Origin of the sequence: Halolamina pelagica (assembly GCF_900115675.1) — an archaeon.
Classification (GTDB): Archaea; Halobacteriota; Halobacteria; order Halobacteriales; family Haloferacaceae; genus Halolamina; species Halolamina pelagica.
On the sequence record NZ_FOXI01000002.1, the window covers coordinates 1 to 57014 of the forward strand.

Genomic DNA, 57014 nt, shown 5'->3' on the forward strand with positions numbered 1-57014 from the left:
CCACTCCTACATCGTCTACGGCCCGCTCGCGCTCGGGACGACGACGATGATGTACGAGGGAACCCCGGATTACCCCGAGCGCGACCGCCTCTGGGAGATCGTCGAAGAGTACGAGGCCACGCAACTCTACACGGCACCGACGGCGATCCGGGCGTTCATGAAGTGGGGGACGGAGTACCCCGACGCGCACGATCTGTCGAGTCTGCGCCTCTTGGGTACCGTGGGCGAGCCGATCAACCCCCGCGCCTGGAAGTGGTACTACAAGCACATCGGCGACGAGTCCTGCCCGGTCGTGGACACGTGGTGGCAGACCGAGACGGGCGGGATGATGGTCACCACGCTGCCAGGGGTCAAAGACATGAAGCCCGGCTCCGCAGGGCCGGCGCTCCCGGGCGTCGACGCCGAGATCCTCGACACGAACGGCGAGCAGGTCGACCCCGGACGGGCGGGCTATCTGACGATCCAGAAGCCCTGGCCGGGGATGCTCCGGACCCTCTACCAGAACGACGAGCGCTTTATCGACGAGTACTGGCGCGAGTACTCCGACATCGAGAGCGACGACCCCGAGGACTGGACCTACTTCCCGGAGGACGGGGCGAAGATCGACGAGGACGACTACATCACCGTACTCGGCCGCGTCGACGACGTGCTCAACGTCTCCGGGCACCGACTCGGGACGATGGAGATCGAGTCCGCGATCGTCGGCGTCGAAGGCGTCGCCGAGGCCGCCGTGGTCGGCGGCGACCACGACGTGAAAGGCGAGGCCGTCTACGCCTACGTCATCACCGAGGACGGCTACGACGGCGACGAGACGCTCCGCGACGCCATCGTTCAGGGCGTTGAGGACGCGATCGGCCCGATCGCCCGCCCCGAACAGGTGATCTTCACGCCCGAACTGCCCAAGACGCGCTCGGGGAAGATCATGCGCCGACTGCTCGAGGACATCGCCAACGGCGAGGAACTCGGCGACACGTCGACGCTCCGGAACCCGGACGTGGTGGCCTCGATCCAGGAGCAGGTCGGCGAGTAAACGGCATAGAGCGATACAGAACTCCCCGGGCGGCTATTACGGCGGTGGCGACGAACGATCGTAACGGCTTTACTTGTTTAGGCTGGCCTAATCCGTATGGCGAACCAGTCTGGGGAGGAAGCGTTCGATCACGACGTGGTCGTCGTCGGTGGGGGGCCCGCGGGCTGTGCAGCCGGCGTGTTCACGGCGCGGTACGGGCTGGAGACGGAGATCTTCGACCGCGGACGCTCGTCGATCCAGCAGTGTGCGCACCTGGAGAACTATCTCGGGTTCCCCGGCGGCATCGACGTCGCGACGTTCGGCGACCTGATTCACGACCAGGCCGAATCCGCGGGATGTGCGATCGTTCCGGATCTGGTCGAGTCAGTCGAACGCGCCGACGACGATGGGTTCCTGGTGGAGCCACAGACTGGTGAACCAGTGACGGCCCGGCGGGTGATCGCTGCCACGCGCTACGGCGGCGAATACCTGCGCGGGCTCGACGACGAGGACGCGATGTTCGAGACCCACGAGTACGACGGCGAGACCGAGGAGTACTTCGACAAACAGTACGCCGAGAGCGACGGGACCACGCCCGTCGATGGACTGTTCATCGCTTCGCCGTACGCCGAAACGAGCCCGCAAGCGATCATGGCCGCGGGTCACGGCGCACGGGTCGGCGTCGCCGTCGTCGAGGCGGTCCGGCGGGAGCAGGGCTACCCCGACTCGGTGGCTGACTACTACGACTGGGTGCGTCCGGAGAGCGAGCGCACTGGCGAGTGGAGCGACCGCGACCGGTGGCGGGAGTTCTTCGAGAACCGGTTCCCCGACGACCACGAGCTCTCCCCGAACCGGGTTGCCGAGATCAGGGAGCGGGAAATCGACCGCCGGTTCGACATGTACATCTCCGAGGAGGAGGCCGAGCGGCGCGCGACTGCGGGCCAACGGCGCCTCCTCGACCACATCGACGACGACCTCGTGGTCGAAGCGGCCCGCGAGATCGAGGCCGAACGCGAGGAATCCGCTGCGACTGACGACTGAGACGACGATTCTCTATGACCGACAACGATCACGATCTGACGCGACGGAAGTATCTCACGTACGGAACTGCGATCGGTGCCAGCGGCCTCCTGGCCGGCTGCTCCGGCGGCGGGGGAACTGAAACGGCGCCGGCCGGCGACGGGACGGACAGCCCGACCCCGTCGTCCGACGGGACCGGGACGCCGGACAGGTACACGGCGTCAATGGCGCCCGTGGGCGAGGTCGAGTTCACCGCCGTCCCCGAGAACGTGATGGTGTACAGCCTACTGTACGCCGACATGGCCGTCGCCTACGGCCACGGCGACGCGGTGAACTCCCTCGGCTTCAGCGCCGAGGCCGGCGGGAACACCCTCGACGCCTACTACGAGCGGCAGCCGGGGGTCTCGTTCGACCACGCGGACCTCGAACAGCTGAACTCCGGGGGCGTCACCATCGACAGGGAGCTGTTCTACGAACTCGACTCCGACCTCCACCTCGTCGACCCCTGTCTGGTCCAGTCCTTCGACGGCTGGGAGCGCGAGGACGTCGATGAGGCCCGGGAGACCGTCGGCCCGTGGTTCGGTAACGCCTTCAGCCGGCGGCGGAGCGACCCGCCCGAGGGTGCCAGGACGACTACGAGTACTACACGCTCTGGGAGATCGGCGAGAACGTCGTCGACGTGTTCCGCGCGCAGTCGACGTTCGAGGAACTCGGGGCGGTCAGGGACGACCTGCTGGCGACCATCGAGTCCGGGCTTCCGGCCGAGGGCGAGCGCCCGACGGTCGCCTCGGTCATCTTCATGCAGGGGACGTTCTACCCCGCACGGACCGACACCGCGGGGTTCAGCAACGCCCACATCCGGCCGCTGGGCGCCGACGACGCGTTCGCCGGCGACGACGTGACCTTCGAGACGTCCTACGACTACGAGCAGCTGCTGGAAGTCGATCCGGACGTGATCCTCCACCGCTACGGGATCGACTCCCACTACGACGTCGGCGAGATCCGGGAGACGATCGCGGACGACCCCGCCGGCGCGGAGCTATCGGCGGTGGAGAACGATCGGGTCTACGCCGGCGCCCATCCGGTTCAGGGGCCCCTGATGAACCTGTTCCAACTGGAGATGACGGCGAAGCAGCTCTACCCCGAGCAGTTCGGCGAGTGGCCGGGGTATACCTACGGCGAGCCGTACCCGGAGATCCCGGCCGAGGATCAACTGTTCGATCGCCAGCGCGTCGCCGACGCCGTCGGCGAGTAGAGCGCTACCGGTAGGCCTCGAACTCCTCGCCCATGACGAGGAAGTAACCAGTACCGGCGACGCCGATGACGGCCGCGACGGTGAACGCGAGCTCCGGGCTCACGAACTCCCACAGGTAGCCGCCGATCGCGGCGCTGGGGATCACGATCGTGTTCCTGAGGAGGTAGTACGTCCCCGTGACGCGCCCGCCGGCGCCCCGCTCGGCCGGCCCGACGATGAGCGCCTTGTGGGAGGGTAGCCCCGCGAACCGGAGCCCCGAGAACGCGAACAGCAGTACCATCGCCCACTGGAGTGACACGGCGGGTGCGAGCACGTCGGGCCCGTAGATCAGGACGACGGGGAACGTCCCGTAGACGAGAAACCCCAGGCCGACGATGGGCTTGAGGCCGACGCGCTCGGCCAACTTCGCGGCGGGCATCATCGTCGCCAGCGCGACCAGCATCTCGACGCCCAGCAGGTAGCCGAAGAAGGCCGCGGGGGAGAGGTCGACGCCGTACGTGGTCCCCGCCAGCGCCACGGTGGCGTCGAACCCGATCTCGTAGAACTGCGTGACCACCAGCACGAAGAAGACGTACACCATCCCGTTGGCGAACCGGACGAGCGTGTCGCCGACGAGCAGCGGCCGGAGCTCGCTCGGCATCTCCCGGAGGTCCGCCCGGACCTGTTCGAGGCCGGTAAAGGAGCCGCCGATGCTGTCCTCGGTCGCGTCGTAGAGGACGTGTTGGACGACCGTGCCGACGGCGCCGAAGACTACTGCGACCGCGAGCACGTATCGGAAGCTGACCGTGAACTGGGGATCGAGCCCGATCAGCACCGCCGCGAGCACCGGGCCGGCGAAGAAGGCGGTCCGGCGGAACGTCTCGGTGCTGGCGAACCCCGCCGCCAGTCGGGAGGGGGCCGTCGCCTGCTTCACGACGGCGAACGTCGCGCCGAGGCCGAACGACTTCCAGGCCTGTGCGAGCAGCAGGCCGACGAAGATCCAGAGCCAGGGCTGGATCGTGCGGCCGGCGAGTTCGATCGTGCCGAGGCTGGAGGCGACGAACCAGATCCCGAACCCCAGCGTCGAGAGCAGTCCGAACAGCGTGAGCGCGTACCGCGAACCGAGTCGATCCGAGACGGCGCCGCCGGGGTAGGGGTAGACCGCGGAGATCACGTTCCCGACCGTGCCGTACAGCCCGATGACGAACCCCGAGGCACCGAGGGCGGCCATGTACTCGGGGAGGTACCGGCTGGTCATCTGGAAGCCGAGGCTGAACGCGAACATCGCCAGCGAGAGGGTCAGCACGTCCCGCTCCAGCGCGAAGAACTGTCTGAACTGATCCCTGACTGTCGGGTCGTCCTCACCTGCGGCCATCGACCGGCGGTTGTGTCGACGCCGAGGAATAGCTACTGCTCAGAAGGTGGCTTGCACCACCGCGAGGGTGACCGAGGAGACCGCGAGCAGCGCGGCCAGTACGACCAACACCGGGCGATACCCCGTTTCGCGGAGTTCCGAGAGCCGGATCTCCAGTCCCAGCCCCACGAACGCCAGCAGGAACAGCCAGTCGGCCGCGTTCGCGAGCGAGCCGATCTCCCCCGCGCCGAGCAGGCCGAGGTTGGCGATCGCGACGACCGCGACGAAACCGACGACGAACTTCGGGAACGGTGCCCAGAGCCGCCCCAGGGGGCCGGGTTCGTCCCCGCCGCGCTCCCCGGCCGTACGTTCGCGTGCGTAGATCACCGCGTAGGCGACGGCGACGATCCCGATGGCGGCGTTGCGCGTCAGCTTCACCAGCACCGCCCACTCGCCGGCGGTCTCCGATACCGCGAAGCCGGCGGCGGTCACGGGGCCGGTGCTGAACATCGTGAGCCCGGCCCAGATCCCGAAAACGCGGTCAGGGAGGCCGAGAACGGCACTCACGGCGGGGTAGGCGACGAGCGTCACCGCGTCGAACAGCAGGATCGTGGTCGCGGCGTAGGCGACGGCCGTCTCGTCGGCGTCGATGCTCTCGGCGACGGCGACGACCGCCGAGACCCCACAGATGCCCGAGCCCGCGGCGAGCAGCGACCCCGTCTCCCCGTCGATCCGGAACGCGAGTCGGGCCAGGGCTTCGACGAGCAGGATCGTCGCGGCCACGACCCCGACGACGAGCACCAGCACCCGCGGCCCCGCCGCGACCACGCGGTCGAGCGCGACGCTCGCGCCCGTGAGGACGATGCCGGTTTTGAGCCAGAGCTTGTGGGTGCCGACGCCCGCACGGGTGAGGTCGGGAACCCCGACCGTATTGCCCACCGCGGCGCCGAGCAAGATCGCCACGACGAGGTGGTTCAGCGGGAAGACGGCGCCCAGTACGCGGGCGACGAGGCCGAGTCCCAGAAGGAGCGCGAGACCGGGAAGGAGCGTTCGGGACACGATCACCACGGGATCGTGAGCCCGAGTCGAACCGCAGCGACGAGCAGGAGCCCCAACAGGACCGCCTGCCAGCCTTCGCCCAGGTCCATCCAGTTACGCGCCAGGTCGTCGGCGTCGATCACTACCCCAACCTGCGGGAGAGAGGTAGATACGGTTTGTGCCTGCGGCCGGCGCCGCCGGATCGACACCGGGTGAGGGTTAGCCGCCGTAGACGGCGTCCCAGCGCATCGCTCGCCGACGGTTCCCGCAGTCGTCACAGACGAACTCGTCCATCGTGCCGACGTTCACGTCGAGGCTGCCACAGACGCTGCAGTACCAGCCGTAGTGTTCCTCTCGTTCCTCGTCGAGGTAGGTCGGGTGGAACGGGCCGTCCGAGCCGCGTTCGCTCTCGTCGTAGGCGATCAGGACCGTCTCGCCGTCGTCGGTCTCCACGCGCTCGATGTCGTCGTCGGCCGCTGCCGGCCCGCGTTCGCCGACGAGCGTCACCTCGACCACGCGGTCGTCCGCGAGGCGCACGTATCGCGTGTGTTCGGGGTCGTACCCGTACTGTTCGTAGAACGCCACCCCCGCCTCGTTCGCCTCGATCACGCGGGCCTCGATCCGTTCGGCGCCGGCGTCGTGCAGCGCCGACTCGATCCGGTCGAGTAACCGGTCGGCGGCGCCCTCGCCACGCCGGTCCGGCCGGACGTGGAGCCACTCGATCTGGCCGACGCGGGGCGACTCGCCCGCGACGAACGCCTGCACGAAGCCGACGATCTCGCCGTCGTCCTCGGCGACGATCACGATCGTGTGGTCGTCGGCGAGCTCCTCGGCGATCGTGCCGGGAGAGGACTCCTCGGTCCCGTACCACGATTCGACCGCCATCCGGCGGCTCTCGTCGTCGAGTACGTCGTCGTAGGAGGCAGCGAGTGAGCGGTTCGCCACGTCCCTGATCCCGGGGATATCGGTCTCCCGTGCGACTCGAAGGTGCATACACCACCGTTCGGCGTGCGTCGTGTTCAATCTATGGCCGGATGCTCCGCCCGCGGGAGCCGATCGGCGGTCGCAGGCTCAGGCTCCCGCGTCGGCTTTCACCAGTTCGACGACGAACACGGCGCCTCGCGGCTCGTTGTCCTCGATCCGGACCTCCCCGCCGAACTGCTCGGTCAGGGTGTGGACGAGGTAGAGCCCGATCCCGGAGCCGGGGCTGTCGAGCCCCTTTTCGCCCTTGCCGAAGATTCGCTCTTTCTGGTCGTCGGGGACGCCCGGGCCGTTGTCGGCGACGCGAACCTCGACGGTATCGGCGTGCTCGGTCGCCTCGACGGTGACCTCGGGCGCCGACGAGTCGTTGTGGCGAACGGCGTTCCCGAGGAGGTTCCGGAACACCGAGGAGAGCATCTCGCCGCCCAGCACCGACGCGGTCGGGATGTCGCCGGCGACGCGGAACTCGGCGTCGGGGAACGTCTCCCGGACGGCCTCCAGTTCCGTCTCGAGGTGGCGCCGCAGATCGGTCGGTGCGGGTTCGGGGGCGTGTTCACCCGAGAGCGACTCGACGAACTCGCGGACGGTCTCGGTGAGCTCGATCACGTGGTCGGACTTCCGGAGCACGCGATCGAGCGCGTCCCGTCCCTCCTCGTCGACGTGGGGCGACAGCGTCTCGGCCCACCCGCGGATCACGGCCATGTCGTTGCGGATGTCGTGGCGCACGACGCGGTTCAGCGCCTCGAGCTGTTCGGTCTTCTCCTCGAGGCGGCGGCGGTACGCCTCCTGTTCGGTCACGTCGTTGATCGTCACCAGCTGCCCGGTCGTGACGCTGCCGGAGGTGAACGGGGAGACCGATAGCTGGTAGTAGCGGCGTTCGCCCTCGGGCCCGGTCGCGAACACCCCCGGATCGTCGAGTCGGGCCGCGAACTCGGGATCGACGGCGTCGACCGGCTGGCCGATCGAGTTCCGGAGTGCCGGGAACAGCGTCGCGGCGGCCTGGTTGAAGTCCCGCACGCGCTCGTCGCGGTCGAGGAAGACGGCGGGGGCGTCGCTGCCGCCGGTGAGCTGGACGGCCTCGAACCGCCGGACGTAGACGAACAGCGTCCCGACGGCGAAGACGGCGACGCCCGGCGGCTCGTACATCAGCGGGAGCAGCCAGTCGACCTGCTCGCCGAGGATGGTCGCGACCGCCGGCAGGCCGGTCACGACCGCGAGCGCGATCAGCGGGCGGCTGTCGGTCCCGGTGTGGTAGAACCGGTCGAGCAGCATGAAGAAGCCGACGGCGATGACCGCGTAGGACAGTCCCAGCGTGACCCAGTAGAGAAGCCCGTGCTGGATCGCGAGGTGGGGGAACGGGTCGGTCGTCCACTCGGTCGTGAAGTAGAGGTGGTGCAGCGGGTTGGTGAGTTTGAGGCCGACGAACAGGAGGAACACGCCGACCATGGCCCGTCGGTACGGCGCCTGGCGCGGGCGGCGTCCGGTGTAGGCTGCACAGAAGTAGGTCCAGGCCGCGACGGCGACGAAGGCGAAGATGAACCCGACGGTGTAGGCCGTCAACCGGAGGCTGTCGGTCGGGGCGACCAGGTAGCCGACGTAGCCCAGCGACCACAGGGCGACCGCGAGCAGGAGCCCGATGAGGCCCCGTCGGGTCCCCGGATGCTTGATCCGGAACGCGCGCGGGAGACTCAGGAGACAGGCGACCGCGGAGACGGCGAAGATACCGACGTGGGCCAGAAGCAGCGAATCCATCGCGGTTGTGTGTCAGTCATGCCCACTCGGCATAACTGCTTTGGAACCGCACCCGACGGTGTGACGGGGCGTCGTCGCCGCCGCGGTTGGCTACTTCCGGACGATGATGCGGAGCTCGTCCTCGTCCTCGAGTTCGTGCTGGAGCCCGACCTGCTGGTCGTCGTGTTTGGCTGAATCACCGCGCACGCGGGCGAACCGGAATCGGTTCAGGAACTCGTCGCCGCCGATGTCCAGGCAGGCGTCCTCGACGGTGGAACCCGGCGGCAGCACCAGGGGTTCCTCGTAGTCGACGCCCCGGCCGGGTTTGTCCATGTAGACCCGGATCAGGCCCAACTCCTCCCAGATCTCCTCTTTGAGTCCCTCCAGGCCCCGCTCCTCCTCGGCGGAGATGAAGATGGCCTCCTCGGGGTCGATGTCGTGCTCCCGGAGGTTCTCCTCGACGGTGGGGAGGTAGTCGGCGTCGATCAGGTCGGCCTTGTTGACCGTGACGATCGAGGGGAGGTAGACGCGGTTGTCCATGATCGCGTCGATGAGTTCGTCGATCGAGGGGTCGCCGCGGACGGTCACCTCGGCGTTGACGTAGCCGTGCTCGCGGAGCACGTCCTTGATCGTCTCCTCGTCCATGGAGACCGAGTCGCTGGTGGTGACCTGCAGCCCGCCGGTGTGGGATTTCGTGATCGAGATGCTCGCGGGCTCGGTGTCGAGCCGGATCTTGTTCTGGTAGAGCTCGTGGCGGAGGCGTTCGTACTGGTCGATCTCAAACACCGAGAGCATGAACACCACGAGGTCGGCGGTCCGGACGACCGAGAGCACCTCCTGGCCGCCACCGCGGCCGCTGGCGGCGCCCTCGATCAGCCCCGGGACGTCGAGGATCTGGATGTTCGCGCCGCGGTGTTTGAGCATCCCGGGGTTCACGTCGAGCGTGGTGAACTCGTACTCGCCGGTCTCCGATTCGGCGTTGGTGAGCGCGTTGATCAGCGTCGACTTGCCGACGCTGGGGAAGCCGACGAGGGCGACGGTGGCGTCGCCGGTCTTCTCGACGGCGTAGCCGTGGCCGCCGCCGGAGGAGGACTGGTTCTCCAGCTTCTCCTTTTTCTCCGCGAGCTTCGCCTTCAGACGCCCGATATGTGCCTCCGTGGACTTGTTGTAGGGCGTCTCGGCGATCTCCTCGCGGAGCTCCTCTATCTCCTCCTCGAGTCCCATCGGGCGAAAATCCGCCGTCGGCGTCGTTAAACCTGTTCCTTCCGAGCCAGTCACGGCGAGTGACCTGTGGCGACCGCCGTGTCGCCACCACAGAACTTGAGGCCGTGACTGTGCAGAGCCAACTACGGCGCGTGACCTGTGGCGACCGTCATGACAGGACTCACGCCGGGGGTGTACTGTGCCACCCCGGTACGTCCGTCGGCGTCGACTCGGGGCACGGGATCACCGTCTTCGGTAGCCTTTTCGCTCCGTCGACCCCAGATACTCGCGTATGAGCCACACGCTGGATCACGTGATGATGCGGGTCGAGGACCTGGACGAGTCGCTGGAGTGGTACACGACCCACCTCGACTACGAGGAGAAGGGTCGCTGGGAGGCGGACACCTTCACCAACGTCTTCCTCGGGCCCGAGGACGTTCACGACGACGGCGCGCTGCTGGAGCTCACCTACAACCACGACGGGCGCTCCTACGAGCTGGGCGACGCCTGGGGCCACATCGCCGTCCGCGTCGAGGACGTGAACGAGGCCTACTACGAGCTGATGGACGAGGGCGTCGAGGACTACCGCCGCCCCGAGGACAACCCCGGCTACGCGTTCGTCACGGACCCCGACGGCCACGAGATCGAGATCGTCGAGCGCGACCACGGCGCCCGCTGGAGCATCGACCACACGATGATCCGCGTCGAGGACGCCGACGCCTCGCTCGGCTGGTGGACCCGGAAGATGGGCTACGAGACGACCGGGCGCTGGGAGGCCGACACGTTCGCGAACTACTTCCTCGCCCCCGAGGACGCCGCCGAGGAGGCGATGTCCGTCGAGCTCACGTACAACTACGACGGGCGCACGTACGACCTCGGCGACGCCTGGGGGCACCTGGCAGTCGAGTGCGAGGACCTGGAGGAGTTCTGGGGGACGCTGATGACTCGCGAGGCCGAGGACTACCGCGATCCGGAGTCGTGTGACTACAACTACGCCTTCACGAAGACGTTCGACGGCCACGAAGTCGAAGTCGTGACGGAGTAAGCGAGCCCCAGCGTTCTCTCGCGACTATCGGTCGTAGACGCTATCGCGTTTGCCGATACGGCGAACGCGCAGTACGCCCGCTTCCTTGTCCCAGTCGATGATGACGCGGTAGTCGCCGACCCGGAGTCGATACAGGGTCGACCCGGAGAGGCGCTTCAAGTAGTGGTCCGGAAAATCGGTAATCGAGTGGAGCTTCTCCGTGATGCCTTCGCGTACGTCCGGTTCAGCGTCGGCCAGCCAGTCCGCGGCTTGCTCCGAAATCCGCACCTCCGTCATTCGTGGAGTCGATCATCCAGTTCGTCCATCGAGAGGTACTCGTCCTCGTCGGCAGTCGCGTCCAGTTCGTCAGCGAGCTCCGGGTCGAGTTCCGGGGCGACCTCGGCCCACCAGACCACGCGGTTGCCGAAGTCCTTCTTGCCTAAGTCCCCGTCACGGTGCATCTTCTCGAGTCGATCGTGGAGTGCCCGTCGTCCAATGGGCAGTTCCTCGGCAACCTCCGCGGTGGTAAGTGGCTCCTCGTCGGCGAGGCGGTCGAAGACCAGCAGGATATCCTGCCGGCTGGCGGACTCGCTGAACTCACCGCCGCCTTCACGAGCGAAATCGTCGCTGGACATGCTGCCGACTACGCTTTCGAGATACTTCACGGTTTCCTACGTAGGAGGGCCGTGTCTTCTCGGTAGTTCTCACACTACCTCGGCGACGCCTTGGGCTACCTCACGGTATGGTGTAACAACCTCGAGAAGTTCTGGGGGACGCTGATGACCCGGGAGGCCGAGGACTACCGCGATCCCGAGTCGTGTGACTTCAACTACGCGTTCACGAAGCCCTTCGACGGCCACGAAGTCGAAGTCGTGACGGAGTACCGCCGGCACTCGTTCTTTCTCCTTGGCTCTTCGCACGTGAGCGCGCGGGCGATCGCTCAATCGGCGTCGACGACGGGCTCACCGCACGCCACGGATAAAGGAGGGGTGGACCGGCAGAAAGTACTTAAGCGGGGTGTCCGGGTAGGACCGCTCTCGCGGCCGTTCCCGGGGTTGTGACGGTGTAACACGCCACTCGGGTACCCACAAGACATTTATAACCAGCTGTGCTTGTTTCCGATACCCCTACCCATGGTGGCAACAGCGAGTATCGCCGTTCGGTTCGGCGTGGAAGTTGGCGCCGCCGACTGCAGTGCAGAACCCTAACACACAATGACAGACAACTCAGACAAGATCCGCAGCATCGTTCTGGCTGCGCTGATGGTGTTCAGCGTCTTCGCTGGCACTGTTGCGTTCGCCGGAACTGCTGCTGCGGCTGGTAACGGTTCGTTCGCCACTCCGGATAGTTCGGAGCAAGGCGCTGACACGAACCTTGAGGCATCGTTCACCGTCGATTCTGACGACGTAGATAACAACGACCACCAAGAGTTCCGGATCACATTCTCCGGAGCAAGCAACTTCGACAACGGATTCGCGTCCGACATCGGTTCGGGGGACGTGACTGTGTCTTCCACCGGTGCTTCGCTTGACGGGAAGAACGTCAATTCCGTTGAGGTAAGTAACGAAGGAGCGACGCTCGACGTCACTCTGGATTCCTCGGCCACGCTTGACGAGGGTGACACGATCACCATCACGGTCGAGAACTCGCAGTTCCAGAACCCGAGTGATGACGCCACGTATACGGGTCATATCGTCGTCTCCCCGCAGTCTTCGTACACTGGAGATTCGGCCAGTGCCGATCTTGAGGTGACGGAGGCAACATCCGGTGGTGCCGGTACGCCGTCGGATGTGTCCGCTAACAGCGCAGTTCACTTTGACAACGATACGTCCGATAGTGTAACGCCTGTCATCGAGATCGCGTTCGAGAGCTACGTTGACCTCTCCGGTGGACAGGACTTCGTAGTCAACTTCGCGGATGGTACGACTGAGAACGTCACCGAGACTGATTACGAACAGACAGATGACGGCCGAGTCGTTCTAACGGTCGACGAACTCAACAGCTCCACTGAGAGCGTTACGGTTCCCCACGAGGCGGTTGGGACCGATAGCGATGTCGACGTTGATGTCACCTACGCACCGGTGACTGTCGACGCCTCGAACAAGAATTCGGACGTGAGTAACACGTCGGCCTACATTGGATCGAACGTCGTCGTTCGTTCCGATAAGGTGGACAAGTCCTTCGACTTCAGCGGTAATGTATACTCCCCGACGCGTGGAACTGGGGACCACAGCAAGGTCTTCGTGATTGACACGGACGACTTTAGCGAAGGGCTCATTGAGGTTGACACCCAGGATGACGGCGACGTTAACGCCAAGATCTCCATGGAAACCCTGGGTCTTTCCGTCTCGGCTGACGACGTCAAAAGCGACACGGACGTCACCGGGACCGTTGAGGCTGACGACATCAACCGACCGATCGACGTCGCGCTGGTCGACAGTGACGACGATGTCGTCGACAGCACCCAGGTGAACCTTGGTTCGAGCGGTAACGCCGACTTCACCCTGGCCAACCAGAGTGCCGGCAACTACACGGTTGTCGCAACGGACGTGAACACCGGCGTCGAGGCGACGACCGACGTTAACGTCACTGCGGCCGCCGAGGGCGCAGTCACGTTCACTAACGACACCTACGTCGTCCCGCAGGGTGGCATCGCGAACATCACCCTTGACGTCGTGGGTACGACCGAGGGTTCGCTCGTTATCGGGCAGAACCAGAACTCGGGCTACCAGGCTAACGTGACCTTCGTCGACGAGGACGAGGACGGCGAAGTCACTATCCAGTTCAACAGCTACGAGGCTGGTAACCAGAACGCCGAAGTCGTCAACGCTGCAGGCGAAGACACGGCGACGCTGCACACCCACACTGACCTCGGTTCCAACGATCTGCTCGCTGAGGGTGGCTACGACCTTGCCGCCGTCGCGGGTCATGAGAGCAACGGTACCAAGGTCTTCAACAGTGGCGAATCTGACTTCAGCTCGCTCGGCATCAACCCCCGCTCGACTGACGAGATGGTCCTCTGGACCGCTCCCAGCTCGGCGGACGCTGACGAGCTGCTGACCAGTGTCACCGAAGACTCCACCATCGCTAGTGGGGACTGGGTCGTCCATCAGGTCTCCGCGACGGGTCTTGATGGTCTCGTTGACTCGGAGGGTGGCCTCTCGGATGCGCTCGACAATGGTGTGAACGTCACGGTTGAGCAGACCGAGGAGACCACGCGACAGAACCGTCAGCCCAAGACGCTCGACGTCACTGAGGCGACGGAAGACGGCGACCTCAAGTTGATCGCCGACGCGGAGAACGACTCCTACTACATCGCGCTGGACACGTCCACGGACGCATTCGAGCGAGTGGACAGTAGTGATACCGTCACGGCAGACGGTCTCTCTGCCAGCACCGATGAGGAGTTCATCTCGACCTTCACTGTCTACGACGAGAAGCTCGTCGGAGGCACGAGTGATTCGGACCACGAGTCCGTGAACGCGACCTTCGAGGTCGTCGCGGGGACGGCTTCCCTCGACGAGACCCCGGTGAACGTGACGGCTGAGACGAACCAGACGATCTCTGGTACGTCCACGCTCGCGCCGGGCACCGAGATTCAGGTGACCGTCCAGAGCACGGACGACACCTCGCCGCGGTTCTACAACAACCCGACCGCGACGGTCCAGGACGACGGTACCTGGAACATCACCATGGACTTCGACGAGCAGTCCACCGGTGACACCTTCAGCGTGAGTGCAGGCAGCTACTTCGACGCTGACGGTAACGTCGTCGAGAGCACGACCGAGGCGACGCCGACGGCGACGCCCGAACCGGACACGGAGACGGCGACGCCCGAACCGGACACGGAGACGGCGACGCCCGAACCGGACACGGAGACGGCGACGCCCGAACCGGACACGGAGACGGCGACGCCCGAACCGGACACGGAGACGCCCGAGGACGACACCACCACGACGACGACGCCCGGCTTCGGCGTCGCTGTCGCGCTGGTCGCACTCCTCGCCGCGGCGCTGCTGGCCGGTCGCCGAGAGTAACTGACTCTCGCGACTCCCAGTAACTAACTACCGGCTTCGCGCCGGTCCTCCGGTTTCACTTCTTTCGAACGCTACACCGAGCAGCGACGGCTGTCCGCCGGCGATACCCACAACGGTAAGGGATTTACCCGCGGACCGTCTCGCTCCAGTATGGCCGGTATCGCAGACGCTGTCCCGCCGTGGCTGCTGGACGTGACAGACGTCCTCGCGTGGGTCGTCATCGGCGCGTTCGCCCTCGGCGCGGTGCTCGAGATCACCGCCCGCCGCCGGAACGACGCGGCCGATGGGTCGCTCGCGGCCGTCGTCGGCGACGGCCGCCGCCGTCTCGAGCACGCGCGGCGCGTCTCCACCGGCGCGTGGGGGCTGTTCGGGCTGTTCTGGCTGCTGCTGTTCCCCCACTTCGCGTTCGTCCACAAGAGCTACGTCGAGGGCGTGCTGGCGCTGATCGCGGTGCCCGCCAGCCTCTACGCGGGCTACCTGCTCTGGCAGGGCCGCGACACGCTGTTCCTGCTCTCCCGTGCGACGGCGATCATGGGGCTGATCTACCTCCCCTTCGAGACGATCCCCGCCGTCGAGGTGGCGGGGCTGCGGATCCCCGCGCCGCGGCAGGTGCTGATCGAGATCGTCACCACCCAGACGGGCTGGCTGATGGACCTGTTCGGCGCCCACCCCGAACTGATCGTGGGCCCGCAGGGCTACCAGAACACCTACGAGTTCGTCGCCAGCGACGGGCAGATCCTCCACTTCTCCGTCGTGCTCGCGTGTACGGGGCTGGGCAGCATCGCGATCTTCGCGGGGCTCATCGCCGCCGTCCGCGCGCCGCTGCGCCGGAAGCTCCGCGCGCTGAGCGTCGCCGTCCCCATCATTTACGGGCTGAACCTCGTCCGTACCACGTTCATCGGGATCGCCTTCGGCGAGCAGCTACTGCATATCTACCCCGACCTGGTGCTGACGATGTTCGGGGGCTCGGACCCCTACCGCGTCTCGTGGTACGTCTCGGACCGCATCATCAGCCAACTGCTCGCAGTCGTCGCGCTGGTCGGCGTCACCTACCTCGTGGTCCGGGAGCTCCCGGAGATCCTCACGATCATCGAGGACGTGCTGTACATGGTGACCAACGAGGAGTACGACCTCTCGACCGCGCTGGACCTGCCGCGGAGCCCGGCGGCGTCGCAGTTCCAGGCCAGCGACGACTGACGAGCGAACTCAGTTCTCGTCCAGTAACGCCGTCGGCGCGCCGGCCAACTCCTCGAGCGCCTCGGCCTCCAGGTGGTGCGGCGCAGCCGGCACCACGAGCAGGTGCAGGGGCCCGCCGAACTCCCGATCCGCCAGTTCCGAGAGCCGATCGGCCGCCACGACCGGCTCCGGGCTGCCCGCCCGGGCGACGACGACGCCGAGTTCGTCGGCCCAGTGCTCCGCGAGCAGGCCGGCGGCGTAGTCGCCGGTCATGTAGCGCTCGTCCTCGCCGAGCCCGGCCGCGTCGGCGGTGGGGTCGTCGACCTTGATGTCGAGGTAGACCAGCGTGTGCAGGTCGCGCTCGCGGTTGGCCTCGATCGTCTCGATCACGCTGTCGGGCACGTCGCCGCCGCCGTGGGCGCCCGGGAACGGTAGCGTCGTCGCCTTCCCGAACCGGTAGTTCTGCAGGCCCGTCAGCCCCGCGGCGGCCGACTGGGCGGAGACGCCGTGGATCACGCGCGTCTCGATCCCGCGTTCGTGAGCGCGCAGGCGCAGATCCACGTGGGTCGTCGAGATCATCGTGTCCCCGGCAGTGAGGAAGGCAACGTCCTCGTCCTCGGCGGCGTCGAGGATCGGCGCCGGATCGCGCTCGACGCCCGCGCGGTCCCGCACGTCGATCCCGATGTCGTGGAACGACTCGAGGGCCTCGACGGTCGTCCCGACGAGGCGGCTGGTGTAGAACTCCGCGAACGCGCGATCGGCCCCAGCGAGCGCCTCCCGCCCCTCGACGGTGATCGACCGCTCGTCGTAGAGCCCCAGTCCGATGAACGTGAGCATGGGCGGTTCTGGGGGAGCACGACCCAAAGCGGTGTCCATCGACTGCGGGTGACACGGCGGCAAGGAATACGTACCTCGGGCCGACAGGGGAGTGTATGAGCGATTCAGACCCAGTCGAGGAGGCCGCGTCGGACGGGCGGGACCTCTACGATATCGCGACGTGGGAGCCACGGACCGTTCTCGACCGGACGGCGGTGCGCCTCCACGGCGCGCTGTCGGGGGTGGCACGGCTGTCGGTCGTCCTGCTCGCGGCGTTCGTGTTCCTGATCCAGGTCGGCGGCGTCGTGTGGCTGGCGAGTCGGAACCCGACCGTCGGCGCGGTCGCGCTGCTGTCGGCGCTGCCGGCGCTCGTGCTCGTGGCGTTCGTCTGGCGGCAGGACGTGGTCGAGAAGGAGCCGATCGACACGCTGGCGGTGACGTTCGTCCTCTCGGTGCTGTTCGCGAGCTTCGCGGCGACGGCGAACACGCTCCTCCAGGGCACCTTCCGGATGATCCCGCTGGTGGGGATGGGGCTGTTCTTCTTCCTCGTCGTCGCGCCGGTCGAGGAGGCGGTGAAGTGGCTCGCGGTCCGCCTCCACGCCTACCGCCGGCCGGAGTTCGACGCCGTCATCGACGGCGCGGTGTACGGCGCCGTCGCCGGCCTCGGCTTCGCGACCATCGAGAACACCCTCTACGTCGTCCAGGGGTTCCTGCGGGCACAGGAGGCCGGCGCCACGCAGGCGATCGGCGCCGCGATCGGCACGGCGACCTCGCGGGCGCTCGCGGGGCCGGGCCACGTCATCTACTCGGCGTGGGCGGGCTACTACCTCGGGCTGGCGAAGTTCAACCGCGAGAACCGTGGCCCCATCGTGGTCAAGGGGCTGCTGATCGCCGCGTTGCTCCACGGCGGCTACAACACGACGGTGACCTACGTCCCGGCGCTGTTCTCGCCCCCGAACTGGTGGTACCTCCTCTTCGTCGTCGCCTTCGACGGGACGTTCTTCTACCTGCTCTACCGGAAGCTGGGGCGCTACCGCGACAATTATGCCGCCGTCAACGGGGAGGCGAGATCGGACGAGGCTGACGCCGGTGAGTCGGACGACGCCGACGGGAGGGAACCGGACGATACCGAGGAGAGCGAATCGGACGAAACCGGCGAGCGAGCGAGCGAGAGGGCCGGATCGGGCGACGACACCGACTCGACGGGGGACGCCGTCCAGTCCGACGATCCAGGGCCGGTCTGGGACGCGCCGGACCGGACCGATCCCGTCGACGACGACGAGGGAGACCGCGACGGTTCCGGGCGCTGACTACTCGGCGCGGTCGACCCGCGGGTCGAACAGTTCGTAGTAGGCGTCCTGGAGGAAGTTCACCGCCACGACGAGCGCGACCGGAAGCAGGACCACGCCGAAGATCAGCCCCGGGATCCGGCTCCCGACGGCGTCGATGGTCAGCGTGCCGAACCCCGGCGTGCGGGTCACCCACTCCACGGCGTACAGTCCGACGAGCACGATCCCGAGCATCTCCGAGGAGAGCACGGTCAGCAGGCGCGCCGCGGAGTGGGGAAACACGTGCCGGCAGATCCCGAGCAGCCCCACGCCCTTCGCCCGGGCGGTCTTGACGAACGGCTCGCCCGCGTACTGCTCCAGATCCGTCCCGGCCGCCCGGAGTTGGATCGCGAACAGGTAGAACGTCATCGTGAGGAACGGCCACAGCGCCGCCCGGAGGTTCCGCGTCGAGAACGGGGTTTCGCGGGTGTTGTATCCCAGGTCCACGATCCGGCCGGCCAGCCGGAACACGAACACCGGGAGGTAGATGTGGACCAGGTACGCGAACAGGAAGACCGGGGTCGCGACCGCGGCCGCGCCCAGCAGCGTCGTCTTCTTGGTGAGGTCGCGGCGCTCGACCGCGACGGCGAGCAGCTGGACGACCGTGCCGGCGACGACGGCGATGATCGCCGCGGGGAGCAGGTAGATCAGCGTCACCACGATCGAGTCAACCAGCAGCGAGGTCACGGGGACCACGCCCTCGTTCGTCCGGATGCTACCCAGATCGAGCGTGAGCACGCGGACCGTCCACTCGGTGAACTGCGAGAACAGCGGCTCGGCCTGTGCGGCGAAGCGCGGCTCCGGGTAGGTGGAGACGAACGACCGGGGGACGTAGCCCATCGGCGTGGCGTTGGGGTTCTTGGTGAACGCCATCGCCAGGAAGGCGACGACGAAGGCGATCGCCATCGACAGCACCGTACGACCCCCGCGCCGGAGGAGCGTGAGGGCGCTATCCATCGGCGCGTCGTTCGCGGCTGTCGGCTTGCTGTGTGGGCACCGGGAGGGGAGACCGCTGCGGGCGGGGCATCTGTTCCGTGTTGGAAACACCCAAGCTATTAGTCGTGTCGGCTCGCGACGACATAGACACTGCTCCGATGAGTGACGAGCCCTCCACGGACGCCGATCGGTTCGAAAGCATCGACTGGAGCGAGTTCGACGCCGACGACACGACGGTCGGGGTCCCCCGGTGGCTGCCGGCGACGGCGGCGCTACTGGTCGTCGCGTTCGCCTACGACTACCTCACCGTCGAAGGGGTCCCCCTCGAGATCACCGGCCTCGACTGGCTGTTGATCGCGGGGCTGTTCGTCCTCGGCTCGCTGATCGTGATCCCGGCCACCCAGAGCCCCGAGCAGGTCGGCACCTACTGGGCGCAGTTCCGACAGGACCGCCTCGCGGTCGCCGCGCTTGGCTATCTGGGCCTGTTCTTCCTCGTCGGCCTGTTCGGTCCGTTCTACTTCAACGACCCGCGACTCCACGTGCTCTACTCCTCCCAGCCGCCGGTGTGGGGGAGCATCGACCCCATGTTCGTCCCGCGCTGCTACGGCCCGATCGTCGACGGCCGGTGTCAGGGGACGTGGGACTTCCCGCTCGGCACGAACGCGATCGCGGGGAAGGACGTGGTGACGCTGCTGGTGCTCGGGACGCGAACCAGTCTGAGCGTCGTCCTCGGCGCCGCGGCGATCGTCGTCCCGACCGGCGTCGGCGTCGGCGTCGTCGCCGAGTCCATCGGCGGGCGCGTCGAGACGGTGCTGATGTGGCTGGCCGAACAGCTGCAGACGTTCCCCGCCATCCTGATCTACTTCCTCCTGTTCTTCTGGATGGTCGAGGGGCGGCTCCGCCTGCTGATCGCCGTCCTTGGCTTCGTCAGTTGGGGCGGGCTGGCCCGCCTCGTCAGAAACGAGATCCGGGTCCGGCGCAACGAGCAGTACGTCCAGGCGGCCCGCCTCGGCGGCGTCGACGACCGACGCCTGCTCGGCCGCCACCTGCTCCCCAACATCGCGCCCTCGGTGCTGACGAACGTCACCCTGCAGGTGCCGCTGTTCGTGCTGATCGAGGTGTCGGTCTCCTTCATCGTGATCGCGCTGGCGGGCGGCACGACGACGCTCGGCGATCCGACGAACTTCTCGTGGGGCGAGCAGATCTACAACGCGCTCTTCTCGGTCGGCGCGCCCGCCGCGTGGTGGCTCGCGGGGTTCCCGCTGCTCCTCCTTTTCCTGACGGTGTTCGCGTTCAACGTCGTCGGCGACGCGATGGTCGACGCGCTGGAGCCCCGCAGCGACTAGTCGCCCGTCTCCACCCGCGGGTCGAACAGCGAGTAGTACGTCTCCCGGGCCGTGTTGACGACGGTGACCACGAGGACGGGGAGCAACACCGCGGCGAAGATCAGCCCCGGCCCGCGGCTCCCGGCGGCGTCGATGGTGAGGGCGCCGAAGCCCGGCGTCCTCGTGACCCATTCGACCGCGTACAGCCCCACGAGCACCATCCCGAGCATCTCGGAGGTGAGCACGGTCAGCAGGCGCGCCGCGGAGTGGGGGAACACGTGCCGGCAGATCCCCAACAGTCCGACGCCCTTCGCCCGGGCGGTCTTGACGAACGCCTCGTCCGCGTACTGCTCCAGATCCGCCCCGGCCGCGCGGAACTGGATCGCGAACAGGTACAGCCCCATCGTCACGCTCGGCCAGACCGCGGCCTCGAGGTTCGCCCGGGAGAACGGCCCCGTGGATTCGTCGTACCCCAGGTCGGTGATCTGGCCCGAGGTCTCGATCACGAACCCCGGGAGGTAGATCTGCAGCAGGTACGCGACTAGGAACACCGGGATCGAGATGGCGGCCGCGCCGACCAGTTTCGACGTCGCGCTGGCGTCGCCGTACTCGACGGCGACGGCCAGCAGCTGGATCAGCGTCCCCAGGACGATCGCGAGCAGCATCGCGGGCACGAGGTGGATCAGGGTGACCGTGACCGCCTCGGCGACGACCTCGCGGACGACGACCGCCTCGTCGCCGAAGCCGATCCGCCCCAGATCGAGGGTCACGATCCGCACCAGCCAGTCGGCGTACTGGGCGACCAGCGGTTCGGACTGGGCCGCGAACCGCGGCTCCCGGTGGATTCCGCGGAACAGCCGGGGCTGGTAGGCGACCGTCGCGGTGTGTGGGTTCGGCACGTACGCCAGCGCGACGAACACGCCGGTGAACACGACCCACAGCGTCACCGCCACGCGCCCGAACCGGCGACCGAGCGCCAACAGCAGGCTACGCATCCGGACCGGCTGACTGCCGTCGATCGGCGGGCCTGTTCGGCGTCGTCGTCAGGGGTGGAGGGAGAGCCATCGGCGAATTGATAATGACACGTAGTCACAATTTATTAGTTCTTGCTGACCAGTTGTCGGCGTGTCCTCCCCGCAATGAGCGATCCCTCCCCCCCGGACGCCGGGCGTTTCGCGACCGTCGACTGGGACGAGTTCGACGCGGCGGCTGGCGTGCCGGCGATCCCCCGATGGCTTCCGGCCGGCGCCGTCGTCCTCCTCGCCGCGTTCGGGTACGACTACCTCTCTCCCGAGGGGCTCCCGATCGCGATGGACGGCCTCGACTGGCTGCTGGTGGTGGGGCTCTACACGTTCGGCTCGCTGGCGCTCGCGGCCCTCCTGAGCGCGCCCCAACAGATCGCCCACTACTGGAGCCAGTTCCGGACCGACCCGGTCGCCGTCGCGTGTCTGGCCTTCCTGACCGCGTTCGTCGGCGTCGGGCTGTTCGGCCCGCTCGTGGCGAGCGAGCCCGAAGTGAACGTGCTCTACTCCTCGCAGCCGCCGGTCTGGGGCAGCATCGACACGATGTACGTCCCCTCCTGTGCGGGCGAGGTCGTCGACGGGCGGTGCCACGGCTCGTGGCAGTACCCGCTTGGCACGACCGCGATCGACGGGAAGGACCTGATCGCGCTGCTGGTGCTGGCCACGCGGACGAGTCTGAGCGTCGCCCTCGGCGCCGCCACGCTGGTGGTCCCGGCGGGCGTCGGCGTCGGCGTCGCGGCGGTCCGGTTCGGCGGCCGGGTCGAGGCGGCGCTGATGTGGCTGGCCGAACAGCTCCAGTCGTTCCCCGCCGTGCTGATCTACTTCGTACTGTTCTACTGGATCGTCGAGGGGCGGCTCCGCATCCTGATCGGCGCGCTCGGACTCGTGGGCTGGGGCGGGCTTGCCCGGCTGGTGCGCGACGAGCTCCGGGTGCGACAGAACGAGCAGTACGCGCAGGCGGCCCGCCTCGGCGGCGTCGGCGACCGCCGGCTGCTGGGTCGGCACCTCCTCCCCAACGTCATGCCGGCGGTGCTCTCGAACGTCACGCTTCAGATCCCGCTGTTCATCCTCGTCGAGGCGAGCATCGCGTTCATCCAGATCCCGGTCTCGACGGGGACGACGACGCTCGGGGACCCCTCGAACTTCTCGTGGGGGCAGCTGATCTACAGTTCGCTGTTCACTGTCGGCTTACCGGCCTCGTGGTGGCTCGCGGGGATCCCGCTGCTCCTCCTGTCGGCGACGGTGTTCGCGTTCAACGTCGTCGGCGACGCGATGGTCGACGCGCTGGAACCCCGTGGCGACTGAGGCTGGACCGACGGCGGAGCTCGCTTGGCCGACGCCCGCGACCGACACCGGCTTTCGACTCCGGCCCGTGTGACGCCTGTGACCGAGCGTATCGAAGGCGAAGTGCTGTACGCGATCCCGCCGACGGAGCTGGGCGAGCACGATCTCGACCCGGAGCTCCGGTCGCTGGCGGAGGCCCGCCACGTCCTCGTCTGTCGGCGCGGCGGCCACCCGTCGATCTTCGAACTCGCGTGGGCGATGCTCCGCCGGGAACCGATCGAACCGGTGACGATCGTCGCCCGCGAGGCCGCCGCCGAGGGCGACACCGTGATGCTGACCGTCGAGGAGACCACGATGAGCGGCGTCTACCGCCAGGTGTAGCGACGGAGCGGCCGCGCAGCGAGCACCCACGCGGCCAGCACGAACGCCGCCGTGCCGAGCAGGTAGGTCCCGCCGCCGACCGTCGGCGCCGCGCCGACGCCGAGGCCCGCGCCGCCGAGCGCGCCCGCGGCACTCGCGACCAGCGGGAGCGCACAGCTCGCACACGACCCCAGCGCCACCACCCCGCCGACGCCGACGGAGAGTCCCTCGTCGACCACGTCGCGGAGGGCCAGCGAGACCAGGTAGCCCAGGGCGACGATGCCAACCAGTCGGTAGGGGATCAGCGTGAGCGCGACTTGCGAGCCGCTGTAGCGGAAAAGCGGCCCCCAGCCGGGCGGCAGCAGCAGGAGGTCGGCGCTCGTCCCGGCGTTCGCCGCCGCCCCCACGGCGCCGGTCAGCCACCCGAGGCCGAGGGCGTAGGCGGCGCCGATCCCACCGGCGATCCAGCGACTGACTCGCCCGACCCGCGGCCGGTCGGCGTGGCGGACGGCGACCACAGCGACGGTGACCCAGACGAACGGCACCGCGAGCATCGTCGGCGCCGTCAGCCCGGCGTCAGTCAGTCCGAGGTAGGCCAGCGCCAGCGCCGACTGGACGCCGAGTGCCAGCACCGCGGTCCGGAGCGGCGCGGGGACCGACCACGCCGGCGCGCTGACGGTCCGGGTCACGCGTTATCACCGCCGTCGTCGCTACGTTCAGCCGGCTCCGTCGCCGCGGTCCGGCCGCCGTCGGCGACGGCCGCGTCCGGGGTTGCGCGCGGGGGCTCGCTCGCCGACGTGGGTTCGTCGCCCCCCGACTGCGGCCCGAGCGGTCGGGTCGTGTTGCCGACCACGAGCAGGCTCGACGCCGCCATGGCGACGGCGGCGATCAGCGGCGTGATGACGCCCAGGACGGCCGCGGGGACGGCGACCGCGTTGTAGAGGAACGCCCAGGCGAGGTTCTCGCGGACGCGCCGCCGCGTGGCGGCGAGCGTGTCGAGCGCGCGGTCGACCGCCGAGAGGTCCCGCCCCACGAGCACCGCGTCCGCGGCGTCGGCGGCGAGTTCCGTGCCCGAGGCGACCGCGACCCCCAGGTCCGCGGCGGCCAGCGCGGGGGCGTCGTTGCTGCCGTCGCCGACCATCGCGACGGTGCCCTCCGAGCTGAGCCGCCGGACGGTCTCGGTCTTGCCCGCCGGGGGCAGGCCGGCGTACACCTCGTCGATCCCCGGGACGTCGCGGAACCGGTCGGCGGCGGGGCCCTGGTCGCCCGTGAGGACGACGACGCGGCGGTCCTCGCTCAGTCGCTCGACCGCTTCGCGCCACCCGGGACGCGGGTCGTCGCCGGCGACCAGCACGCCCCGGACGCGTTCGTCCCAGCCCACGAAGGCGGCGAGGCGGCCCGCGGACTCGGCGCTCGCGTAGCGTTCGCGGAGGTCGTCGGGGACCGTGGCGTCCTCGAACAGCGACTCGTCGCCGACGGTGACCCGGCGTTTCCCGGCGACCCGCCCCGCGACGCCGCGGCCGGGATGGGTCTCGTAGTCGGTCACCGTCGTGTCCGGGCCGACTCGCGTGCCGGCGTCGTCGGCCGCCTCGACGATCGCGGCCGCGATGGGGTGGTCCGAGCGCGCCTCGACCGCCGCCGCGTGACCCAACACCGTCTCGCGGTCGGCCCCGTCGGCGGCTTCGACCTCGTGCAGCGCCATCTCGCCGGTCGTGAGCGTCCCGGTCTTGTCCAGCGCGACCACGTCGACCCGTCTCGCGGTCTCGACGGCGCTCCCGTCGGTCAACACGACGCCGTCCGCGAGCAGCGAGCGCGTGCCGGCGGCGATGGCCAGCGGCGTCGCCAGTCCCAGCGCACAGGGACAGGACACCACGAGGACCGCGAGCCCCGTCAGCAGCGCCCCGGTGAGCGGGGCGCCGAGGAACAGGTGGACGGCGAAGGCAACGACGCCGAGGACGAGCACCAGTGGGACGAACACCGTCGCCAGCGCGTCGGCCAGCCGCTGGGGGGCGCCCTCGCCGCGCACGTCCCAGAGCAGCGAGACCACGCGGTCGAGCGTCCGCTCGGCGCCGTCGGCGGCCCGGATCACGAGCCGGCCGTCCGAGACGACCGTCCCGCCGCGCACCTCGTCGCCCTCCCTGCGCCGGACGGGCAGGGACTCGCCGGTGACCAGTGACTCGTCGACGGCCGCGGTCCCCTCGATAACCTCGCCGTCGACCGGCACGCGTTCGCCCGCGCGAACGACCAGTTCGTCGCCGCCGTCGACCGCCTCGACCGGGACGGTCTCGGTTCCCTCGCCCGTCCGGATCCGCGCCTCGGAGACGCGGTCGCGCGTGAGGTCGGTGAGTTCGCCGACCGCACGCTGCTTGATCCGCTCCTCGTAGTAGCTCCCGACGGTGACGGCCATGATGACCACGATCGTCACGTCGAAGTACACCTCGATCCGGCCGGCGGCCACCGCGAGCGCGCTGTAGAGGTAGGCCGTCGTCGCCGCGAGCGCGACGAGCAGGTCCATGTTGGGCTGGCGCGTCCGGACCGCGACGTAGGCGCCCCGGAGGAGGGGGGCGCCGGTGTAGCCCAGCACGACCGTCGCCGAGAGCCAGACGTTCGCGAGCAGGAACCGCCCGGCGCCGTCGCCGAGATCGAACAGCAGCGCGTCCGGTGGGAGCCCGAAGTAGACGGGGTAGAGGAAGAGGACGTACCACAGCATCGCCATCATCCCGAAGAAGCCGCCGACGAGCAGGCGTCCGACCGTCCCGTCGTCGTCGCCCGGGCTGCCGTCCTCGGCGGTCGGTTCGGCCCGGTAGCCGACGCCCGAGACGGCGTCGGCGACCGCGCTCGGGTCGGTCGCGTCGGCGTCGTAGTGGACCCGCATCGCGTCCGCGGGGAAGTTCGCGTCCGCCGCGGCGACGCCGTCGCTGTCGGCCGCCCGGCCTTCGAGGAACGCCTCGCAACTGGCGCAGTGCATCCCGTCGACCTGGAGGTAGGCGGTCTCGGCGTCCTCCGGGATGGATGCTTCGGGCTCCCGGACCGACTCGCGGGCGTCGGCGGCGTCCATCGTTGCCGGGTCGTCGAGGCTCCGGGCGACTTCGAGACAGCCCCGACAGCAGAACTCGCCGTCGACGCCCTCGTCGGTCACGGGGTCGGGCGGCGTCGTGAGCCCACAGAGCGTGCAGCCGTCGCTCACGGTCACGCCACCCCCGGTCGGACCGCGCGGGCGCTACCGCGTCGGTGCATCGCTCAGATGCCGCTTGCGTCGGGCGTCTCGTGGGGCCCGAACATCATGTACAGCCCCGCCAGGATCAGCAGCACGCACGCTGTCGACGCGAGGCCGACGACGATCCCGCCGCTGACGCCGAGTGCGTACACCCAGACCGGGATCAGCGCCGCGAGCCCGATGGCGATCAGTTTTCGTGCAGACATTGGACGCCGGTACGCGTTCCGGGATGTACTGTCCTGTGCCGATTCCTACCCCGTGGGAACTGCCGGGATCGGTTAATGGGTTGGGGGATAAGGCGGCCCCATGGCACCGAACAGGGACAGACAGCCACGGCCGACACGGCGACGGCTCCTCGCCGCCGGTGGTACGGTCGCGACGGGGGCGCTCCTCGGCGCGACTGCGCCGGCGGCTGCGCAGTCGAGCGATTTCGACGGGTGGTTCGACGACGTCGACAACTACGACGGCGTCGTCGACCGCACGGGAGAGTCCGAGGTGACCGTCGAGGTCGGCGTCGACAACGGCGGGCAGCCCTACGGGTTCGGCCCGCCGGCGGTCAGGATCGATCCGGGAGCGACTGTCGTCTGGGAGTGGACCGGCAGGGGTGGTTCGCACAACGTCGTCGCGGAGGACGGCTCCTTCGAGTCCGAGCTCGTCGGGGAAGCCGGCCACACCTTCAGTCACACCTTCGAGAGCGAGGGGACGTTCAAGTACGTCTGTATCCCCCACGAGGCGCTCGGCATGAAGGGCGCCATCGTCGTCGGCGGCGGCGGGGGCGGCGGTGTCTCCGAGCCGGACTACGACGGCTGGTTCGACGACGTCGACAACTACGAGGAGACCGTCGACGAGCGCGGGAACTCGGAAGTCACCGTCGAGGTCGGCGTCGACAACGGCGGGCAGCCCTACGGGTTCGGCCCGCCGGCGGTCCGGATCGACCCGGGGACCACGGTCGTCTGGGAGTGGACCGGCAGGGGTGGTTCGCACAACGTCGTCGCGGAGGACGGCTCCTTCGAGTCCGAGCTCGTCGGGGAAGCCGGCCACACCTTCAGCCACACCTTCGAGAACGAGGGCACGTACAAGTACGTCTGTATCCCCCACGAGGCGCTCGGCATGAAGGGCGCCATCGTCGTCGGCAACATCAGCGGCGGTGGCGGCGACGGCGGCGACGGCGGTCAGGAGACACCGGCGGAAGGGGAGACGGGCGGCGGCAGCTTGATCCCCGTCCCCTCGGACTTCGTCGGCTGGTTCGCGCTCGTGATCGGCGGCAGTCTCGGGGTCGCGGTGACCACCGTCCTCGGGGCCGAGTCCTACGCGGCCTACCGCGACCACGCGGCCTCCGAACAGGCGTACGTCGGCGAGCAGGCCACCGAGGCGGTCGAGCAGGAGCCGGTCGAGGAGATCGACGGTGACTACGACCCGCTGGGGACGGCGGCGCTCGTCGCGGGGTACTTCGTCCTGATCGTACTGCTGTGGGTGTTCATGTACTTCGTCGAGTTCATCGGCGGTCCCACGATCACTGGCTAACTATGCACGTTCATCGATTCGAGAGACTCTGGTTCGGCGTATCGCTCGTCCTGATCGTCGCGTTCATCGGGACCATCATCTACGGTGCGGTCGGTCCCGGGATCGCGATGGTCGACGACAGCGGCGGTACCGTCGAGCCGTCGGTCATCGCCGACGGCAACTACGAGCAGACGAACAACTTCCGGGAACCCGGCGTCTACGACACCGAGGACGGCGTCGAAGTGTACGTCATCGCGCGACAGTACTTCTTCCAGCCGGGGACCACGGAGCCGATCCGAGTGCCGGCGGGCGAGCCGATATCGTTCCACGTCACCTCGCCCGACGTGACACACGGGTTCAACCTCGCGGGGACGAACGTGAACACGATGGTGATCCCCGGACAGGTCGCGGAGTTCTCCGTCACGTTCGAGGAGACGGGCGAACACGGCATCGTCTGCCACGAGTACTGCGGCAGCGGCCACCACACGATGGAGGGGCAGGTCGTCGTCGTCGAGCAGTCGGAGTTCGAGGGAGGTGAGAACTGATGGCTACTGAACACGGCACCGAGACGGGGTTCGAGACCGAGCAGGAGTACGTCGAAACCGAGGACGGGACGCGCCGCCGACTGGCGTTCGTCGACCGGTTCCCCGAGGCGGCCCGGACCGCCCGGATCTGCCTGTGGATCGCCTTCGCGGCCTTCGGCGTCGGCGCGCTGTTCGGGCTGATTCAGGCACTGCACCGGACGAACACGCTGCGGATCATCCCGTCGTCGGACTACTACACGATCCTGACGGGGCACGGCGTGCTGCTGGCGCTGGTGTTCACCACGTTCGGGATCGCGGGGCTGTTCCACTGGGCGAACACCCGCAGCCTCGGCGTCTCGCCGACGAGTCGGCGGCTGACGCAGGGCTGGCTCTGGACGATGTCGATCGGTACCCTGCTCGCCGCGGGGACGATCGTCGGCGGGCTGTTCGACTGGATCCCGGCGAGCGCGGACGTGTTGTACACGTTCTACGCGCCGCTCGAGGCCCACCCGCTGTTCTACATCGGCGCCGCGTTGCTGATCGTCGGCTCGTGGGGCGCGGGACTCGACTGGTTCCTGCAGTACCGTGAGTGGCGCTCGCACAACCCCGACGCCCGCATCCCGCTGCAGTCGTTCATGGTGATGACGACGATGCTGATGTGGTACCTCTCCTCCGCGGGGGTGGCCATCGAGGTGGTGTTCTTCCTCATCCCGTGGTCGCTCGGGCTGATCAGCCAGGTCGACCCGCTGCTGACCCGGACGCTGTTCTGGTACTTCGGCCACCCGGTGGTGTACTTCTGGCTGCTGCCGGCGTACGTTGTCTGGTACACCGTCCTGCCGAAGCTCGCGGGCGGCCGGCTGTTCAGTGACCCGCTCGCGCGAGTGACGTTCGTGCTGTTCCTGTTGCTGTCGACGCCGGTCGGGTTCCACCACCAGTACACCGACCCCGGGATCGCCTCGGGCTACAAGTTGGTCGCGATGACCAACACGTTCTTCCTGCTGTTGCCGTCGCTGTTGACGCTGTTCACCGTCGTCGCGAGCATGGAACACGGGGCGCGCCAGCAGGGGGCGAAGGGGTACCTCGCGTGGCTCAAGGACCTCCCGTGGGAGCGCCCCGAGTTCTCCGGCGTCGCGCTCGCGGGGATCATGTTCGCCGCCGGCGGGTTCTCCGGGATGATCAACGCCGGGATGAACATCAACTACCTCATCCACAACACCATCTGGGTGCCCGGCCACTTCCACCTCACCGTGGGGACGGCGTACGCGCTGACGCTGATGGCCATCGCCTACTGGCTGGTGCCCCAGCTCACCGGGAAGCGCCTGCAGTTCCGCGGGATGGCGGCGATCCAGCCGTTCGTCTGGTTCGTCGGGATGGTGCTGATGTCGAACGCGATGCACCGCGGCGGCCTCGCCGGGATCCCCCGGCGGACCGCCGAACCCCAGTACGACCAGGTCACCTTCGACGCCGTCGTCGGGACGGTCGGCGAGATGCGGATCCAGATCGCCATCGGCGGCACGCTGCTGTTCGTCGGCGCGATGATGTTCCTCGCCGTGATGGCCGGTACTTGGGCGCTCGGCAAGCCCAACAGCCAACTCCGTGTCAACGGCTCGATCCCCGAGCCGCTCTCCGGCGCCGAGGAGTCGCCGCGCGTGCTCGACAACCTGAAGCTCTGGACCGCGATCGCGATCGCGCTGGTGCTGCTGGCCTACGGCATCCCGCTGTACGACATGGTCGCCGACGGGATCCTCTGGCCCGGTAGCGTCCCGTTCCCGGAGTAGCGGCGCTCCCTCTCCGCCCTCTATGAGTGATTCCCCACCGGACACCGACGAACCGACTGATCCCGACGAGCCCACAGCGCCGCCGGCCGACGACGAGGAGATCGACCGGCGCCGACTGATCCGCTGGATCGCCCTGATCGCCTTCGGCATCCCCGTCGTCGTCGAAGTGCTGACGTTCGCCAACATCATCGACGCCGAACTGCTCGGTGGCGACGACGATGACCCGACCGAGACGGGCACGGCGACGCCGACGGACCGGCCGGACGCGGTCGGGGTCGGCGACGAACTGCTGCCCGAGACCGCGGCTAGCGAGACGATCACCACGTCGGAGATCCGTGCGGAGGAGTCGTCCCGGACGTACGTCTTCGGCGTCGAGGTGGAGAACGACACCGACGCCACGGTCGAAATCCGGACGCGACACGTACGTCTGCGCGACGGGGAGCGTATCGACGGCGTCTCGAGTACGGGCTCGATCGAACCCGGTAGCTCGGGGACGCTGACGGCGGCGTGGCAGATCCCCGAGGGGTCGATGCCCGGCGCCGTCGAGGTGGTGGCGCTCCGGGACGGGGGCCGCGTGTTCGAGGACTACGTGACGGTGGAGCGGCCGCCGATCGTCGGGTGAGCCGGCGGCGTCGCCTACCGAGGGAAGAAGGACTCCGGGCGTGGCGGGCTCGAGATCGTCTACGAGGATGACGGCGGTCCCGGGAAGGCACCGAGACGATCTACTTCGCCCCGTCGGAAACGACGCGGGAACTCCGTGCCGAGCGAGGCATCCTCAGCGACATCGTCGCCCACGAGATCCCCGAGCCAGCGGTCCGACTCGTGGTCGAGGACAGCTTCGGCAGAAGCGTCCAGGACTTCATCAACAACCCGACGAAGAGAGTAGGCAGAACAGTTCGAGTACACCGCCAGAGCCTTCAAACAGGTCATGGACCACCAGGGCTGGGACGAACCACTCAGGGTCAGCGGAACCCTGGAGGACCCGACATACGAACACCTTGCAAGAGACGAATTCGACCAGATAATGGACCAGCGAGGAAGCTCAAGTACTTCAACGGGCTTCTTCTCGATCAGTTGAAGATGATCTCTGCGGATGCTTGAGGCGGCGGTCTCGTCCCATAGCAGTAGGAATATAAAAACAAACAGGCTCCATTCACACACCTACTTACCGGCTGTTTCACTCTAGACCCGGGTGAGAACCCGCTTCGATGTTGTAGATGGATTCGGTAGTAAGCCAAACATTTGCCCTTGTATCAAACCCCTAACTCCACATGGATCGGAGGCAAATACTGGCCTCCATCGGACCTGGTCTAATTCTCATGACGGCGGGATGTTCCTCGACAAACACTCCGACACCTGAACCAGCTCAAATCGAAGTAGCCAATAATGAACTACAGAATGACCCAATCGTAAGAGGGGACCACGTCACAATCGATGTGACTGTCCGAAACACAGGCGGAGTCACCGGAGCCATCGATACAGAAATCCAAGGCTATACTGAACCTATCCCTGGATTCCCAGAGATCAAGGGGGAGGTGCCGCCCGGAGAAAAACATTCAGAACATCTTGTTCGAATGAACGGGCGTCATAGTCGATAGAACTGCCTCCTCGGTTTCGACCGCTAGGACTCTCGCCCGCGCCGGGATCAGCGTCGAGGCGTCACTCAGACGACGGGGGATCTCAGGATCCCAAACAGTATTGGTACCCGAACGATACCCCGAACGCCTCGTCGTATCTGTCCCCAACAGTATTGGACGTACGCTCAACAACCGGGATCGCGTATCCCTACGTGTATGTTGACAATCGCTGCAGGTGTGAAAGGAGGTGCTTAGCCGTGAGTAGTACCGACGAATGGCCTCTCGGTATCCCCGACATCGGAACGAATGAGTTGAACACGAGGGTTGATGCGGAGCTGACAAATCCGCAAGAGGGACTCGAAAAGACCGACGACGACACGGAGCTGGGGCTCGAGATAACCGAGGACCCACAACGGGTCTCGCGCGGTGAATTGTCGGACGACGAGGCGGCGACTGAGGTCGTGCGAGGTGACGCCTGATGGATGGCGGTATCGTCTTTGACGGTGACGGCCCCAACGAGCTTGCGGACGCGCCGACGAGCTTTGTCATCGCCAGCGACGGTGAGCAGCGTGCGGTTGACGCCGCCGCCTGCGCCGACCGGTCGACCGTCACCCGCGAGTACACGATCCGCTGTGCGACCGGCGAGCGGACGACCGCCACCTGGACCGGCATCCCGGTGACCGACCTGCTGAATATCGTTGACGCCCCGGCGGAGACGACGCACTTCCGGGTCGAAAGCGAAGACGGCTACGCCATCTGTGTCCCGGTCGCCGATGCACTCGACGGGGTCGTCGCGTTCGAACGCGACGGCGAACAGCTCCGGGAGACGCGGCCGTACGGTCTGCGGTTCCTGGCCGGCGATATCGACGGCGAGCGACTGGTGAAAGGGATCCACCGGGTCGACCTGCTCAGCCTCCCGGCGGATGCTGATCCGGACCGGTACGAAACAGTGACCCTCGACAACCCCGAGTACGAATGAGCGACGAGCACAACCAGAACGGTCGCGACTGTCGGGCCGTGTCGGTCACGCCCATCGTGCTCGCTGGCGGCGGGAGTGAGCGCTTCGGGCCCGTGCCGAAATCGCTGGCGACGGTCCAAGATCAGCCGATGATCGCTCGCATCGTCGACGCGGTGCATGCCGCGACCGGTCGGACGCCGGTCGTCGCCGTCGGGGATCCGGAGAAGCAGTCCGTCGTCGACCCGGCCCTCTCGTCGTCAGTCCGCTATCGGTACGATGTCGAGTGGGGACGCGGCCCGCTCGCGGGGATCGCGGGAGCGATCGGTGCGGTCGAGACGGACCCCGTGTTCGTCTGCGGATGTGATATGCCGCAACTCGATCCCTGCGCGGTCGAGTGGCTCGTCGGCGAATACGCAAGCCGACCCGGCGCCGCGATCATCCCGGCGAACCACGCCGGCCACCACCCCTTGCACGCAGTGTACGACTGTCGGGCGCTGGAACGGTACTGTTCGCAGCAACCTTCCGACCTCCGCCTCCAGCGGCTCGTGTCCGAACTCGATGCGACGGTCGTGCAGGACCAAGACGCCCCCGACCGTGTCCCGCTGACCCGTTCGGTCTCGAACACGAACACGCAGGCCGAACTGTGTGCCGTGCGAACGCGGATCAGCGACTGACATCGTTTCTCACTTGTCAGTGATAAGCCACAACAGCAAACCGGCGAGTATGAACCAGCGTAGCGACGTTCACTCAACTAAGTGGCTACGGTTCCGTCGAACAGTGCCTCGAAGAGTTTCTTTTCCGCTGCCCGAAGGTGCTGGGTAAACGTCGTCTGTGAGATATCCATCATCGACGCGACTTCCTCTCCGCTGTGCTCACGGGGCCAATCGAAGAACCCTGCAAAATGGGCGGTCCGGACTGCCTCTCGTTGTCGCTCCGTCAACGCGGCTGTAAGCTGTTTTCGGAAGGCGGCTTCAGTCTGTACCTCCCGCTCGTGCTCTCGCTGTGCGATCAGCGTCAACCCATCGTAGGTCGTCCGAAGCGCGTTGACAACACTTCGAATATCGTTCGAACTAGCTACCTGTGCAACCAGATGCCCAGTGGTTCCAGTAATCGAAAACGACTCGATGCTTACTCCGTACTGCGCTAACGTCGTGACGATCGACGGCTCGTCGACCGATAACCGGTAAAGCGCCCTGTCTTCGTACGTGTGAACGTGCTGTACGGTACTGATAGCCTCGGTATCGGCCGCGTACTCGGTGACGACATCCGGCTCAGGCTGGGTGATGGTAACGTACTGGATTCGGTTCTCGTTCCCGTCGTCGACGACGTCCTCTACTGTGACCGTACAATCGAGCTGTGCTGCCATCGTTGCAAGCGGTTCGTCGACTGCTGTCAACCGGAACTCCAATTCGGTTACGCTGTCGGAGATGAGTGTTTGCTTGCTCTCGACGGCGCTGATGGCGTCTGCGATCGTTTGACCGAGTTCGATGAACACGTCCCGTTCGATGAGGTCGAACGCGTGGGGGTCGCTGGTGACGACGCCGAGGACGCCATACTCCGCCTCGTGGTAGGTGAGCGGAACGACGACACACCGTTGTTTGTCGACTGTCTCCAATTGATCGGCCTCAACGTCGGTAAACACTGGACTCTGTTCCTCTAGTGCCTGCTCGACCGGTGTCGGATCCGCCTTACACATCTCTTCGACATGGTTCTCGAGCGACCCCATATCGCTGCCGGCCCAAGAGTTCGGGCTAACCGTGCCGTCGACGAGTCCTTGACTACCGATCCAAGCCACATCGAAGAGGTCCGACGAAGCGAACTGCTCACAGACGGCAGCCTCGATCTCCTCGCGTGTCGAGGCGGCGACAAGTTCGCGGTTGATATCGCGAAGCACTTGATTAGTGTTGTTCAGTACCGTCAATCGCTTGTTCTGGTCCTCGATACGCATTTCGTGCTCCTTTCGTTCGGTGATATCGCGCTCGATCGCGACGTAGCGATTCACCTCTCCGTCCTCGGTGATCGGAGCGATCGTCGCGTCTATCCAGAGTAATTCTCCCGATTTCCGGCGGTTCGTCAGTTCGCCTTCCCAGACTGACCCTGACGTGATTTGTCCCCAGAGGTCCGCATAAAAATCGTCGCCGTGTTTCCCGGATTGCCAGAGCCGAGGATTCTCTCCGATCACCTCGTCCCGCTCGTACCCAGTGACCGACTCGACAGCCGGGTTTGCGTACTCGATCGTGCCGTCGGAGTCGGTGATAAAAATCGCGTGACCGGCGTGTTCGATCGCCTTCCGAAAGCTCTGGAGGCGCTCGTTTACCGTCCGAAGCTCCGTCTTGAGGGCGTCTTCGTCGCTGACGTACTCTGAGAGGTAGTACACTGTCAGCAACGTGAGCGCGCTTACAACGAGGCCGGGAAGCTCTTCAAGCCCAGTGCTCGCCGTCTGTACGGTGAGCAGTTGTCGAAGCGTCATAAAGGCAAACAGTAGCATCAGGAAGCCGAAGCGGCGATCGCGGGTGCGAGCGAGTAGTAGAATCGAATAACCGACGCCTAGCAGTCGCAGTCCGATCGAGAGGGCAATAATCCAGTTCATACGGTCCGTGTCTGCCTCCGACAGCTGAGGGACCCTCGGCCGCGGGGCAGTCGTCGACTTCGACTCGACCAGGTCATAGTCGAAGGTAACTGGTCTCTTTGAATAATCCCTGTGGTCGGTGTTTCGCTTGAGACGCGCCCCGATTTCCCCCCAACCGAGCCCGACCCAAACAGTATTGGTACCCGAAATATGGGGTATCTCTCCGGGTTCGGCCCGGTTCAGAGTATATTGGTATCACCCTCTCCACGGGGGACCACGTACGAATACGTGTATGAACTCCAGGACTAACCGACCGACGTGGGAGCAAGTGGTCGTCGACGAGACGATCGGTGACGGGTGGTGGCGATGAGCACCACAGACGACGACACGCTTCCCGGTATTCCGAACGTCGGGAAAGCTGATCTCGACGCGATGGTCGAGAACGAGCGACCCGATCCACGAGAGGAGCTCGCAGACGTCGAGGCGGACACGGATCTCGGCGTCGCGATGGCCGAGGACGCACAGCGCGTCGCACGCGGTGAACTCACCGGCGACCAGTACTGGGAAAAGTACGATGAAGCCGCGGCCGACGAGTTCGGCGAGGCGTATCAGGAGACGCCGAACCCCGCGGTTGACGCCGGCGACCAGACTGTCTCGACGGGGACGGCCGAGTCGTTGAGCTGTGCGGTCGGTTCGATGGACACCGTTGCGGCGGAGTCCGCGCAGGTTGAAGGGGAGGAGCCCGACGGTGGGATCGGCGCGGGCGACGAGAAGTGGGGGATGGTGATCGACCTCCAGAAATGCGTCGGCTGTGACTCGTGTACGGTCGCGTGTAAGTCCGAAAACCGGACGCCACCCGGCGTTTCGTACAACGTCGTGATGGAAGAAGAACACGGCGAGTTCCCGAACGTCACGCGGACGAACGTGCCTCGGCCGTGTATGCAGTGCGATAACCCGCCTTGTGTACAGGTGTGTCCGGTCTCGGCGACGTACAAGATGGACGACGGCGTGGTCAACATCGACTACGACCGGTGTATCGGTTGTCGATACTGCATCATTGCTTGCCCGTACGGCGCGCGGTACTTCGACTTCGGCGAAAACTACGACGACGAGGTCGACGAGGCCGGCGAACTGACCAGCCCCGAGTACGGCGTCGACCGCGGACCGCGCGAGGAGGGAAAATCGCCGATCGGCAACGTTCGCAAGTGCAGTTTCTGCACCCATCGGTTAGAGCGCGGCGAAGAGCCGGCGTGCGTCGAGACGTGCGTCGGCGACGCCCGGAACATGGGCGACCTCGAGAACCCCGACAGCGACGTCGCACAGATGGCCGATTCGTCACGCGCGTTCCAACTGAAAGAAGACGAAGGGACTGACCCCAACGTCTACTACCTCAAATAGACCGATGTCGACACAGAGTTCACGGTTCGAGTTCGATCCGGGGTTCGAAGACGACCGGCTACGCGTCGCCTGGTACGCGGTCGTCGGCGTACTCGTCGCTGTCGGCGCCTACGCGACGTATCTCAGGATCACGGGGGGGATGGCAACCACGAACCTCACGAGTATCGTCCCGTGGGGGGCGTGGGTCGCCTTCTACATCTACTTCGTCGGCCTCTCCGCCGGTGCGTTCCTCGTGAGTACGATGGCCAACGTCTTCGAGGTCGAGGGGATGCACAGGATCGATCGCGACGCGCTGTTTGCGGCCATCATCAGCATGGCGGTGGCGCTGCTGTTCGTCTGGATCGACCTCGGACGGATGGACCGGATGTACTTCCCGTTTATCTGGCGCCAACTGACCTCCGCACTCTCGTGGGAAGTGCACGCCTACGTGGCCTATATCGGGATTCTGGTCACGGAGCTGTATTTCTCGATGCGGATCGACCTCGCACGGATCGCCGAGCGCACCTCGGGACTTCGACAGACGTTCTACACGGCGCTCGCGCTCGGCCGACTGGACACGAGCGAGGGGTCCCGGTCGTTCGACCAGCGCTGGCTCAAGCGGGCCGGCATCGTCGGGATCCCATTGGCGATCTTCATGGTCCACGGCGGGACCGGCGTGCTGTTCGCCGTCTCGAAGGCCCGTCCGTACTGGAACAGCGGGCTGTTCCCGGTTATCTTCGTCATCTCGGCGCTGCTCAGCGGGACCGCGCTCGTGATGGTGGTCTACGTGCTTCGGACCCGGCTGTTCGACGGCGACTCGGTCGACCCGGACCTGCTGGATCGACTCGCACAGCTGTTGATCGGCTTCATTATCGTCGACGCCGCCCTGACCGCCATCGAGACGTTCATCGCGATCGCCAGCGTCCACCCTCACGAGATCGAGACCTGGCAGGTCATCATGTACGGCCCGATGTCGTGGTCGTTCTGGTGGTTCATGGTTGGATTCAGCTGGGTATTCCCGATGGTCTTGCTGACCAAGAAAGCGTGGCGGCGCACGCCGTCGGTGATGGTACTCGCCGGACTGAGCGTCGTCATCGGGATCATCGCGGTTCGGTTCAATATCGTCGTCCCGGCACAGATCATGCCGGTGATGGAGGGGCTCCCCCACGGGGCGTACTTCCCGACGCTGGTCGAGTGGGGGACGAGTATCGGTATGATCGGTGTCGGCCTGCTGTTGTACACGCTCGGTGCGGAGACGCTGCCGTTGACGCCACTTACCGGAGGTGACCACTAATGAGTGCTGATGATTCAGGCGAGGACGGCGCAGGCGTATCGCGTCGTGACTTCGTCAAAGCGGCCGGGAGTATCGGAGTCATCGCGGCGGCGAGCAACGCCGCGGTTGACGTTGACCTCGACGACCTGTGGACCGACGACGAGCAGCACTACGTCGGGGACGACTACGGGGAGTACGGTGCGAGCGACGTGATCCACACCACCTGTGGACAGTGTAACACGTTCTGTCCGATCAAGGTCCAGCTCGCGGACGGGAGCGGTACCGGCGAGTACAGCTCGCTCGTCCGGAAGCTCGCCGGGAACCCGTACTCGTTCCTCAACACGCAGCCGTTCTCACAGGTGCCCTACGAGAGCGATCCGGCGGACGTGGCGATGGGCGACGTCGAGGGGAGCGGCGACGTTGACACCGACCGCTGGTCGCTCTCGGGCGGCCGGATATGCCTGAAAGGGCAGGCAGGGATCCAGACGGCCTTCGACAGCTACCGTGTCCGCCAACCGATGAAACGGGTCGGTCCGCGCGGCTCGGGCGAGTGGAAGACCGTCTCGTGGGACCAGGTGATTCGAGACATCGTCGAGGGCGACGACGACCTCGGCCACCCCGGACTCAAGGACATCCGGGGATACGCCCCACAGGAGACGGTGATGAGCGACTGGGAGGCCGTCCAGAACGGCGAGCTGTCCAAGTCGGCGTTCGACGAGAAGTACGCCGACGACCTCATCGACACCGACCACCCCGACCTCGGCCCGAAGACCAACCAGATCGTCGATATCGGCGGGTTCCGCCGGAACTTCATCCGGAACCGGCTCTGGCACCAAGGGTTGGGATCGATAAACAGCATCCACCACGCCGGAACCTGCGGCGTCTCGAGCGTGATGGGCAACGTGCGCTCGCACGCCGCCCAAAAGAAGCGGCAGTACCCCGACATCGAGAACTGCGAGTACCTCATCGTCTGGGGGACCAACCCGATGGTCGCCAACAAGGGGCCGACGTGGCTCGCCCCGAAGCTGACGAACGCCATCGAGGACGGGATGCGGATGGATGTGGTCGACCCGCGCCTGTCGAAGACTGCCGAGAAGGCCGACACGTGGGTCCCCGTCGAACCCGGCGCGGACGGAGCGCTGGCGCTCGGGATGGCGCGGTGGATCATCGAGAACGGCCGCCACGACCTGACGTACCTCCAGAACCCCTCACAGTCGGCCGCGAGCGACGACGACGAGCCCACCTGGAGCGACGCGTCGCACCTCGTCCTCGTCGACGAGGAGGCGGGGCCGAAGGCGCGAGCTAGCGATCTCGGGCTCGTTCCGGAGGACGCCGACGCCGCGGACGACTTCGTCGCCGTCGACGCCGCGACGGGCGAGCCGCGCCCCGCGAGCGAGGTCGACACGGCGGTTCTCGACGTCGACGTGACCATCGACGGAACGGCGGTTCGAAGCGTCTGGAGCCAGTACCGCGAGCGCGTCTTCGAACACACGATCGAGGAGTACGCCGAGATGGCCGGCGTGTCGGCCGAAAAGATCGCCGAGATCGCCGACGAGTTCACCAGTCACGGCAAGCAGGCGGCGATCATGGCCTACCGCGGCCCGGCGAAACACACCAACGGGTTCTACAACACGCGGGCGATCGCCACCCTGCAACACCTCATCGGGAACTACGACTGGAAGGGCGGCCAGATCACGCCATACGCGGGCTACGACACCATGTCCGGGCGATACGAGCTCGGATCGGTCCCGGACGGGCGCTCCCCGTGGGGGATCCCCCTGCTCCGCGGCGGCGTCAACTACGAGGACACCTCGCTGTTCGACCGCGACGACGGCTACCCGGCGAAGCGGCCGTGGTTCCCCGTCGCGCCGCCGCAGGCGACCCAAGAGCTCTACGGTAGCGCCGCCGACGAGTACCCGTACGGCGTCGAGGCGCTGTTCATCCGGCCGTACTCGAACAATCACGTGATGGCGATTGCCGGCGGCGACGAGATCCCGGCGATCCTCAAAGACACCGACACGATCCCGCTGATCGTCGCCTCGGACACGGTCATCGGCGAGACGAGCCAGTACGCCGACTACATCCTGCCCGAGCCGACCTACCTCGAACGATGGGAGAACTTCGGGACGTACCCGAACAAGCGGCTGGCCGACGAGAAGATCAGCCAGCCAGCCGTCTCTGTCGTTCCCAACGCGCGTCCGTTCGAAGACGTGCTCATCGAGCTGTGGTCGGAGCTGGACCTGCCGGGCGTCGGCAAGGACGCCATCCCCGACGCGGACGGCGACCTGTGGCCCCTCGAACAGGCGGAAGACTTCTACCTGAAGCTCGCGGCGAACATCGCGTACAGTCGCGATCCCGTCGCGGACGCGAGCGAGGACGAACTGCGGGTGTTCCGCGAGAGCCACGAGAACGGCCTCGGCGATCAGTTCGCCCTCGATCGCTGGCGGGCGGCCGTCACCGACGAGGAATGGCCGAAGGTCGTCACGGTGTTGAACCGGGGCGGCCGCTTCGAGGAGCCGACCGAGGGCTACGACGAAGCGTTCGCAGAGCACGGTCACGGGTACGACTACGCCGAGCGCGGAGACGACTCGAACGCCTACGACGGCGAGCACATGCGGTACAAGCTCGAGTCGCGGGTCGACTTCTACAGCGAGGTCGTCCCGAACGGGAAACACTCCTTTACCGGCGAGCGGTTCGACCCGCTTCCGAAGGTCGACGACGTCGAGCACTACGACGGGACCGTTCAGGCCGCGGTGAGCGGCGACGACAACCGAGAGCGCCCGCTCCGGCTGATCAACTGGAAGCCGCGGACGCAGGGGATGCACCGTACCCAGAACAGCCCGTGGCTCCGCGAGACGCGCCCGGAGAACCCCGTGTGGATCAACCCCCACGACGCCGAGGAGCGCGGGATCGAGAACGGGGACGACATCGTCCTCGATGCAGGACGCAAGAGCGTCGACGCGGTTGCGATGGTCACGAGCGGTATCCGCCCCGGCGTCGTCGGTTCGATGTGGGGATGGGGTCGGACGGGAGACGGTGCGACGGCCGAGACGATCGACGGCGAAACGCGGCCGGCGGTCGAGGCCGACGGACACAGCGACTACCAGTTCGACGAGCCGATGACCGAGGAGGCCGGGTACGCGAAGGGGCGCGACGCCGGCTTTGCGATCAATCACGTCCAGCCGTTAGATGAGGAGCTCGGCGATACCGGACTCTCGGACCTTGTTGGTGGAAGCAACGCGCAGTACGACGCCTTCGTCGACGTGGAGCTGAGGTGATCAGAGATGCCCACGCACACAGACGACGACCGCGACGAGGTGGCGGTGGCGACGGCCCGGGCACGGCTGTACGGGCTGTTAGCTGCGACCTTCGACGGCGAGGCCGAGACGACCGCTGCCGCGCTCGATCGAGGGGTCTTCGCGGCCGTTGCCGAGGTATTCCCGATCGACATCGAGACGGCTGACCTACGTGGCGACGACTACGACGCTGACTCGCTGGCCATCGGCTACGACAACCTGTTCGTCGTTCCTGGGACCCACTACGTCCCGCCGTTCGCGTCCGCTCACGCGATCGATCCGAGCGAGGCGTTCGAGTCGGACTCCAGGTATCACACCGCCGGGGAGGCCGGCGAACTCCTCGGCGATCCAGCCGCCGATATGGCACAGCTGTACGCCGCCGCCGAGTTTACGCCGGAGCGCGGCGACGACATCCCCGACCACATCGCTGCATGCTTCGAGTTCATGCGTGCGCTCTGCGAGCGAGAGGCGGCTCTCCTCGAAAACGACGGAACTGAAGCGGACCTCGACGCAGTCCGCGGGCTTCAGGCCCAGATGCTCTCCCGCCTGGGTTGGATCGACCGGTTCGAAGAGGCCGTTGCGAGCAGCGACACGGTCGAAGGCGTCTTCGCCGCAATCGCTCGTCTCACACGGACGTTCACCGCATGGGACGCGCAAGAAGCCGTACAGACTGATCTGCAGCCGTCCGAAACCACATCCGCAGACCTACCCGACCAATGACAACCACAGATATCTCAGACGCCGACCTCCGTGATCGCCTCCGCGCCGTCGACGACCCGGCGCTCGATACAGACATCGTCACTGCCGGACTCGTCAACGAGATCACCGTCAACGACGGAACCGCCGCCATCGAGCTCGCACTCGGTGCGCCGCACGCTCCGGACGAGTCCGCCATCGCGGAGCGCGTCCGTGAGGTTGCCGACGAAGCGGGGATCGACGTCGAGCTCTCGGCGAACGTGCCGCTGTTCGATTCCGCCGAGTCGTCGGTTCTGCCCGGCGTCAAGAACGTGATTGCCGTCGCCTCCGGAAAGGGCGGCGTCGGCAAAAGCACCGTCGCCGTCAACCTCGCCGCCGGCCTCGCCGATCGCGGGGCGAACGTCGGGCTGTTCGACGCTGACGTGTACGGGCCGAACGTCCCGCAGATGCTCGGCACCGACACCGATCCCGACGTGAGGACCGTCGACGGCGAAGACCGAATCGAACCGCCCACCGCCCACGGGCTCAAGCTGATGAGCGTCGGACTGATGATCGAGGAGGACGACCCGGTCGTCTGGCGCGGTCCGGTCGCACAGGACACACTCACCGACCTGTTTGGCGACGTTTCGTGGGGAACGCTCGACTACCTCGTCGTGGATCTCCCGCCTGGGACTGGGGATGTCCAGCTGACGGTGCTACAGCACTTACCCGTCACGGGGACTGTCGTGGTCACGACACCGCAGTCCGTCGCCGTCGGCGACACCCGTCGGGGTATCGAGATGTTCGGTGAGTACCAGACCAACGTGTTGGGTGTCGTCGAAAACATGAGCGGCTTCGTCTGCCCTACTTGCGGAGACGCCCACGAGATCTTCGGTGAAGACGGTGGCCGATCGCTGGCCGGCGAAGTCGACGTCCCCTACCTCGGCTCGCTTCCGCTGGATCCAGCGGTTCGTGCCGGCGCCGACGACGGCGAGCCGATCGTTCGTCAGGACGACGCGAAGTCCGCGGAAGCATTCCAGGACTTAGCGGCGAGGGTCGCGAACAAAGTCGGCGTGCTGCGACGCCATCAACGCCAGACTACTACCGTCGGTGATAATTGACATCCTCCTCCGGCTAAAGCCGGATGAATCCCGAGCGTTGGGATATTAGGGTTTGCAGTCTCCCTGTTCTCTCGGTGTGAACCGTCCGCTCTCGCGGTCGAACAGGAAGACCCCGGGCTGTGCCAGACAGCCGTTACTCATATCCCTTGTCGGGGGACTCTGAGGTATCTTTCTCCGAATGTTCACCGCACCGTTCACGTCTGCGTTCATCGTCGTCTCGCACGACGAACAGACGTACAGACCACGTTCCACGCGGTTGCTGCCCCGAATCTGCCCGCAACACGAACACGTCTTCGACGTGTTCTCCTCATCAACACGGTCAACGAGGATGCCGTGTTCCTCGGCCTTGTATTCGAGGAGACGGGCGAATCGGTCGAACTCCCATCCGTGGAGTTTCTTGTTCCCCGACCCACCCCAGTTCCGCGAATCGCCGTTCTCATCCTCGCGGATGTCGCCAAGGTCGCCAACTGCGATCTTCTCCACACCTTCTTGGACACACCGCTCAACGATGTGTTCTGTAGCGTTCGTGGTCTTTCAACTCCGATTTCAGTTCGGATTCGGCGGGTATCTCACCGTCGCCGTCCCACCGTTGTTGGATGTAGTAGCGCCCGACGTTCCACAGTTTGGATGCAGAGAACCCACACTGGTCGAGATCATCACGAACCTGCGAGTGGTTCGTGATGCGAGCGACGTAAGTGCGGGTCGTCTCCAGCATCGTTCTGTGTTTCATAATCAGTTATGAGTTGAAATCAACGACCGGGCGTTGAATATCCGGCTGGAGTGCCGTCGGTGGGGTGCCTGTCAGAGTGTCGGATTCATCTCGTGCCTAAAGGCGCGGATATTCTCCTCGCTCTTTATAATACCACGAATCCAACTGCCGACCCGAACCGGTGAATTGTCTTCATACCCGACGATGTGGTCCGTTCCCTGATGAATCAGTAGGAAAGAGCCGGTGAACTGGTTGCGGACGATACTCACGACTGTGTTGACCGATCTGACCTGATCGCTACGCCGGGGTTCGGTGCCTGGCCGGTTCGCTTCGCCGGCGCACGGTGCGGCCTCGGCGACAAGGACCAAGGGTTGCTCGACCGGTACGGGATCGCGTGTGGCGCTCGAGTCCGCGAGGATGCTCGCGACCGCTGGCTCTCTCGGCACGAATACGTCGACTGGTGGGTCGGAGTCAACGACACCACGATCCACGACATGCCCGAGAAGCCACAGTTCAGGGAGTTCTACAGCGACTGGTTCCTGCTCGACGCCGATCGCGACCCACGACCGGGCGCTCGAACTAGTGGAGGGCGGCCCCCGTGACCGGGCACGCGCAGTCGCGCTCGCGGAGCTCGATATCGACGCCGAGGCTGTCGCCCGCCGAAAGCGCCGGCTGGCGTGCATCGAGCGGCCTCGGCAGGCTCGGGATGCGCTTCCCGGCGTGTCGTCGGCGAGCCGCCGAAGGCTGTCACGCGGCGCCGGACACGAAGGACAGGCTGCTCGAACGCCACGCCCTCGCCGGCCTCGAAGCGATCTCCGAGGCGTCGCCCCGGCTCGTCCAACCGTACCTCGAGGCGATCCGACGCCGCCGGCCGGCCGACTCGTCGACGACGGCGGCCATCACCAACACGATCGTCGAGCGGCAGGAGGCGACACGCTGATGACGGTGGGTTCGGACCGTACGCATTGCTCAGTCGTCGTACGCGTGGGTTTCGAGTGTCGCTAACTCGACCGAGTCGAGGACGGCCTCGTTGGTCGCTTCGAGCACCACCGGCGGGACCGTCGTCTCCGGCAGCCGTTCCTGTCGCGTCGCCTCCAGGGCCTCGATCCAGCGACCGAGACAGAGACACCATCGATCCCCCGGCTCGAGCCCCGGGAACCCCATCGACGGGCGCGGGGTGACGAGGTCGTTCCCACGGCGCTTGCTGAACGTGAGGAACGCCTCGGTCATCACCGCACAGAGTTCGTGCCGGCCACGATCGCCCGGATGCGTGCCACAGCAGCCGTCGCGCTCGAAGCCGGTGGTCGGGTCGGTGCTGCAGGTCGCCAGTTCCCCGCCGCGGACGTTCCGTTCGGTCATACGCTCGGTCGCCGCCGCGGACGCAAAAAGACGGGTGGCTTGGCAGCCGCCTCCAACGCCTGCCCGAGGTCGTCGCCGGCTGAGTCTCCCGTTGGGAGCCTGTTCGCAGTCGACAAATAAGGATGACGCCGGTGGCTTCTCGTGGGCTCGCGAGAACGCAGGTGACCGCCAGTTACCGACCGCCCGGCCGGAGCCGTGGCTGCGCTGTTCGCACGTCAGTATACGAGAGCCGTGCCGAGCGAACTGCGGACGACCCAGGGAGTGCGCACTCATCCCCGGAGCGACTCCACCGGCGGCTCCCACGCCGCGCGGTAGGCGGGGTAGAGTCCACCGACGAGCGCGATCAGCACCCCGAAGCCGAACGCGCCGAGGGCGACGAGCCCGTTGGTCGGCACGAACACCGCCGACAGGGGGAGCCGGGTGTGCAGCGCGATCCCGACGACGACGGCTGCACCGAGAACGCTCCCCAGCGCGCCGCCGCCGACGCCGAGCAGCGTCGCCTCCACGAGCAGCGTCCGCAACACCTCGTTGCGGTGGATCCCAACCGCTCGGAGCACCCCGATCTCGCCGCGGCGCTCGGAGACCGTCATCAGCATGACGTTGAAAATCGAGACGCCGGCGACGACCAGCGAGATGCCCGCCACCGCGAGCAGGAACCCGTTGAGCAGCGCGAAGAACTCCGTGATCCGGGAGAGCACGCTCGTCAGCGAGAGCACCGACACCCGCTCCTCCCGGGTGTTCAGCCGCTCGCGGACGCCGTCGGCGATCGCCCGCGCGTCGTCGGCGGAGTTGGCCTGCACCACCACCTGCGAGTAGCTGTCGGCGACGAACTCCCCGGGCGGGAGCACGACCGCCGAGCCGGGTCGGATCGGCGAGAACGTCCCCTCGGAGTCGATGATGGCGACGACCCGGTAGCGGTTCCCCTCGATCTCGACGGTCGAGCCGACCCGTGCACCCAGCCCCTCCGCGAGTTCGTCGCCGACGACGGCGCCCTGACGGAGGTACTCGGGGACGCCGTCGACGCCGAACAGGGCGGCGGGCTGGGTCGTCCCGTAGAGTTGGGCGAAGGACTGCCCGTCCGGCCCGGCGACGCTCGCCCCGCCGGACTTCAGCGGGACGACCGTCCCGCGGCCGGCGGCCGCCTGCCGGATTCCCCCGAGTTCGCGGGCACCGAGCCCGTCGCCGCCGTCGGCGGGGCTGACGATCACCTGATTGCCGAGCCCGCCGAGTTCGGCCAGCGCGGCGGTCTGGAGGGCGGTCCCCAACATCCCCAGCGTGACGACGGCGAACACGCCGATGACGATGCCGAGCGTCGCCAGGCCAGCTCGCAGTCGCTGTCGGGAGAGGTTCCGGAGCGCGAGCGATGCGGCCGGGAACCGCCGGGCCAGCCGGTCTCCGAGGGCGGGATCGGCCGCCGCTGTCGGCTCGGTCTCCGGGACGCGGACGCCGGGATCGTCCCCCGACTGGTCGGTCTCAGTCATGGAGCTTCCCGTCGATCAGTTCGACGGTGCGGTCGGCGTACTCCCCGACGAGTTCGTCGTGGGTGACCGCGACCACGCCGACGCCGCCGTCGGCGATAGTGTTGATCTCGCCCAGTACGGCCTCGCCGGTGTCCCGGTCGAGGTTCCCGGTCGGCTCGTCGGCGAGCAACACGTCGGGCTCGTTGATCAGCGAGCGGGCGATCGCGACGCGCTGTTTCTGCCCGCCCGAGAGCTCGTCGGGCGTGTGTCGTAGCCGATCGCCGAGCCCGACCCGCGTGAGCAGGTCGACCGCGCGGTCGGTGTAGTCGGCGTCGAGAAAGCGCGTCGGCAGCCGGACGTTCTCGACGGCCGACAGCGTCGGGATCAGGTGGAAGTCCTGGAAGACGAAGCCAACGCGCTCGCGGCGCACGTCGGTCCGCTCGGCCGCCGAGAGGCCGGCTACCGGCTCGCCGAGCAGTTCGACGCTACCGGTTGTCGGGTCGTCGAGCAGCCCGAGCATGTTCAGCATCGTCGATTTCCCCGAACCCGAGGGGCCCATGACCGCCGTGACCTCGCCGCGTTCGACGGTGAAACTCACGTCCTCGAGTGCGGTGACGGTGCCGCCGCCCCCGGCGTACTGTTTGGTGACGCCGTCGAGCCTGAGCGGAGGTGGATCGCCGTCGGGTGCCGTGGCGTGGGCTGCCCCGCCTGCGGCCTCGCGGTCGCCGCTCATCGGTACCGCCTGGCGCTGAAGACGATCAGCGGGACGGTGACCACCACTCCGAGGGCGACGCCGACGACGGTCCCGCCGAGCCCGCCGAGGAGGCCGCTCCCGTTCCGGCCGGTGTCAGCCGGCAGCACCACGTCGACGGTCGTCGTCCGGCGCTCCCCGGCGGTCGTGTAGGTGACCTCGACGGGGACGCTCGTCGCGTTCGCGGCGTCGACCCGCGCGGTCAGTTCGAACGGTGCGAACTCGCTGGGGCCGACGGTGCCGAGGAACTGGTCCCGGCTGGGATACGCCGGGGCGACGTACTCGCTCTCGGCGACCCCGAGGACGACACCGCTCACTTCGCCGTCGCCGACGTTGCCGAGGTTGCCCGACAGCCGCAGCCGGTCGCCGTCGAGGCTGACGTTCAACCCCGTGACCGACACCGCGCCCGTCTCCCGGTCGAGCGCGTACTGTCGGGTCACCTCGCGCTTCTCGGCGTCGAGTTCGTAGCTGACCGCGAACTCGACTGACGCGGCCCCGATACCCGAGAGATCGACTGTCACGCTCTCGGCGTCACCGGGGGCGATAGCGTCGGCGAGGGCGATCCGACCCAGTTCCGCCGCCGCGCTTCCGTTGGGGAGTCGGGGGACGAGCACCGCGTTCTCGATCGGCGCGTTGCCGAAGTTCGTCACCGTCACGCTCACCGCACCCGCCTGCTGCCCGCCGTCGTCGCTCCCGCTGTCGGACTGGAGCGTGTTGCCGCCGCCGAGCGCGCCCGCGAGGCCGGCGATCCCGCCGGCGCCACCGCCGTCAGCCGCCGCCGCGCCATCGGCGCTTGCCCGCTCGACGCGGACGCCCACGTCGTCGGACAGTGTCGCGACGTCGACGGAGCGCTCCCAGCGCTCCGTCACCTGCGTCCCGACGGCGGTCGTATACGTGACTTCGACCGCGAGGTCGCGCTCGCCGTCGGTGTCGGCCCGGAGGCTGAAGTTCAGCGTCTCGCTCCCCCCGGCGGCGAGGGTGGGGATCGTCCGCCGGGTCCGGTCGCCGTCGACGCCTGCGACGGCGACGGAGATGTTCCGGAGGGCGGCAGTGGTGGGGTTCGCGACTGTCACGCTGGCAGCGGAGTCGACGCCGGCGACGAGCCCGTCGAGGTCGGTCTCGACCTGTGGCGCGCCGGACTCGACGACGACCGACAGCGGCCGGCGGACGGTCGTGCGCTCGTCGTCGGCGTCGGAGACGGTCGCGAGAACGGTGAGGTTCCGCGCGCCCGGATCGGGGAAGCGGACGGTCACGGGGACCGAGAGCGTCTCACCGGGCGAGAGCGAGCCGAGATCCGTCGCCGTGCCGAGGCTCTCGCCGTCGCCATCAACGATCTCGACGCGTTCGAGTGTCGCTGCGGAGGCGCTGCCGGCCGAGAGCCGGACCGTCGCGGAGACGGTCGTCGGGGCGCCAGCCGTGGGCGTCCCCGACGAGACGGTCGCATCGGTGATCGTCACACGGTTGTCGGGGATCGTCCCGGCGGTCAGTCCGGGCATCCCGGCGAGCACGAGGAGGATGGCCATCACGAGGGCGGCGCCGCGGGCACGAGCCATTGATTACCCCGAGTAGGGGATGGAGGCTTATGAGTTCTTCCCGCGCGTGCGCGAATACTTGGAAAGAAAATTCTCCGACTAATCGGCGGAGAACGCTCGCATCAAGCGATCCGCCAGTGGGGGAACCGAGTTGCTGATAGCGTCGGCGCCGCCGACGGCCGAGCCGTCTCGGGTCGCGGTTGGCGAGAAATAGATTGAGGTCGATGCGGAGAGCGGTTCTACACTGTGATTGACACAGAGGACATAGTGAGAATACGACTCAGAAAGGCAGTACAGACCAGTTAGAAGGTCACTGTCCGTTCGTGACGCACTCCCGACAGGTAAATCGTCGTTCCCGGTTTCCATCCTCGTCGCGTCCTCTACTTGTAGGATTCTTCACGACCGCATCACAAGATACTAGATGCGGACCCTTTCGTCCCCGGGAGAGACAGAAGACTGTCAAGAGACTTGATGTGATGCGTCGCGGAATATTGTTCACTCTCGTTGGCGTCGGCGATCAGTACGGAGTCGATCCCGGCAGCAGTTGCACCAGCGACATCAGTTTCTGGTGAATCACCGACGTGTATCGTGGACGGGGGGGTTGCGTTGAGCGATTGCATCGCTCGTTCGAACGGTTCTGGGTCAGGTTTCGGCGGGACTTCGTGACTCGCAACGATGATTTCATCAACCCACTGTGTGAGGTTCACAGCGTCGATTTTCTGCTGTTGCGCATCCGGGGCTCCGTTGGTCACAATACCGATTCGGTACTCTCGACTGAGTTCGCTCAACACGTCCTCTACAGCGGGGAGTAACTCAATTCGCGTCTGATCACGCTCCTTACTGAACGCGTCCGCAACAGCTCGGCCCCGGTGTCGTTCGTACCCGTTCGCCGCAGCGAGTGCTGCGAAACATTCGGACCGAAGTTCATCCATCGAATCACACTTCTCCGCGAACTCGTCGTAGCGAGCATAATACTCCTCAACCGAGAATAGTGGTTCGCTCCCTATCGTATCGAACGCCACCTGTAACACGTCTCCGGGGGATCTCTCGTACTCCACTAACGTATTATCGAGGTCAAAGAGGACCGCCTCGATCTGCGTCATACTGTCATTCACTGGATGAGTCTATTTGAACCCTGTTGTATTGGGACTGAACACGGCATTATTCATCGTTTGGAGAGCGCGAATCACTGATGTGGAGCAAGAAGTATCTCTAATACGTTACAGCGAGCGAGGCCTGCGCGAAGGTCGTTCTTATCGTCAGGGCAGCCTATAACTGAAAATAAAACTACAAATAGCGGATCAATTATTCCCATTGTTACTCTGGTCTGTGTTTATCAGCCTCCGGTAAAGTTTTCCAACGACGTATACGCCCTCTGAACCTGGTTCCAGTCCCTTATACAGTGATCCCGCTACGTATCACATCCATATGGCCGGTATTCGGTACCCCCTACCTGACCCCTTTTGGAAATATACCTCCACGGAGGGTTCGCAACCTAACCGCAGCGGCTGTTTTACCGGAGATCGTGTCTGTCCAATAGAGTTGCAGCAGAACCGAAAATATCGAGACGGACGCTAGCTGTCACTCGTACTGTCGTACATTTCTTCGAACTCCTGTTCGCCCCGGACGAGTTCGTCGACGCCGTCGGTAAGCGTTACTTCGCCGTACACGGTTGCCCGGTAGTACGTGTCGAGGCCGTCCCGTCCCCGTTCGGTCCGTTGGCGCTTTTCGATCAGGCCGAGGTCGACGAGTTCGTGGAGGTGGTCGTGGAGGGTGCTGTCGTCGACGTCTATCGCAGCTTCCAGCTCTGCGGACTCGTTTCGCCAGTGTGGACGAGCCGGTAGAGGATTCCGTACCGAGTCCGGTGGCCGACGGCGGCGTACATAGCCAAGTACTCGTCGAGGCTGAGGACACTATCCGGTGGGAGGAGGTCCTCTGGGAGGTCGCCGCCGACCGAATGGGTCGGATTGGTCGCCATCGTGTGAGACGATACGGGTGAGAGACTCTTAGATGTCCTCAAGCCGAGAACCCGCGCCCCGCGCGTCGCGTGTGCGGTCAGATCATCGTCGACGGCGGCCTGAACGCGCTTCCATAGATCGGGATGGTGCTCGCGATACCGAGCGAGGTGGTAGCCGCAGTACGCGATGTCGCCGCCGACGGAGTGCCACGGAACGCGGTAGACAGCATCTTCGTCACAGGCTCCCACTCCATAGGAAACGGCGGGATCGACGGGCCCGACATCTGCCTCGAGGAAGGATCGCGCCGCGGCGTTGAACTGCGGGAAGCGACCGCGGCTCGTACGGCCACCTCCGGGTAGCAATGCGACTCCCCGTTTCGACGAACGGCTTTGAACAAAGAGTAGAGAGCCGGAGGAGGGATTTGAACCCTCGACCTATTCCTTACGAAGGAATCGCTCTGCCAGCTGAGCTACCCCGGCGCGTCTACCCCCACGTACCGGCAACGCGGACATAAGGGTTCCGAAACCCGGCGCAGTCAGTCGATCCGGTCCAGCCGCGCGTCCAGACAGACGTTCAGTTCGTGGGGGGCGTACGACCGAACGACGCGCTCCTCAAGCACCGTCACTGCGTACTCGTCGCCGGCCGCATCCTCGAGCGCCGTCGTCGCCCGCTCGAAGGGATCGTCCTCGTGCTGGATGTCGTAGAGGTGGACGACACACGACTCCCCGGCGAACGCCACCGCGGCGTCGGCGAACTCCGCGGCGGTGTGGGGGAGGTTCATCACCAGCCGATCCGCCCAGTCGGCGTACTCGTCGGTCAGCGCCCGTACGTCGCCGACGCGGGTGGTGATGCGGTCGGCGACGCCGTTGCGCTCGGCGTTCTCCTCGAGGTACGCGATGGCGTCGGGGTTGATGTCGCAGGCCACCACCTCGGCGCCCGCGCTGGCCATGGGGACGGCGTACGGCCCGACGCCGGCGAACATGTCCAGCGCGTGCTCGCCGGGGGCGACCTGCTCGACGACGCGGTTGCGCTCGGTGGCGAGTCGCGGGGAGAAGTACACCTCGTCGACGTCGACGAGGAACTCGTGGCCGTACTCCCGGTGGACCGTCTCGGTCGGCGATCGGTCGCCGTCCTCGTCGGCCAGCACCTCCCAGTCACGGACGCGGGTCTCGCCTTTCACCTTCGAGTCACGGTTGAGCACGCTCCGGACCGGGATGTCCGACTCGACGACGGCCTCGGCGATCTCGTCGGCGCGCTCGGGGTCGTCCTCGTCGACGAGTACCACGTCCCCCAGTCGCTCGTACGTCGGTTCGTAGCCGAGCAGGTCCGCGGGCGTGCGCTGTGGTGTGCGTGCGGGCACGTCCCGCGGGGTGACCAGCAGGTCCTCGGGAACCGCGTCGGGGTCCGTCACGGGGATGTACAGGTTGCCGTCCGCGACCTCGATGCCGAACTCCCGGTCGATCAGGTCGGCTTCGGCGAGACGCTGTCGGGTCGCCTCGCCCGACTCGCGGGCGACGACGACGCAGGGCCGATCCATACCCGACCTCGGCGCCCGGCGGGAGTAAGGATGACGAAAGGGAGTTCGCGTCCTCGCCCGCCGGCCGTGGCCGGCGAGCGCTACGCGAGCACGTCGAGCAGCTCCGGGGTCGACGCCGCGACGCCCGCCTCGCCCACGCGGAGCCGTCGATACGCCGCCGCGGCCGCCTCGGCAACCGTCCGCTCGTTCGTCGGCCGCTCCTCGATGCAGTACGCCGGCGTCCCGCTGTCGGCGACCGCCGACAGCACCGGCGCCAACCCCGCAGTGAGGTCCACGTCGGCGACGACGACCGCGTCGGCCCGCTCGACCAGCGTTCGCAGGCGGTCGAGCGTCGCGTCGTCGACGCCGTCGAGCGCGCCGACTTCGAGCGTCGACATCCCCAGCGCGTCGGCGACCGCGGCGTCGCTGTCGCCCGCGGAGAGGGGGCCGACCGTCGCCTCGAGGCCGGCGCGATCGAGACGGGTCAGCAAGGGGCCCGCACGCCCGCCGCCGGCGACGACGTGGACGCGGTCGACGGGCGGGATCTCCGGGGCGTCGTCGGCGGGTTCCACGTCCGGCAGGGCGGTCACGCGTGGACGCTCGGTGACGGGGTCGGGGGTCACGACCGCGTCCACGTCGAACGCGTGGCCGACGGTCGAGCCGGTGAGCACCGACTCGGGCGGCCCGTCGGCGACGATCCCGCCGTCGGCGACGACGACGATCCGGTCGCAGTACCGCGCCGCAGTGTCGAGGTCGTGGATCGCCGCGATCGCCGCTCGCCCCTCCCCGGCCAGTTCGGCGACCGTCTCGAACGTTCGGAGCCGGTGGTTCGGGTCGAGGCTGGCGGTCGGCTCGTCGAGGAGCAGCAGCGGGGTGTCCTGGGCGAGCGCGCGGGCCAGCAGCACCCGCGAGCGCTCGCCGCCGGAGACCGCCGGCACGGGGCGCTCGGCGAACTCGGTAACCTCAGTCCGCTCCATCGCGCGCTCGACGGCCGCGTGGTCGGCCTCGTCCATCGCGCTGAACCGTGGGACGTGGGGCGTCCGGCCCATCGCGACGATCTCCCGGACGGAGAACGCGAAGGAGAGCGAGGTGTCCTGTGGGACCGTCGCGACACGGCGCCCCACGGCTCTCGCGGGAAGGTCGGCGACGGGATCGCCCGCGACCCGAACCTGGCCGGAATCGGGCGAGAGCGTCCCGCGGGCGGTCCGCAGGAGCGTCGTCTTCCCCGCGCCGTTGGGGCCGACGAGCCCCACGAGTTCGCCGCGTTCCACCTCAAGGCTCACGCCGTCGAGAACGTCGGTCTCCCCGAGCGTGACCGAGAGGTCGTCGATCGACAGCACCGGGTCGTCGGTGGGGGTCGGTACCGCTGTCTCGGTGGGGTCGCCCGTCATAGCTCGTGAACCCTCCGCTTGCGCAGCAGGAACAGGAAGAAGGGCGCGCCGACCGCGGCGGTGACGATCCCGACGGGGAGCTCCTGGGGGGCGCTCCGGGCGGCCGTGTCCGCGGCCACGAGGAACGCCGAGCCAGCGAGCGCCGCCGTCGGCAGCAGGATCCGGTGGTCCGGGCCGACGACGAGTCGCATCACGTGGGGGACGATCAGGCCGACGAAGCCGATCACGCCCGAGACGGCGACGCCGGCGCCGGTCACGACGGCCGAGACAGCGAGCAGCAGGCGCTTGGTTCGCTCGACCTCGATCCCGAGGCCGGCGGCCTCCTCCTCGCCGAGCAGCATGACGTTCAGGTCCCGCGCGTAGGCCAGCAGGACGAGGAAGCAGCCGAGGACGAACAGCGGGAGCAGCGGCACGCCCGCCACGGGGACGAAGTCCGCCCAGCCGGCGTTGTCGAGGTGACCCATCAGCCAGTAGACGACGCGACGCATGCTCTCGCCCGACTGCAACAGGAGGAACGAGGTGACTGCGCCGAGGAACGTCTGGACTGCAACCCCGGCCAGGAGCAGCGTCGCCACCGGCGTCCGTCCGTTCTCGGTCGCGATGGCGTAGACGCCGAAGGCGGTGAGCAGCGCGCCGGCGAAGGCTGCGGGCTCCAGCCCCAGCCCGAACGGGACCGCCGCGGGGGCGACGATCGACGCGACGGCGCCCACCGCCGCGCCCGAGGAGACGCCGATGATCGAGGGATCGGCCATCGGGTTGCGGAAGAACCCCTGCATCACCGTCCCGGCGGCGCCGAGGGCGAACCCCACCAGCGCGCCCAGCAGGATCCGCGGCAGCCGGATGCGCATCACGATCGCGCGGTGGGACTCCCGCAGCGAGAACTCGAAGGGGTGGCGCCAGGCGAACTCGCCCCCGGCGAGGGTCGGCACCGCGACCGCTTCGAGCACGGCCTTGAACGCCGTCCCGGCGGGGACCGCAACGGGACCGATCCCGGCGCTGAGGACGACGACGCCGGCGAGGGCGACGGCTAAGCTTGCCGACCAGCCGGTGGCGCGTCTCGCGACGCTCATGTACTCAAAGCTGAGTTGCGTTAGACAAATACTTGTTGCACTAGACGCGAGGTGGAGGCGATGCGAACGCGAACGACGCTGTTGATCGTACTGTGTACGCTTCTTGCGGCCGTCGCGCCGGCCGGCGCGGTCGGCGCGCCCGACGCGTCGACGGCCCAGGCGGCCGTCGACGCCGACGCGGCGGTTCAGCAGGAGGTTCCTGACTGCACGTTCCCCTTCACGTCGACGGACGCGACGGGGACCGAGGTGACCGTCGAGGAGAGGCCCGAGACGGTGACGACCCTCGGGGCCAGCGCGGCCCAGACGATGTGGGAGATCGGCGGCAAGGAGCAGGTCGTCGGGCTCAGCAGTAACGCCGCCTACCTCGCCGACGCCGGGAGCCGGACCAACGTCTCCGCCAGCGGCTTCGGCTACAGCACCGAGGCGGTGGTCGGGACGGAGGCGGATCTGGTGCTCGCGGCCAACATCGTGCCCGCGGAGACCGTGACCGCGCTGCGTGACGCCGGCATGACCGTGTACCAGTTCGAGGCGGCCACCTCGATCGAGGACGTGGCGAACAAGACCACGCTGATCGGCAAGCTCACCGGGAACTGTGAGGGCGCCGCCGAGGCGAACGCGTGGATGAACGCGAACGTCGAGACCGCACAGGAGGTCACGGCCGACACGGAGTCGCCCGAGGTGCTGGTGCCCCTCAGCGGCGGCTCGCTGGTCGGCGGCGGCACGTTCATCAACGCGATGGTCGAGGCCGGCGGTGCCACGAACCTCGCCGTCGAGGCGTTCAACACCTCCTACCCCTACCAGGTCTCCGACGAGACGATCCTCGAACTGAACCCCGAGGTGCTGGTGCTGCAGGAGGGGCTTACGGGTCTGATCACCCAGGAACCCTACGCGTCGACGACCGCCGGCGAGAACAACGCGAGCGTGGTCGTCGACCCGAACTACCTGAGCCAGCCCGCCCCGCGCTCGGTCGTGTACTCGACGCGGAACCTGACCGAAGGGTTCCACCCCGAGGCGGCCGCGAGCGCGGAGTGGACCGCGAAGTCCGAGGTGAGCGTCGGGACTGAAACGGCGACCGCAACCCCGACCGAGGCGATGACCGAGTCGACGCCGACGCCAGAGCAGCCGACGACGACTGAAGGGCCCGGCTTCGGCGGCGTCGCCGCCGTCGCCGCCCTCGGCGCGGGCGCGGCGCTGCTCGCCCGGCGCGACTGAGCGGCACCAAAACCGATATCCCCGACGACGGCCTCTTCTTTCGCATGATCGAGAACGTCGTCTACCCCGCGTATTTGGACGCGGACTACAGCCGCTCGGAGGGCCGGCGGGTGCCGCTCGACGAGGCCGTCGAGGACCCCACGGTCGACGAGATCGCGAAGGCGGTGCAGCAGGTGGGCTACGACGCGGTCGTCGAACGCGACAAGAGCTACTCACGGGAGTTCGAGTCACGCGGGCGCGTGCTCGTCCAGGGCGCCGACGACGCCTCGAAGAACGACCTCGTGCAGGCGATCGCGGCCTACGTCGCGATCCTCCGGGACTGATGGAGCGAGTCGGCACGGTCTCCCGGACCGCACAGGGACTCGCGATCGTGCGCTGTCCGGACGGCGACCACCCAGACATCGGCCGGCCAGTCGTCGACGAGAGCCTCGACACGGTCGGGCGCGTCGTCGACGTGTTCGGCCCCGTCTCCCAGCCGTACGTCGCGGTCTCGCCATCGAACCGGGACGGACTCGCCGCGTTAGTGGGCCAGAAGCTCTACGCCCGGTAGCTGAACCGGACCACAACCGCCAAACCTCCCGCGAGTGAACGGCCGGCAATGACCTCTCGTGCGTTCCGCGGGACGGCGTTCGCGGCCCTCGTCTTCCTGCTCGTCCAACTGGGCGCGCTGGCGCTCGTTCCCTCCTTCGAGGCCAGCGGCTACCAGCAGTTCGAGAACCCCCAGAACCCCACGAACAGCCTGATATACATCGTCCTGATCCTCGTGATGACGGCGCTGATGCTCGCGGCGTTCAGGTACGACTTCGACTGGGTGGTGCGGGCGTTCGTCGTGTTCACCAGCGGCCTGCTCGCGTGGTACGTCCTCGGCGTGTTCCTGCCGGCCCTCGTCGCGATCCCGCTGTCGGCGCTGATCGCGGTCGCGCTCTGGGTGTACCCAGAGTGGTACGTCATCGACGTCGCCGGGGTGGTGATGGGCGCCGGCGCCGCCGGCCTGTTCGGCATCAGCTTCGGCGTCCTGCCGGCGATCGTCCTGCTCGCGGTGCTGGCGGTGTACGACGCGATCTCCGTCTACGGCACCGAGCACATGCTCGACCTCGCGGAGGGCGTCATGGACCTCCGGGTCCCGGTCGTGCTGGTGATCCCGCTCACGCTGGGGTTCTCGATCCTGCCGGACGACGACGGGGAAGCAGGGGCCGAGAGCGGGAGTGACGATGGCGAGAACGAGACTGACGAGGGAGGGAGCGACGAGACCGAGGCGTCCTCCCCGGCCGACGAGGCGGCCGTGGATGGCGAGGGCCCCGGCGTGGCCG

The 57014-nt window shown here is 67.1% G+C and carries 49 protein-coding genes, 1 tRNA gene and 5 pseudogenes (1 of these 55 running past the window's edge); 30 read left to right on the top strand and 25 right to left on the bottom strand.

The annotated features are described in order from the left end of the window. The 3 genes and pseudogenes from BMZ83_RS02665 to BMZ83_RS02675 all read left to right on the top strand — a co-directional run. Positions 1-1030, top strand: a 1030-nt coding sequence (locus BMZ83_RS02665) for an AMP-binding protein (RefSeq protein WP_143076873.1), incomplete at its 5' end; no start/stop codon positions are given. Positions 1031-1126: 96 nt separating this feature from the next. After that, positions 1127-2050 carry an FAD-dependent oxidoreductase gene (locus BMZ83_RS02670; RefSeq protein ID WP_074875378.1) on the top strand — a complete coding sequence of 308 codons (924 nt, stop codon included), beginning with the start codon at positions 1127-1129 and terminating at the stop codon, positions 2048-2050. A 14-nt stretch (positions 2051-2064) separates the two neighbouring features. Then, positions 2065-3284 (top strand): annotated as a pseudogene (locus tag BMZ83_RS02675) (ABC transporter substrate-binding protein). Between the two features lie 4 nt (positions 3285-3288). On the opposite strand, the gene BMZ83_RS02680 reads toward BMZ83_RS02675, so the two are convergent. From BMZ83_RS02680 to BMZ83_RS02700, 5 genes are all read right to left on the bottom strand, one after another. Next, a complete protein-coding gene (locus BMZ83_RS02680) occupies positions 3289-4638 on the bottom strand; it encodes an MFS transporter (RefSeq protein ID WP_074875380.1) in 1350 nt (449 codons plus the stop codon). A gap of 39 nt (positions 4639-4677) precedes the next feature. Next, entirely contained in the window at positions 4678-5685 is a 1008-nt protein-coding gene (locus BMZ83_RS02685; protein WP_074875382.1) for a YeiH family protein, read from the bottom strand. 189 nt (positions 5686-5874) lie between these two features. Further along, a complete protein-coding gene (locus tag BMZ83_RS02690) occupies positions 5875-6648 on the bottom strand; it encodes a GNAT family N-acetyltransferase (protein ID WP_074875384.1) in 774 nt (257 codons plus the stop codon). Between the two features lie 78 nt (positions 6649-6726). Further along, positions 6727-8388: a sensor histidine kinase gene (locus tag BMZ83_RS02695; protein WP_074875386.1), complete on the bottom strand. Its 1662-nt coding sequence runs from the start codon at positions 8386-8388 to the stop codon at positions 6727-6729. Positions 8389-8478: 90 nt separating this feature from the next. Next, on the bottom strand, positions 8479-9591 hold the full coding sequence (locus tag BMZ83_RS02700) for an OBG GTPase family GTP-binding protein (protein WP_074875388.1): 1113 nt from the start codon (positions 9589-9591) through the stop codon (positions 8479-8481). A 271-nt stretch (positions 9592-9862) separates the two neighbouring features. Here BMZ83_RS02700 and BMZ83_RS02705 point away from each other — a divergent pair, with 271 nt between their 5' ends. Then, the gene (locus BMZ83_RS02705; RefSeq protein ID WP_074875390.1) at positions 9863-10615 is read left to right on the top strand and encodes a VOC family protein; all 753 of its coding nucleotides are present in this window, start codon (positions 9863-9865) and stop codon (positions 10613-10615) included. 24 nt (positions 10616-10639) lie between these two features. Here the strand turns inward: BMZ83_RS02705 and BMZ83_RS02710 are convergent, their stop codons facing one another. Beyond that, positions 10640-10891 (bottom strand): type II toxin-antitoxin system RelE family toxin, encoded by a 252-nt coding sequence (locus tag BMZ83_RS02710; protein ID WP_074875392.1) that lies wholly within the window; start codon positions 10889-10891, stop codon positions 10640-10642. Then, on the bottom strand, positions 10888-11229 hold the full coding sequence (locus BMZ83_RS02715) for a helix-turn-helix transcriptional regulator (protein ID WP_074875394.1): 342 nt from the start codon (positions 11227-11229) through the stop codon (positions 10888-10890). Before BMZ83_RS02715 ends, BMZ83_RS02710 begins: the two co-directional genes overlap by 4 nt. A 78-nt stretch (positions 11230-11307) precedes the next feature. Between BMZ83_RS02715 and BMZ83_RS17510 the strand changes: the two are divergent. From BMZ83_RS17510 to artA, 3 genes and pseudogenes are all read left to right on the top strand, one after another. Then, positions 11308-11472, top strand: a pseudogene (locus BMZ83_RS17510) (VOC family protein); the annotation flags it as partial. Between the two features lie 336 nt (positions 11473-11808). Then, entirely contained in the window at positions 11809-14631 is a 2823-nt protein-coding gene (locus BMZ83_RS02725; RefSeq protein ID WP_074875397.1) for a DUF7827 domain-containing protein, read from the top strand. Between the two features lie 150 nt (positions 14632-14781). After that, positions 14782-15828, top strand: coding sequence for an archaeosortase A (gene artA / locus BMZ83_RS02730; protein WP_074875399.1), 1047 nt, complete (start codon positions 14782-14784; stop codon positions 15826-15828). 9 nt (positions 15829-15837) lie between these two features. Here the strand turns inward: artA and dph5 are convergent, their stop codons facing one another. Continuing rightward, positions 15838-16644: a diphthine synthase gene (gene dph5 / locus BMZ83_RS02735; RefSeq protein ID WP_074875402.1), complete on the bottom strand. Its 807-nt coding sequence runs from the start codon at positions 16642-16644 to the stop codon at positions 15838-15840. 95 nt (positions 16645-16739) lie between these two features. On the opposite strand from dph5, the gene BMZ83_RS02740 reads away from it, so the two are divergent. Further along, positions 16740-17933, top strand: a complete 1194-nt coding sequence (locus BMZ83_RS02740; RefSeq protein ID WP_074875404.1) for a PrsW family intramembrane metalloprotease — start codon at positions 16740-16742, stop codon at positions 17931-17933. Here BMZ83_RS02740 and BMZ83_RS02745 read toward each other — a convergent pair whose 3' ends face one another. Next, positions 17934-18908 carry an ABC transporter permease subunit gene (locus BMZ83_RS02745; RefSeq protein WP_074875406.1) on the bottom strand — a complete coding sequence of 325 codons (975 nt, stop codon included), beginning with the start codon at positions 18906-18908 and terminating at the stop codon, positions 17934-17936. It abuts the gene before it with no gap. Between the two features lie 137 nt (positions 18909-19045). Between BMZ83_RS02745 and BMZ83_RS02750 the strand changes: the two genes are divergently transcribed. After that, positions 19046-20233, top strand: a complete 1188-nt coding sequence (locus BMZ83_RS02750) for an ABC transporter permease (protein ID WP_074875408.1) — start codon at positions 19046-19048, stop codon at positions 20231-20233. Here the strand turns inward: BMZ83_RS02750 and BMZ83_RS02755 are convergent. Continuing rightward, a complete protein-coding gene (locus BMZ83_RS02755) occupies positions 20230-21207 on the bottom strand; it encodes an ABC transporter permease subunit (RefSeq protein WP_079990092.1) in 978 nt (325 codons plus the stop codon). The genes BMZ83_RS02750 and BMZ83_RS02755 overlap by 4 nt on opposite strands. Before the next feature lie 144 nt (positions 21208-21351). Between BMZ83_RS02755 and BMZ83_RS02760 the strand changes: the two genes are divergently transcribed. After that, positions 21352-22539, top strand: a complete 1188-nt coding sequence (locus tag BMZ83_RS02760) for an ABC transporter permease (RefSeq protein ID WP_074875412.1) — start codon at positions 21352-21354, stop codon at positions 22537-22539. A 78-nt stretch (positions 22540-22617) separates the two neighbouring features. After that, positions 22618-22899, top strand: a complete 282-nt coding sequence (locus BMZ83_RS02765) for a DUF7526 family protein (protein ID WP_074875415.1) — start codon at positions 22618-22620, stop codon at positions 22897-22899. Here BMZ83_RS02765 and BMZ83_RS02770 read toward each other — a convergent pair. Genes BMZ83_RS02770 through BMZ83_RS02780 form a run of 3 tightly spaced genes read right to left on the bottom strand, consistent with a single transcriptional unit; the run spans position 22884 to position 26301 of the window. Beyond that, complete coding sequence (locus tag BMZ83_RS02770) at positions 22884-23567, bottom strand: DUF7546 family protein (protein WP_074875417.1); 684 nt, start codon at positions 23565-23567, stop codon at positions 22884-22886. The genes BMZ83_RS02765 and BMZ83_RS02770 overlap by 16 nt on opposite strands. After that, positions 23564-26065: a heavy metal translocating P-type ATPase gene (locus BMZ83_RS02775; RefSeq protein ID WP_143076874.1), complete on the bottom strand. Its 2502-nt coding sequence runs from the start codon at positions 26063-26065 to the stop codon at positions 23564-23566. The genes BMZ83_RS02770 and BMZ83_RS02775 overlap by 4 nt, the downstream gene beginning before the upstream one ends. A gap of 53 nt (positions 26066-26118) precedes the next feature. Next, complete coding sequence (locus BMZ83_RS02780; protein WP_074875421.1) at positions 26119-26301, bottom strand: hypothetical protein; 183 nt, start codon at positions 26299-26301, stop codon at positions 26119-26121. Between the two features lie 100 nt (positions 26302-26401). On the opposite strand from BMZ83_RS02780, the gene BMZ83_RS02785 reads away from it, so the two are divergent. From BMZ83_RS02785 to mobA, 7 genes are all read left to right on the top strand, one after another. After that, positions 26402-27619 carry a halocyanin domain-containing protein gene (locus BMZ83_RS02785; protein ID WP_074875423.1) on the top strand — a complete coding sequence of 406 codons (1218 nt, stop codon included), beginning with the start codon at positions 26402-26404 and terminating at the stop codon, positions 27617-27619. A 2-nt stretch (positions 27620-27621) separates the two neighbouring features. After that, positions 27622-28143 (top strand): cupredoxin domain-containing protein, encoded by a 522-nt coding sequence (locus tag BMZ83_RS02790; RefSeq protein WP_074875425.1) that lies wholly within the window; start codon positions 27622-27624, stop codon positions 28141-28143. A gap of 80 nt (positions 28144-28223) precedes the next feature. After that, entirely contained in the window at positions 28224-29900 is a 1677-nt protein-coding gene (locus BMZ83_RS02795) for a b(o/a)3-type cytochrome-c oxidase subunit 1 (protein WP_074876128.1), read from the top strand. 22 nt (positions 29901-29922) lie between these two features. Further along, the gene (locus BMZ83_RS02800; protein WP_074875427.1) at positions 29923-30522 is read left to right on the top strand and encodes a hypothetical protein; all 600 of its coding nucleotides are present in this window, start codon (positions 29923-29925) and stop codon (positions 30520-30522) included. Positions 30523-31734: 1212 nt separating this feature from the next. After that, the gene (locus BMZ83_RS16705; protein ID WP_074875429.1) at positions 31735-31956 is read left to right on the top strand and encodes a 4Fe-4S ferredoxin N-terminal domain-containing protein; all 222 of its coding nucleotides are present in this window, start codon (positions 31735-31737) and stop codon (positions 31954-31956) included. Beyond that, positions 31956-32456 (top strand): molybdopterin-dependent oxidoreductase, encoded by a 501-nt coding sequence (locus tag BMZ83_RS02810; protein WP_074875431.1) that lies wholly within the window; start codon positions 31956-31958, stop codon positions 32454-32456. The genes BMZ83_RS16705 and BMZ83_RS02810 overlap by 1 nt, the downstream gene beginning before the upstream one ends. Further along, a complete protein-coding gene (gene mobA, locus BMZ83_RS02815) occupies positions 32453-33109 on the top strand; it encodes a molybdenum cofactor guanylyltransferase (protein ID WP_074875433.1) in 657 nt (218 codons plus the stop codon). The genes BMZ83_RS02810 and mobA overlap by 4 nt, the downstream gene beginning before the upstream one ends. Before the next feature lie 77 nt (positions 33110-33186). Here the strand turns inward: mobA and BMZ83_RS02820 are convergent, their stop codons facing one another. Further along, on the bottom strand, positions 33187-35025 hold the full coding sequence (locus BMZ83_RS02820) for a bacterio-opsin activator domain-containing protein (RefSeq protein ID WP_074875435.1): 1839 nt from the start codon (positions 35023-35025) through the stop codon (positions 33187-33189). 345 nt (positions 35026-35370) lie between these two features. Here BMZ83_RS02820 and BMZ83_RS02825 point away from each other — a divergent pair, with 345 nt between their 5' ends. Genes BMZ83_RS02825 through BMZ83_RS02845 form a run of 5 tightly spaced genes read left to right on the top strand, consistent with a single transcriptional unit; the run spans position 35371 to position 42746 of the window. After that, on the top strand, positions 35371-36402 hold the full coding sequence (locus BMZ83_RS02825) for a 4Fe-4S dicluster domain-containing protein (RefSeq protein ID WP_174955727.1): 1032 nt from the start codon (positions 35371-35373) through the stop codon (positions 36400-36402). Between the two features lie 4 nt (positions 36403-36406). Next, positions 36407-37675: an NrfD/PsrC family molybdoenzyme membrane anchor subunit gene (gene nrfD / locus BMZ83_RS02830; protein WP_074875437.1), complete on the top strand. Its 1269-nt coding sequence runs from the start codon at positions 36407-36409 to the stop codon at positions 37673-37675. Further along, complete coding sequence (locus tag BMZ83_RS02835; RefSeq protein WP_074875439.1) at positions 37675-40932, top strand: molybdopterin-dependent oxidoreductase; 3258 nt, start codon at positions 37675-37677, stop codon at positions 40930-40932. Before nrfD ends, BMZ83_RS02835 begins: the two co-directional genes overlap by 1 nt. A 6-nt stretch (positions 40933-40938) precedes the next feature. Next, positions 40939-41670, top strand: a complete 732-nt coding sequence (locus tag BMZ83_RS02840; protein ID WP_074875441.1) for a TorD/DmsD family molecular chaperone — start codon at positions 40939-40941, stop codon at positions 41668-41670. Next, positions 41667-42746 (top strand): Mrp/NBP35 family ATP-binding protein, encoded by a 1080-nt coding sequence (locus BMZ83_RS02845; RefSeq protein WP_079990094.1) that lies wholly within the window; start codon positions 41667-41669, stop codon positions 42744-42746. The genes BMZ83_RS02840 and BMZ83_RS02845 overlap by 4 nt, the downstream gene beginning before the upstream one ends. Positions 42747-42791: 45 nt before the next feature. On the opposite strand, the pseudogene BMZ83_RS02850 reads toward BMZ83_RS02845, so the two are convergent. Next, positions 42792-43461, bottom strand: a pseudogene (locus BMZ83_RS02850) (zinc ribbon domain-containing protein). Between the two features lie 365 nt (positions 43462-43826). Here BMZ83_RS02850 and BMZ83_RS16180 point away from each other — a divergent pair. Together BMZ83_RS16180 and BMZ83_RS02855 are read left to right on the top strand one after the other, a co-directional pair. Then, a complete protein-coding gene (locus BMZ83_RS16180) occupies positions 43827-44057 on the top strand; it encodes a hypothetical protein (RefSeq protein WP_143076876.1) in 231 nt (76 codons plus the stop codon). Then, a complete protein-coding gene (locus BMZ83_RS02855) occupies positions 44054-44395 on the top strand; it encodes a hypothetical protein (protein WP_143076877.1) in 342 nt (113 codons plus the stop codon). Before BMZ83_RS16180 ends, BMZ83_RS02855 begins: the two co-directional genes overlap by 4 nt. Positions 44396-44424: 29 nt before the next feature. Here the strand turns inward: BMZ83_RS02855 and BMZ83_RS02860 are convergent, their stop codons facing one another. From BMZ83_RS02860 to BMZ83_RS02875, 4 genes are all read right to left on the bottom strand, one after another. Next, entirely contained in the window at positions 44425-44814 is a 390-nt protein-coding gene (locus BMZ83_RS02860) for a DUF2237 family protein (RefSeq protein ID WP_074875444.1), read from the bottom strand. A gap of 269 nt (positions 44815-45083) precedes the next feature. Further along, the gene (locus tag BMZ83_RS02865) at positions 45084-46295 is read right to left on the bottom strand and encodes an ABC transporter permease (RefSeq protein WP_079990095.1); all 1212 of its coding nucleotides are present in this window, start codon (positions 46293-46295) and stop codon (positions 45084-45086) included. Continuing rightward, positions 46288-47007 carry an ABC transporter ATP-binding protein gene (locus BMZ83_RS02870; RefSeq protein WP_074875446.1) on the bottom strand — a complete coding sequence of 240 codons (720 nt, stop codon included), beginning with the start codon at positions 47005-47007 and terminating at the stop codon, positions 46288-46290. Before BMZ83_RS02870 ends, BMZ83_RS02865 begins: the two co-directional genes overlap by 8 nt. Next, positions 47004-48578 carry a CARDB domain-containing protein gene (locus BMZ83_RS02875; protein WP_074875448.1) on the bottom strand — a complete coding sequence of 525 codons (1575 nt, stop codon included), beginning with the start codon at positions 48576-48578 and terminating at the stop codon, positions 47004-47006. The genes BMZ83_RS02870 and BMZ83_RS02875 overlap by 4 nt, the downstream gene beginning before the upstream one ends. 63 nt (positions 48579-48641) lie before the next feature. Here BMZ83_RS02875 and BMZ83_RS16185 point away from each other — a divergent pair. Beyond that, a pseudogene (locus tag BMZ83_RS16185) lies at positions 48642-48765 on the top strand (IS6 family transposase); the annotation flags it as partial. Positions 48766-48964: 199 nt separating this feature from the next. On the opposite strand, the gene BMZ83_RS02880 reads toward BMZ83_RS16185, so the two are convergent. The 6 genes and pseudogenes from BMZ83_RS02880 to btuC form a co-directional block, all read right to left on the bottom strand. After that, positions 48965-49660: an HAD family hydrolase gene (locus BMZ83_RS02880; RefSeq protein WP_074875450.1), complete on the bottom strand. Its 696-nt coding sequence runs from the start codon at positions 49658-49660 to the stop codon at positions 48965-48967. Positions 49661-50131: 471 nt separating this feature from the next. Further along, positions 50132-50535: pseudogene (locus BMZ83_RS02885) on the bottom strand (ArsR/SmtB family transcription factor). 386 nt (positions 50536-50921) lie between these two features. Beyond that, positions 50922-50994: transfer RNA gene (locus tag BMZ83_RS02890), tRNA-Thr, on the bottom strand. A gap of 56 nt (positions 50995-51050) precedes the next feature. Next, positions 51051-52052 carry a class I SAM-dependent methyltransferase gene (locus BMZ83_RS02895; protein ID WP_074875452.1) on the bottom strand — a complete coding sequence of 334 codons (1002 nt, stop codon included), beginning with the start codon at positions 52050-52052 and terminating at the stop codon, positions 51051-51053. Positions 52053-52132: 80 nt separating this feature from the next. After that, positions 52133-53422 carry an ATP-binding cassette domain-containing protein gene (locus BMZ83_RS02900; protein WP_143076878.1) on the bottom strand — a complete coding sequence of 430 codons (1290 nt, stop codon included), beginning with the start codon at positions 53420-53422 and terminating at the stop codon, positions 52133-52135. Beyond that, on the bottom strand, positions 53419-54492 hold the full coding sequence (gene btuC / locus BMZ83_RS02905) for a vitamin B12 ABC transporter permease BtuC (RefSeq protein ID WP_074875454.1): 1074 nt from the start codon (positions 54490-54492) through the stop codon (positions 53419-53421). The genes BMZ83_RS02900 and btuC overlap by 4 nt, the downstream gene beginning before the upstream one ends. A 60-nt stretch (positions 54493-54552) precedes the next feature. Here btuC and BMZ83_RS02910 point away from each other — a divergent pair, with 60 nt between their 5' ends. The 4 genes in view from BMZ83_RS02910 to BMZ83_RS02925 are tightly spaced (at most 48 nt apart) and all read left to right on the top strand, a layout consistent with a single transcriptional unit that may run on beyond the window. Further along, the gene (locus tag BMZ83_RS02910) at positions 54553-55704 is read left to right on the top strand and encodes a PGF-CTERM-anchored ABC transporter substrate-binding protein (RefSeq protein ID WP_074875456.1); all 1152 of its coding nucleotides are present in this window, start codon (positions 54553-54555) and stop codon (positions 55702-55704) included. A 44-nt stretch (positions 55705-55748) separates the two neighbouring features. Next, entirely contained in the window at positions 55749-56027 is a 279-nt protein-coding gene (srp19, locus tag BMZ83_RS02915; protein WP_074875458.1) for a signal recognition particle subunit SRP19, read from the top strand. Then, entirely contained in the window at positions 56027-56254 is a 228-nt protein-coding gene (locus tag BMZ83_RS02920; RefSeq protein ID WP_241729543.1) for an H/ACA ribonucleoprotein complex subunit GAR1, read from the top strand. The genes srp19 and BMZ83_RS02920 overlap by 1 nt, the downstream gene beginning before the upstream one ends. Before the next feature lie 48 nt (positions 56255-56302). Then, positions 56303-57014, top strand: partial view of a presenilin family intramembrane aspartyl protease PSH gene (locus tag BMZ83_RS02925; protein ID WP_074875462.1) — the 5' portion only. It continues 296 nt past the right edge of the window; only the first 712 of its 1008 coding nucleotides appear in the window; the start codon lies at positions 56303-56305; its stop codon lies beyond the right edge, outside the window.

Excerpts from the sequence above, each read along its gene's own strand:
- BMZ83_RS02895 (WP_074875452.1), bottom strand. The coding sequence starts at position 52,052 with ATGGATCGGCCCTGCGTCGTCGTCGCCCGCGAGTCGGGCGAGGCGACC.
- mobA (WP_074875433.1), top strand. The coding sequence starts at position 32,453 with ATGAGCGACGAGCACAACCAGAACGGTCGCGACTGTCGGGCCGTGTCG.
- BMZ83_RS02725 (WP_074875397.1), top strand. The coding sequence starts at position 11,809 with ATGACAGACAACTCAGACAAGATCCGCAGCATCGTTCTGGCTGCGCTG.
- BMZ83_RS02755 (WP_079990092.1), bottom strand. The coding sequence starts at position 21,207 with ATGCGTAGCCTGCTGTTGGCGCTCGGTCGCCGGTTCGGGCGCGTGGCG.
- BMZ83_RS02700 (WP_074875388.1), bottom strand. The coding sequence starts at position 9,591 with ATGGGACTCGAGGAGGAGATAGAGGAGCTCCGCGAGGAGATCGCCGAG.
- artA (WP_074875399.1), top strand. The coding sequence starts at position 14,782 with ATGGCCGGTATCGCAGACGCTGTCCCGCCGTGGCTGCTGGACGTGACA.
- btuC (WP_074875454.1), bottom strand. The coding sequence starts at position 54,492 with ATGAGCGTCGCGAGACGCGCCACCGGCTGGTCGGCAAGCTTAGCCGTC.
- BMZ83_RS02740 (WP_074875404.1), top strand. The coding sequence starts at position 16,740 with ATGAGCGATTCAGACCCAGTCGAGGAGGCCGCGTCGGACGGGCGGGAC.
- BMZ83_RS02715 (WP_074875394.1), bottom strand. The coding sequence starts at position 11,229 with ATGTCCAGCGACGATTTCGCTCGTGAAGGCGGCGGTGAGTTCAGCGAG.
- BMZ83_RS02865 (WP_079990095.1), bottom strand. The coding sequence starts at position 46,295 with ATGACTGAGACCGACCAGTCGGGGGACGATCCCGGCGTCCGCGTCCCG.
- BMZ83_RS02760 (WP_074875412.1), top strand. The coding sequence starts at position 21,352 with ATGAGCGATCCCTCCCCCCCGGACGCCGGGCGTTTCGCGACCGTCGAC.
- BMZ83_RS02825 (WP_174955727.1), top strand. The coding sequence starts at position 35,371 with ATGAGCACCACAGACGACGACACGCTTCCCGGTATTCCGAACGTCGGG.
- BMZ83_RS02800 (WP_074875427.1), top strand. The coding sequence starts at position 29,923 with ATGAGTGATTCCCCACCGGACACCGACGAACCGACTGATCCCGACGAG.
- BMZ83_RS02810 (WP_074875431.1), top strand. The coding sequence starts at position 31,956 with ATGGATGGCGGTATCGTCTTTGACGGTGACGGCCCCAACGAGCTTGCG.
- BMZ83_RS02880 (WP_074875450.1), bottom strand. The coding sequence starts at position 49,660 with ATGACGCAGATCGAGGCGGTCCTCTTTGACCTCGATAATACGTTAGTG.
- BMZ83_RS02790 (WP_074875425.1), top strand. The coding sequence starts at position 27,622 with ATGCACGTTCATCGATTCGAGAGACTCTGGTTCGGCGTATCGCTCGTC.
- dph5 (WP_074875402.1), bottom strand. The coding sequence starts at position 16,644 with ATGCTCACGTTCATCGGACTGGGGCTCTACGACGAGCGGTCGATCACC.
- BMZ83_RS02745 (WP_074875406.1), bottom strand. The coding sequence starts at position 18,908 with ATGGATAGCGCCCTCACGCTCCTCCGGCGCGGGGGTCGTACGGTGCTG.
- BMZ83_RS02690 (WP_074875384.1), bottom strand. The coding sequence starts at position 6,648 with ATGCACCTTCGAGTCGCACGGGAGACCGATATCCCCGGGATCAGGGAC.
- BMZ83_RS02695 (WP_074875386.1), bottom strand. The coding sequence starts at position 8,388 with ATGGATTCGCTGCTTCTGGCCCACGTCGGTATCTTCGCCGTCTCCGCG.
- BMZ83_RS02780 (WP_074875421.1), bottom strand. The coding sequence starts at position 26,301 with ATGTCTGCACGAAAACTGATCGCCATCGGGCTCGCGGCGCTGATCCCG.
- BMZ83_RS02710 (WP_074875392.1), bottom strand. The coding sequence starts at position 10,891 with ATGACGGAGGTGCGGATTTCGGAGCAAGCCGCGGACTGGCTGGCCGAC.
- BMZ83_RS02785 (WP_074875423.1), top strand. The coding sequence starts at position 26,402 with ATGGCACCGAACAGGGACAGACAGCCACGGCCGACACGGCGACGGCTC.
- BMZ83_RS02680 (WP_074875380.1), bottom strand. The coding sequence starts at position 4,638 with ATGGCCGCAGGTGAGGACGACCCGACAGTCAGGGATCAGTTCAGACAG.
- BMZ83_RS02670 (WP_074875378.1), top strand. The coding sequence starts at position 1,127 with ATGGCGAACCAGTCTGGGGAGGAAGCGTTCGATCACGACGTGGTCGTC.
- BMZ83_RS02870 (WP_074875446.1), bottom strand. The coding sequence starts at position 47,007 with ATGAGCGGCGACCGCGAGGCCGCAGGCGGGGCAGCCCACGCCACGGCA.
- BMZ83_RS02900 (WP_143076878.1), bottom strand. The coding sequence starts at position 53,422 with ATGACGGGCGACCCCACCGAGACAGCGGTACCGACCCCCACCGACGAC.
- BMZ83_RS02910 (WP_074875456.1), top strand. The coding sequence starts at position 54,553 with ATGCGAACGCGAACGACGCTGTTGATCGTACTGTGTACGCTTCTTGCG.
- BMZ83_RS02920 (WP_241729543.1), top strand. The coding sequence starts at position 56,027 with ATGGAGCGAGTCGGCACGGTCTCCCGGACCGCACAGGGACTCGCGATC.
- BMZ83_RS02860 (WP_074875444.1), bottom strand. The coding sequence starts at position 44,814 with ATGACCGAACGGAACGTCCGCGGCGGGGAACTGGCGACCTGCAGCACC.
- BMZ83_RS02835 (WP_074875439.1), top strand. The coding sequence starts at position 37,675 with ATGAGTGCTGATGATTCAGGCGAGGACGGCGCAGGCGTATCGCGTCGT.
- BMZ83_RS02840 (WP_074875441.1), top strand. The coding sequence starts at position 40,939 with ATGCCCACGCACACAGACGACGACCGCGACGAGGTGGCGGTGGCGACG.
- BMZ83_RS02820 (WP_074875435.1), bottom strand. The coding sequence starts at position 35,025 with ATGAACTGGATTATTGCCCTCTCGATCGGACTGCGACTGCTAGGCGTC.
- nrfD (WP_074875437.1), top strand. The coding sequence starts at position 36,407 with ATGTCGACACAGAGTTCACGGTTCGAGTTCGATCCGGGGTTCGAAGAC.
- BMZ83_RS02845 (WP_079990094.1), top strand. The coding sequence starts at position 41,667 with ATGACAACCACAGATATCTCAGACGCCGACCTCCGTGATCGCCTCCGC.
- BMZ83_RS02750 (WP_074875408.1), top strand. The coding sequence starts at position 19,046 with ATGAGTGACGAGCCCTCCACGGACGCCGATCGGTTCGAAAGCATCGAC.
- BMZ83_RS02875 (WP_074875448.1), bottom strand. The coding sequence starts at position 48,578 with ATGGCTCGTGCCCGCGGCGCCGCCCTCGTGATGGCCATCCTCCTCGTG.
- BMZ83_RS02705 (WP_074875390.1), top strand. The coding sequence starts at position 9,863 with ATGAGCCACACGCTGGATCACGTGATGATGCGGGTCGAGGACCTGGAC.
- srp19 (WP_074875458.1), top strand. The coding sequence starts at position 55,749 with ATGATCGAGAACGTCGTCTACCCCGCGTATTTGGACGCGGACTACAGC.